This window comes from Armatimonadota bacterium (genome assembly GCA_031081585.1).
Classification (GTDB): Bacteria; Sysuimicrobiota; Sysuimicrobiia; order Sysuimicrobiales; family Humicultoraceae; genus Geohabitans; species Geohabitans tengchongensis.
Genome location: JAVHLY010000003.1, coordinates 65,639 through 123,309 on the forward strand (window position 1 = coordinate 65,639; position 57,671 = coordinate 123,309).

A 57,671-nucleotide genomic window follows, 5' to 3' on the forward strand; every position below is an offset into this window, starting at 1 on the left:
GACCGGCCGGGCGCCGGCGGGCACCCGCACCGGAGGGTGCCGCGTCCGCCCTCTACGCGTCCTCCTGTGAAATCCCGGAACCGGGCCTCCGGACGAGCCGGGTGCTGATGCGCTTCGACCCGGCCACCTTCACCTGGGAGGGCGTCCCCCCGCAGGCCTACAAGCCGGCCCGGGAGGCGGACCTCGCCTGGGAGGGGGTGACGCGCCACACGCTCATCGGCAGCGCCGGCGAGCCGGCCCGCTTCCACCTGCGCTACTTCGAGGTGGCGCCGGGCGGGTACAGCAGCCTGGAGCGCCACCGGCACGTGCACGCCGTGGTCGTCGTGCGCGGGCGCGGCGTGGTGCGCGTGGGCGCGGAGCGCTTCGAGGTGCGGCCGCTGGACGTGGTCTACGTGCCGCCGGGGGCGCCCCACCAGTTCCTCAACCCGGACCCGCGCGAGCCCTTCGGGTTCTTCTGCCCGGTGGATGCCGAGCGGGACGCCCCGCAGCCCGTGGCCGGCGCCTCCCGCGCGTAACCCGGGCGGGGTCTCCCGCCCGTCACCCGTGACTGGCGCACCGGCGCATCACCCGCGACGGGCGTCACCGACGCGCAAATTGACACCCCCTGCGGCGGGTGCCAGAATGGTCCTGTCATGGCCATCACCCAGGATCCGATCACGCTGACGCCCGCCGCCGCCGAGCGGCTGCGGGACCTGCTGGCCCAGGAGGCGCCCGGGACGGCTCTGCGGCTCTTCGTCACCCGCGGCGGGTGCTCGGGGTACTCCTACGGGATGACGCTCGACACCGAGGTCCAGCCCGGCGACCAGGTGGTCGAGCAGCACGGGGTGCGCCTCCTGGTGGACGCGCTGGCCGCGCGCCTGCTGCGGGGGGCCGAGATCGACTACCACCGCTCGGTGATGGGTGAGGGGTTTGCGGTGCGCAACCCCAACGCGGTGGCCACCTGCGGGTGCGGCCACTCCTTCACCACGGCGGAGGACCCCGGGCAGGCCGAACCCTGCGGGGAGGACGGGCGCGGCTGCTGACGGGCGCGGGCGGCGGCGCGGGCGAGGACTGCGACGGCGCGGGCGACGACTGGTGACGGGCGGCGGACGAGGGGGCGACGGATGGCGGAGACGGTGACGAGTAACGGGCCGGTGGCCGGGGCGGGGTCGGTGACCGGGGCTGCGCCGGCCACCGGGGCGGGGACGCGGGAGCGCGTCGAGGCCGTCCTGGAGATGATCCGGCCCTACGTCCAGGCGGACGGCGGGGACATCGAGCTGGTCGACATCGTCGAGGACATCGTCCAGATCCGCCTGGCCGGCGCCTGCGTGGGCTGCATGTACTCGATGATGACCCTGCAGGCGGGCATCGAGCGCATGCTCAAGGAACAGGTTTCGGAGATCAAGGCGGTCGAGGCCATCCCGTTCTAGGCGCGGCGCCTGCCCGGCGCGCCGCTGCGCCGTCCGCCCCTCATGGTGTGTCATGGGGGGCGTTTTTCGTCGGGGAGCGTCAGGGGGGAGAGGCGATGGAGACGCGGACGGCCACACCCTGGACACGCATCCTGCGCAAGGTCGACGACTACCGCTGGGAGATCCCGACGACCTACAAGCCCGGGATGCGCGTGCCCGGGCTGGTCTTCGCCGACGAGCGCCTGCTGCGGCAGATCGGGGAGGAGCAGGCCCTGGAGCAGGTGGCCAACGTGGCCACGCTGCCCGGCATCGTCGGCTGGTCCCTGGCCATGCCGGACATCCACTGGGGCTACGGCTTCCCGGTGGGAGGGGTGGCGGCCTTCGACCTCGACGAGGGGGTGATCTCGCCGGGCGGCATCGGGTTCGACATCGACTGCGGGGTGCGGCTCATCCGCACCAACCTGACCGAGGCCGACGTGCGCCCGCACCTGGAGGCCCTGGTGGAGGAGCTCTTCCGCGCCGTGCCGGCGGGGGTGGGCGGGACCGGCCGGGTGCGCCTGGACGGCCCCCGCATGGACCGGGCGCTCGGGCGCGGGGCGCAGTGGGCGGTGGCGGAGGGGTTCGGCTGGCCCGAGGACGTGGAGGTGATCGAGGCCCGCGGGGCCCTCGAGCAGGCCGACCCGGACAAGGTCAGCCCCGAAGCGAAGAAGCGCGGCCGCGCCCAGGTGGGCACCCTCGGCTCGGGCAACCACTTCCTGGAGGTGCAGGTGGTCGACCAGGTCTACGACGCCCGGGCCGCCGAAGTCCTGGGCCTCTTCCCCGGCCAGGTGGTGGTCTTCATCCACTGCGGGTCGCGCGGGCTGGGGCACCAGGTCTGCACCGACTACCTGCGCGTGGCCGAGCGGGCCGCCGAGCGCCAGTACCACATCCGCCTGGTGGACCGGCAGCTGGCCTGTGTCCCCTTCCGCTCCCGGGAGGGGCAGGACTACTTCGCGGCCATGTGCGCCGCCGCCAACTTCGCCTGGGCCAACCGGCAGCTCATCACCCACTGGGCCCGCGAGGCCTTCGCCAAGGTGTTCGGGCGTGACGCCCGGGAGCTCGGCATGGACCTGGTGTACGACGTGGCCCACAACATCGCCAAGGTCGAGCCCTACGAGGTGGACGGCCGCCGGGTGACGGTGTGCGTCCACCGCAAGGGCGCCACGCGCGCCTTCCCGCCGGGGCACCCCGAGGTCCCGGAGCGCTACCGCGCCATCGGTCAGCCGGTGCTCGTGCCGGGCGACATGGGCCGCTACTCCTTCGTCATGGTGGGGACCGAGACGGCGATGCAGCGCTCCTTCGGCTCCACCTGCCACGGGGCGGGGCGGGTGCTGGGGCGGCGGGCGGCGGTGCGGCAGCTGGCCGGGGTGGACGTGGCCGCGCGGCTGCGGGCCCAGGGCATCGTCGTGCGGGCCCAGGACCGCTCGCTCCTGGCCGAGGAGGCCCCCGACGCCTACAAGGACGTGGCCAGCGTCGTGGAGGTCTGCCACGCCGCCGGGCTGAGCCGGCGGGTGACCCGGCAGCGCCCCATCGGCGTGGTGAAGGGGTGAGACGACCGGGGCGGGCGGCGGTCCGCGCCCGCGGCCCTGGGGCGGGGAGGCGGGCGTGGACTTCGCGCTGACCGAGGAGCAGCGCCTCGTCCAGCGCACCGTGCGTGACTTCGCCGCGGGCGAGGTGCGGCCGTACGCCGCCGCCTGGGACCGCGAGGGGCGCTTCCCCACCGCCCTCATCCCCCGGCTGGCCGCCCTGGGGCTGTGGGGGATGACCGTGCCCGCCGCCTACGGCGGGGCCGGGCTCGACACCGTCAGCCTGGCGCTGGCCATCGAGGCCCTGGCCTGGGCCGACGGCGGGGTGGCCCTCACCGTCGCCTCCCACAACTCGCTGTGCACCGCGCACCTGGTGCGCTTCGGCAGCGAGGAGCAGAAGCGCCGCTTCCTGCCCCGGCTGGCCTCCGGGGAGGCGCTCGGCGCGTGGTGCCTGACCGAGCCCGGCGCCGGCAGCGACGCCGCGGCCATCCAGACGCGCGCCGAGCGCCGCGGGGACGTCTACGTGCTGAACGGCACCAAGGTCTTCGTCACCCAGGGGAGCCTGGGCGGCGTCTACGTCGTCATGGCCGTGACCGATCCGGGGGCCGGGAAGCGCGGCATCACCGCCTTCGTCCTGGAGCGGGACACCCCGGGGCTGCGCATCGGCAAGCACGAGGACAAGCTGGGCGTGCGCACCAGCGACACCGCCGAGGTGATCTTCGAGGACGCGGAGGTCCCGGTGGCGCAGCGCATCGGCGAGGAGGGGGAGGGCTACGCCCAGGCGATGCGCGTCCTGGAGGGCGGCCGCATCGGGATCGGGGCGCTGGCGGTGGGGCTGGGGCGCGCGGCGCTGGAGGCCAGCGTCGAGTACGCACAGCAGCGGCGCGCCTTCGGGAAGCCGCTGGCCGAGCACCAGGCCATCGCCTTCATGATCGCCGACATGGCGGCGGAGCTGGACGCCGCCTGGCTGCTCGTGGCCCGGGCCGCGGCCGCCCTGGACCGGGGAGGGCCGTACCGACGCGAGGCCTCCATGGCCAAGCTCTACGCCTCGGAGGCGGCGGCGCGCGCGGCCACGCGGGCGGTGCAGATCCACGGCGGGTACGGGTTCATCAAGGGGGCGGTGGTGGAGCGCATCTACCGGGACGTGAAGCTCACGGAGATCGGCGAGGGCACCTCGGAGATCCAGCGCATCATCATCGCCAAGTCGTTGCTGGAGGCGGGCTGAGTGGAGTTCCTGGAGCGGCTGGCGCGCGGTCCGCTGCTGGCCGACGGGGCCATGGGCACCATGCTCTACGCCCGCGGCGTCCCCTTCGACCAGTGCTTCGACGCCCTCAACGCCGAGCAGCCCGACCTCGTGCAGGCGATCCACCGGGAGTACGTGGAGGCGGGCGCCGAGCTGCTGGAGACCAACACCTTCGGGGCCAACCGCTTCAAGCTGGCCGCCCACGGCCTGGAGGAGCGCGTGCGCGAGCTGAACGTGGCCGGCGCCCGGCTGGCCCGGGAGGTCGCCGCCGCGGCCGGGCGGCGGGTGTGGGTGGCCGGGTCGATCGGGCCGATCGGCCGGCCGCTGGCGCCGCTCGGGGCGGTCACGCCCGAGGAGGCGGGGGAGGTCTTCGCCGAGCAGGCCGCGGCCCTGGCCGAGGGCGGGGTGGACCTCCTCCTCTTCGAGACCTTCACCGACCTGGCCGAGCTGGCCGCCGGGGTGGCCGCAGCCCGGGCGGCCGCGGCGCTCCCCATCGTGGCGCAGATGACCTTCACCCACGAGGGGCGCACGCTGCTGGGCCACACCCCCGCCGACATCGTGGCGCGGCTCGAGCCGCTGGGGGTGGCGGCGCTGGGGGCCAACTGCAGCGTGGGCGCCCAGGGCATCCTGCAGGTGATGGAGCAGCTGGTGCTGCTGACGCGGCTGCCGCTCTCGGCCATGCCCAACGCCGGCTTCCCCTCCTACGTGGGCGGGCGGGTGATCTACGCCTCCACGCCCGCCTACATGGCCGACTACGCACGGCAGCTGGTCGAGCTCGGGGTGGCCATCGTGGGCGGGTGCTGCGGGACCACGCCCCAGCACATCCGCGCCATGGGTGAGGCGGTTGCGACGGCGGCGTGGCGGCGCCCGCCGCGCCTGACCGTGGCTCCGACGGCCGCCCCGCAGCCGGCCGCCCCACCGGCCCCGCCCACGACCCTGGCGGAGCGCCTGCGCCGCGGCTTCGTCGTCACGGTCGAGGTGGCGCCGCCGCGGGGGACCCAGGAGGGCCCGGAGCTGGGTACCTGCCGCCTGCTGCGCCAGGCCGGCGTCGACGCGGTGAACGTCCCCGACAACCCCATGGCCCGCCTGCGCATGAGCCCCTGGGGGATGGCCCTGCGCATCGAGCAGGAGGTGGGGCTGCCCACGATCCTCCACTTCACCACCCGCGACCGCAACCTCATGCGCGTCCAGTCGGACCTGCTGGCGCTGCACGCCCTGGGGATCCGCCACCTGCTGGTGCTGCGCGGCGACCCGCCGCAGCTGGGGGACTACCCCACGGCCACGGCCGTCTCCGACGTCACCCCCACGGGGCTGATCCGGCTGGTGAAGCGGTTCAACCAGGGGCGGGACCTGCCGGGCAACGACCTGGGGCAGCCCACCGCCTTCGTCGTCGGCGCGGCGCTGAACATGGGAGCGCGCCACCTGGACCGCGAGCTGCGCGTCCTGGAGCAGAAGCTGGCGGCCGGGTGCGACTTCCTGTGCACCATGCCGCTCTTCGACCCCGAGACCCTCGACCGCTTCCTGGCCCGGGTGGGGCGGCTGCCGGTGCCGGTGATCGTCGGGGTGCTGCCGCTGCACGGCGTCCGCCACGCCGAGTTCCTCCACAACGAGGTCCCGGGGATGGCCGTCCCGGACGCCGTGCGGGAGCGGCTGCGCGCGGCCGGCGGCGACGCCCGGGAGGTGGGGCTGCAGCTGGCCTTTGACCTGATCGCCGCCATCCGGCCGCGGGTGCAAGGCGTCTACCTGATCCCGGCCTTCGGGCGGTACGACCGGGTGATCCGCCTGGCCGAGGCGGTACGGGCCGCCTCGGCTGAGCGGGCCGCGCCGGCCCGCGACGGGAGCGCCGGCGGCGCCGGTGTCGGGGAAGTCCCGCACCAGCCGGGAGGCGTGGCCGGTGCCGTGGGAGAGCCCCACGAAGCGGGGGGAGGCCCCGGTGTCGCGGGGGACCCGCACGAGACGGGGGGCGGCGCCGGCGGAGCGGCAGGAGGGCGCCGGTGAGGACGTCCGGCGGCGCGGGACGGCTGCGCCGCGCCGCGCCCCGTCCCGTGCGCGTCGAGCGGGAGCGGCGGATCCGCGCCCCGCAGCAGCGGGTCTACCAGCTCCTCAGCCGGGTGGAGAGCCTCCCCCGCTGGTTCACCGACCTGTGGCTGGTCGCCGACATCCTGGAGCGCGAGAGCCAGCAGGTCACGGCCGAGCTGCGCGGCTACTTCGGCGGCATGCCGGTGGAGTCGGTCCAGGTGATCCGCCTGCGGCCTCCCGCGCGCGTGGAGTTCCGGCAGGTCCGCGGCACCTTCCGCCACCTGGAGGGGGAGTACGCGGTCACCGCCGAGGGCGCGGAGAGCGTGGTGCGCGCCCGCGTGGAGGTGGAGACCGGCATCCCGCTGCTGGGGGAGACGACAGCCCGCCTGGTGATGGGCCGGGCGCTCGACCGCATGCTGGCCAAGATCAAGGACGCGGCGGAGCGGGACCTGCCGCGCCTCGTCCCGGCCCGGCGCGAAGCGGCGCGGGCACGCGGGGAGGAGACGCCGGCCGAGGAGGAGGACGCGGGCAGGGCACCGGAGCTCCCCGCCGGCGCAGAGCCGGTGTGGGCCGCCGAACCGGCCGGAGCCGTCCCGGCGGCCGGGGGCAGCACGGTCCAGGGCAGCGCGGTCGAGGGCGGCGTGGTCGAGGGCAGCGTGGTTGAGAGCGCAGCGGTCGGGGGCGCAGAGGCACAGGCCGGAGAGGCTCAGGGCGGAGAGGCCGTGAGTCGAGAGGAGACGCCGGCGGTCGCAGGAGCGGTGAGGGTGCCGAGGGGGCGGCGGCGTCGCAGGCGGCGCCGTCGCCGGCCGCGCCCGGGCTGGGGGCAGGGCGGACCGACCGGAGGGTCACCGGACGGGGCGCCGGCATGAGGACGCTGCTCCTGGTCCTCCTGCTGCCTGGCGTCCTGCTGCCTGGCATCGGACCGCCCGGCATCCTGCCGCTCGCCCTCGCCCCGTCCGTCGGCGCCCAGGCCAAGTCCTACGATCACCCGGAGATCCGCCAGGTCTTCACCCTGCTCCCCACCGGCGACGCCCTGGTCGAGGACGTGCGCGCCTTCCGCTTCCGCGGGTCCTTCACCTGGGCCGAGCTGCGCCTGCGTACCACCGGGCAGTACGGCACCTACGACATCGAGTACCTCTCCGTCACCGACGGCGACACGGGCCAGCCCCTCCCCATGGAGCGGAGCCGCGCCGGCCCGGAGCGCGTCCTGCGCTGGTCCTACCAGGCGCGGGACACCACCCGCCGCTTCCGCCTGCGCTACCGCATCCGCGGCGCCGTCCAGCGCTACCCCGACGTGGCCCAGTTCTACTGGAAGGCCATCGAGGACGACCACGCGCCCATCGGGCGGGTCCACATCACCGTCATCCCGCCGCGCCCCAGCCCCGCGCGCTTCAAGGTCTTCGTCCACAGCCGCGCCGCGCCCGGGACGCTGGAGATCGCTCCGGACGGCAGCCGTGCCGTGGTGACGCAGGAGGCCATCCCCGCGACGAGCTTCGTCGAGGTGCGCGTGCTGCTCGACCCGGCCCTCTTCGCCCAGGCCCCGCTGCGCCGCGGCGAGACCTACGAGACCCTGCTGGCCGACGAACGGCGGCAGGCGCGCAGGGAGGTGCTGGTCCGCCGGGTGGTGGTGGGCGGGCTGGTCCTCTCCGCGCTGCTGATGCTCGGGCTGGTGGCCGCCTACCTGTGGACCTACCTGCGGTACGGACGCGAGCCCCGGGTGCCCTACGACGCCGACTACGAGCGGGAGCCGCCCCGCGACCTGCCCCCCGCCGTGGTCCCGGCCATCCTGCCGCAGCGCGGCGTGGACCGCCGCCTCCTGCCGCACGCCTTCGCCGCCACGCTGCTGGAGGCGGCGCGGCTCGGCTACCTGGAGATCGACGAGCGGCAGGACGAGGGGTTCCTGGGGACGGGCCTCTTCCGCGACACGGACCTGACCTACCGCCTCACCCCGCGGGGGCAGGCGCTGCTGGACGACCGCCCGGCGGGGCCCGGGGAGCGGCGCGGCGACACGCCGGAGCGCGGCGGCGCGCGCGCGCACGACGGCCGCCGGAGCCGCGACCGCGAGCGGGAGCTCGAGCCCTTCGAGGTGGAGGTGCTGCGGGTGGTGTTCCAGCGGGCCGGCACCGGGCAGACCGCCACCGACGAGCAGATCGAGGCGTGGGGCCGGCGGATGAGCGGGCCGAGGAGCAACTTCCTGCACTTCGTGGAGCGATGGGGGCCGGGGCTGCGGCGCTGGTTCGAGCAGCGCTTCTTCCGTCTGGACGACCGCACGAGCGAGCGTGCCCGCCTGGCCATCCTGGTGGCCACCGTGGTGGTCACCGTGGTCGCCGTCCCGGTCGGCTTCGGGCTCTCCGCGGTCTTCGCGCTGCCCGTCGGCATCGTGGTGGGCGTGCTGGCGGCCGTCACCCTTTCCCGCCGCACCCCGGAAGCCGCGCTGGAGGTCCGCCGCTGGGGCGCCTTCCGCCGCTTCCTCACGGACTTCTCGATGCTGAAGGAGGCGAGCGCCCAGGTCCTCCCGCTGTGGGAGCGCTACCTGGTCTACGCCGCGGCGCTGGGGGTGGCCGAGGAGTTCCTGCGGTCGCTGACGCTCGTCGCCCGGGAGACGGGCCAGGCCGTGGGCGGGCCGCGCTGGTACCACGCCGGCGGCGGGCCCGGCCGGGGCGGCGTGCGCGCGGACGGTCTCGCGTCGCTCACCCGTCTGGCGCGCTCCTTCCAGAACTTCCAGAGCCTCTCGCGCGCCCTCTCCTCGTCCACGCGCAGCGGGGGTGGCTTCAGCAGCGGCGGCGGAGGCGGCGGGGGTGGAGGGAGCAGCCGTGCCGGCTAGGATGGTCACGCCGGTCGACGTCGGCAGCATCACCGCCCCGGAGCTCACCATCGTCTGGTCCGACGGCCACCGCTCCACCTACCGGTGGGGGGCGTTGCGGGCCAACTGCCCCTGCGCCGTCTGCGTCCAGCGCGGGGGCCATCCTCCCCGGCCGCTGCCCGACCCGCTGCCCACGCTGCGGCCGATGCAGGTGGAGCGCGTCGGCGCCTACGCCCTGCGCTTCGTCTGGCCGGACGGCCACCGGACCGGCATCTACCCGTTCCCGTTGCTGCGGGAGGTGCTGTGCGAGTGCGAGGCCTGTCGCGCCAGGGGTGCGAGGCGCCAGGGCTGAGCGGGTCCTGTGCTAGACTGAGCCTGGACGCCATCACCGCCGAGGAGGACGATGTTCCGGTCACCGCAGGCCATCGACCGCGGCCAGGTCCTGGCGGCGCTGCGCGACGTCGAGGACCCCGAGCTCCACAGGTCCATCGTCGACCTGGACATGGTACGGGACGTGCGGGTGCGCGACGGCCGGGTGGAGGTCTCGGCCGTCCTGACCATCGGCGCCTGTCCCCTGCGCGAGACCATCGTCGAGCGCATCCGCTCGCGCCTCCAGGCGCTCCCGGGCGTGCGTGAGGTGGAGGTCTCCCTGGGGGTGATGACCCCGGAGGAGCGCCAGGCTCTCATCGGTAAGCTGCGCGGCGGGCCGGAGGCGGGCGGGCGGCGGCCGGCCTTCCTCACCCCGGACAGCCCCACCCAGGTGATCGCCGTGGCCAGCGGCAAGGGCGGGGTGGGCAAGTCCACCGTCACCGTGAACCTGGCGGCGGCGCTGCGCCTGGCCGGCTTCACGGTGGGGGTGATCGACGCCGACGTCTACGGCTTCTCCATCCCGCGCATGCTCGGGGTGACCGGACGCCCCACCGTCATCGACCAGGTGATCATCCCGCTGGAGCGCGACGGCATCCGCGTCATCTCCATCGGCTTCATGCTCCCCAACGCCGACGACGCGGTGATCTGGCGCGGCCCGATGCTGCACAAGGCGCTGCAGACCTTCATCCAGGAGGTCCACTGGGGCGACGACCTGGCCTACCTGCTCATCGACCTGCCGCCGGGGACGGGGGACGTGGCCATCAGCATCGCCCAGATCCTGCCCCGCAGCCACATGCTCATCGTCACCACGCCCCAGCCGGCCGCCGTCGAGGTGGCGCAGCGCGCGGCGAAGATGGCGGCCAAGGTGAACATGGCGGTGCTGGGGGTCATCGAGAACATGGCGGGGTTCGTCCCCGCCCCGGGGGCGCCGCCGGTGGAGATCTTCGGCAGCGGGGGCGGGCAGCAGCTGGCCGACCTGCTGGAGGTGCCGCTGCTGGCGCAGATCCCCCTCGATCCGGCCATCCGCGAGGCCGGGGACCGGGGGACGCCGCTCGTGCTGGCGGCGCCGGACGGCCCGGCGGCACAGGCCTTCCGCCAGGTGGCCGCCCGGCTGGCCGAGCGCCTCCCGGCGCGCGTCGCCTGACACGGGGCACGGCGGCGTGGGGGGTGGAAAGCATGGCGGTCGAGGTGGGAGTCTACGGCAACTACATCGGCGGGCGCTGGGTCCCGGCGCGCTCGGGGGCGACCACCGAGGTGCGCAACCCGGCCACCGGCGAGGTCCTGGGGGTGGTCCCGCGTTCGGGCCCTGAGGACGTGGCGGACGCGGTGGAGGCGGCCGCCCGCGCCTACCCGGCCTGGCGGCGCACCCCGGCGCCGCGGCGCGCCGAGATCCTCTTCCGGGTGGCCGAGCTGCTGGTACGACGCAAGGAGGAGCTGGCCCGCCTGATGACCCGGGAGATGGGCAAGGTCCTCACCGAGGCGCGCGGGGACGTCCAGGAAGCCATCGACATGACCTACTTCATCGCCGGCGAGGGGCGCCGCCTGCACGGCTACACCACCCCCAGCGAGATGCCGCACAAGGCCGCCTACTGCGTGCGGGCGCCGCTCGGGGTGGTGGCGGTCATCACCCCGTGGAACTTCCCCATGGCCATCCCCTCCTGGAAGATCGTCCCGGCACTGGTGTGCGGCAACACGGTGGTCTTCAAGCCGGCCTCCTACACGCCGCTTTTGGGCCTGAAGTTCGTCGAGCTCTTCGCCGAGGCGGGGCTGCCCCCCGGCGTCCTCAACGTCGTTACCGGGCCGGGGGAGGCGGCCGGGGACGCTCTGGTGGAGCACCCGCAGGTGCGGGTGGTCTCCTTCACCGGCTCCACGGAGACGGGGCTACGCCTGGCGGAGAAGTGCGGGCGGCTCGGCAAGCGCCTCTCCCTGGAGATGGGCGGCAAGAACGCCGCCATCGTACTGCCCGACGCCGACCTGGGGCTGGCCACCGACGCGCTGATCTGGAGCGCCTTCGGCACGACCGGGCAGCGTTGCACCGCCTGCTCGCGCATCATCGTCCACCGCGAGGTCCGGGAGGCGCTGACCGAGCGGCTCGTGGCGCGGGCGGAGGCGCTGCGCCTGGGGGACGGGCTGGCCCCCGACACCGACGTGGGGCCGCTGGTGAGCGCCGCGCAGCTGGAGCGGGTGCACCGGTACGTGGAGCTCGGCCGGCAGGAAGGGGCCCGCCTGCTGACCGGCGGCCGCCGGGTGACCGACGGCGCCCTCGCCCGTGGGCATTTCTACGCGCCGACCATCTTCGACCAGGTGCGCCCTGAGATGCGCATCGCCCAGGAGGAGATCTTCGGCCCGGTCACCGACCTCATCGAGGCCGCCTCGCTGGAGGAGGCCATCGCCATCCTGAACGGGGTGCGCTACGGCCTGTCCGCGTCGATCTTCACCCGGGACGTGAACACGGCCATGCGGGCGATCGACGAGATCGACACCGGCATCGTCTACGTGAACCACGGGACCATCGGCGCCGAGGTGCACCTCCCCTTCGGCGGGACCAAGGACACGGGCAACGGGCACCGCGAGGGCGGCCTGCAGGTGCTGGACGTCTTCAGCGAGTGGAAGGCGGTCTATATCGACTACAGCGGCCGGCTGCAGCGGGCCCAGATCGACAAGGACTGAGCGCCATCCTCCCCGACCGGCGTCTCCCGGGGCGCGCGACGCTGCCTGTGGTGGTCGCGCTCCTGGCCCGCGTCCTCGCTCCCGCCCTTGCCCTTCTGCTCCCCGCCCTCCTGCTCCCCGCCCGCCTCCCGCCTCCGGGCGCCGCCGCACCGTCGCCGGGTCCGGCGCTCACCATCACCGTGCAGGGGACGATCACCAGCGACGAGGCCACCGGTCTCGTGGTGGGAGAGGGCGGGGTGCGCCTCTCCGACGGCACCACGGAGGCGCAGGGAGACCGCATCGTGCTCGACCGGGCGCGGGGACGGGCGCAGCTCACCGGCTCGCCGGCCCGCGTGCGCAGCCCCGGGGGGACGCTCAGCGCCCGCGAGGTGGAGGCGCACTTCACCGCCGCCCGGCTCACCCGCATCGTGGCCCGCGGGGCGGCCGCGCTCGGCCTGCGCCGGGGGACGGTGCGCGCCGAGACGATCACGCTGGTCCCGGGCGGCGAGGCCCTGACCGCCTCCGGCGGCGTGCGGGTCACCTCGCCTCCCGACCTCGTGGCCACGGGGTCGGCACTCGCGTACGCGCACGGTAGCGGCCGCCTGGTCCTGGAAGGTCCGGTGCGGCTGGCCACCGCCCAGGGCGTCGTCACGGGCGCGCGCCTGGAGGGGCGCGAGGGCGTGGAGGAGGCCACCCTGAGCGGCGGGGTGGTGGCACAGTTCAACGGGATCACCGCGCGCGGCCAGGTCCTGCACCTGCGGGCTCGCGAGCGCGTCGCCGTACTCGCGGGTGACGTGTATGTGCGGCAGGGGACGCGGGAGCTGTGGAGCCCGCGGGTGACGATCTACTATGGGGAGCGCCGGGTCGTGGCTGACGGCCCCACCCGGCTGCGCCTGGGCGGGGAGGCGCCGGAGCCCTGACCGTGGCCAGTCCCGATCCCTCGCCGGCCACGCGCTCGAGCACCGCCACGCGGGACCCCGCCGCGCTCCCTGCCTGGGATCCCGCCGCGCTCCCTGCCGACCCCCTGGAACCCCTGCGTCCCCACGTCGCCAACCCGCTGCCGGTCGTGGGCCGGCGCTGGGTGGCCGGGGTGGTGGGCGACCGCCCCTCCACCTATTCCGCCAGCCCGCGCCTGTGGAACGCCGCCTTCGCGGCGCTCCGCCTCCCGGCCGTCTACCTGGCCTTCGACGTCCCCCCGGAGCGGCTGGGCGCTTTCCTGGCGGCCTGCCGCCAGGCCACCGGGCTCCTGGGGCTGAACGTGACGGTCCCGCACAAGGGGGCGGTGGTGCCGCATCTCGACACGCTCGACGCCGACGCCCGCGGGGCCGGCGCGGTGAACACGGTGGGGCGGACCCCCGATGGGACGCTGTGGGGGGCCAACACGGACGTGGCGGCGGCGCGCGACATCGTGGCGCGCCTGGACACGCGCCGGGTCCTCCTGCTGGGCAGCGGAGGGGCGGCGCGCGCCGTGCTCCTCGCGCTGGCCACGACGCCTCGCTCGATGACCGAGGTGATCGTCGCGGCCCGCCGGCCTCAGGAGGCCGCCCGGATGCTGACCGGCGCGGGGCACCCCTCCGCCGGGACGGGGGACCCTCGCGCCGGGACGGATCACCCCCTTGCTGCGGCCGGCCACCCCCTGATCGGAACGGGCCACGCCCTTGCCGGGGCCGGCCAACCCGTCGAGACGCGGGTGGTGGCCCTCGACGACCTGGATGGGATCCTCTCGCAGATCGACCTGGTGGTGAATGCCACGCCGGTCGGCATGGCCGGCCCGGTGCCTGTCGCGGGTGGCGTGGCCTGGCTCGAGCCCTTCAGCCCCCTGGCCCCGGCCGACCCTCCGCCGTACCCCGGCGGCCACGACGACAGCGTTCACCCCACGCCACCCGGTCCGGCACCACCTCCGGCCTGGTGGGCCGCCGCATGGCCCGCCGTCGTCGGCGACCTGGAGCGCGCCCTGCGGCGGACCCTCGCCCTGCCCGCCGGGTGCACCGTCTGGGATCTGGTCTACGTCCCCGAGGAGACGGTCCTGCTCAGGCACGCCCGCTGGGCCGGGCTGCGGACCGTCCCGGGGAGGGAGATGCTGGTGGGGCAGGCCGTCCACGCCTTCCTGCGCCTGGTCGCGCCGGTGCTGCCCGTCTCCCCGGAGGCCGCGCGGGCACCCGTGGCGCAGGCGATGGCGGCAGGGTGGGCGGCGGAGCCCCGAGAGGGGGGAGGGCGCTGAAAGTCGTCGAGATCCGCGAACACGGCGGCCCGGAGGTCCTGCAGCCCGCCGAGTGGCCCACCCCCGAACCCGGCCCCGGCCAGGTCCTCGTCCGCGTGCGCGCCGTGGCGCTCAACCACATCGACCTGTGGGTGCGGAAGGGCCTGCCGCGGCTGCGCCTGCGCTTCCCGCACCTCCTGGGGGCGGATGTCGCCGGCGAGGTGGCGGCGGTGGGTCCGGGGGTGGAGGGGTGGACGCCCGGCGATGCGGTGATGGTCCACCCCGGCGTCTCCTGCGGCCACTGCCCGGCCTGCACCGCCGGGCAGGACAACCTGTGCCGGGAGTACGCCATCCTGGGGGAGCACGTCCCCGGGGGCTACGCCGAATACGTCGTCGTCCCCCAGGAGAACCTCTTGCGCAAGCCGGCGGCGCTCACGTTCGAGGAGGCGGCGGCGCTGCCGCTCGTCATGCTCACCGCCTGGAATATGCTCGTGACCAACGCCCGGCTGCGCTTCGGGGAGACGGTGTTGGTCTGGGGCGCCGGCAGCGGCGTCGGCAGCGCGGCCATCCAGATCGCCCGCGTCTTCGAGGCGCGGGTGCTGGCCACGGCGGGGACGGCCTGGAAGCTGGAGCGGGCGCGGCAGCTGGGCGCCGAGGTGGTCATCGACCACCGCGAGCAGGACGTGCTGGAGGCGGTGCGCCAGGCCACTGGCCGGCGCGGGGTGGACGTGGTCGTCGACCACGTGGGCGCCGCCACCTGGGAGACCAGCCTCAAGGCGCTGGCCCACGGCGGGCGCCTGGCCGTCTGCGGCGCCACCACGGGTCCGGTGGCGCCCACCGACATCCGCTACATCTTCGGCCGTCGCCTCAGCATCCACGGCACCTGGATGGGGACGAAGGCGGAGATGCGCCAGGTGATGGCGCTCGTGGAGCGCGGCCGCCTGCGCCCCGTCGTCCACGCCGTCCTGCCCCTGGAGCAGGCCGCCGAGGCCCACCGCCTCCTGGAGGCCTCGGCGCACTTCGGGAAGGTCGTGCTGCGCGTCGGGTGAGCGCCGCGCACTAGCCGCGCCGTCTTCGACCGCTGGCTGCACCGGTGGGGCGCGCGCGGTTCAGGATCGTGTCCAGACGCCGTGCCACGAAGATTCTCCGTCTGGGCGATGCAATGCGATTCACCCAGACGTCGACCTCCGATCGGTCGAATCCCCTGGGAATCTCGATTTCGGGCAGGCCCATCTTGTGCCCCGCGTACGTCCCCACGATGTACACCGTATCGAAGAGGGCCTTGGGGGCCCGGGCGATGGGCCCTCGGGGCGTGTGGTCGAAGCCACCGAAGAGTCTGGGGGCGAGGTGGTGGATCCGATAGATCCCCAGCGCGGTGGCCACCCGCTTCGATCGGTCGAGGGAGGCGGCATAGATCACCCGCGGAACCTGGGCGATCATGCCGTGCTCGTAGAGCGCTGTCCAGAGGGACACGTAGGCAGGGTATGGTGCGGTGAGGTACGGGACGACGGCATACGGGGACACCTCGGTGAGCGCCCAGAGCCCCCGTCGGATCCGCGTCACGAGCCCCAACCCGGCCAGGTGCCGCAGGAGGCGGCTGGCTGCGGAGAGCGACAGACGCAGGCGGGCGGCCGCATCACGGGTGGTGACCAGCGGCGCGGGCAGGGTGCGGAGCTCAGCGTAGGCGCGAGCGGCGCTCATACGTCGTCAGCTCCTGCAAGACGTGGGCTCGAAGTCGTTCCCACGCCTCCGGGCGATCGTAGAGCTCGAGCACATCGGGGTCGAGGAAGGCGACGACCTGAGCCTGGTAGGCCTCGAAGCTCAGGTCCAGGATCCGCTCAGCGGCCAGGTGCAGGGTCCGCGTGTCGAGTGATGTGTTGGACAACGCCTCCGGGGCCGCTCGAAACAGGAGATCGAGATCAAAGATGTCTCGCGCCTGCGTCTCCAGACGCGAGGCCAGGGCTCGGACCTTTTGCTCGATCAGCGCCTCCGGGAGGTAGCGCTGGACGGTCGGCGGGGGGAGGCCATAGAGTGCGGTCCGCTCTGCGGGGATCTGCTCCAGCCTGTGCCGAGGGTCAACCCCGCGGCGTGAGAATTCCAACCGTGTGCGCACCTGGTCTCCGGCTTCCCGCGTCAGGGAGATCTTCCAGCGCTGGGTGGTCTCGGTCTGCTTCGGTTTGCTGACGGTTTCGATTCGGAGGCCTTGGGAGCCCAGGATGGACCGGAGGGGGCGTGAGGTCAGGACGTCATCAACGCGCCGCTCGAGCCGGTGTCGGGGCACCCCGTCCACGTCGAAGTCCATATCTTCCGAGTATCGGGGACTCCCGTAGAAGAAGCGCATGCTGGCACCGCCCTTGAGCACGTAGTGGATGAGGTTCAGGCGCAGCCTGAGGACCTCCAGGAAAGCGAGGTGGAAGAACTCGATGAGTTGAACTGGTCTGAGCTCGGGCGCGGGCATGGACGGCCCTCCGTGGCGTTACGATACGAATTGTTGACATATTTTGTCAACTACTTGTATCGTCTAAACGGGGCAGCGGAGTGGTCTTTCGGGATCAGGAGGGAACGAGCTCAGCGGGCCAGGGCCTGCAGCACCATCGGGAGGATGCCCCCGTGCCGGTAGTACTCCGCCTCCGTGGGGTTGTCGACCCGCACCCGCGCCTGGAAGACCCGCTCCCCCGCCTCGCCGCGGGCCCGTACCGTCACCAGACCCCCGGGGACGGGGCCGCCGGCCACGCCGGTGATGTCGTACACCTCCCGCCCCGTCAGGCCCAGGGCGTCTGCGCTCTCGCCGGGGAGGAACTCCAGCGGCAGGATCCCCATCCCCACCAGGTTGCTGCGGTGGATGCGCTCGTACGACTCCGCGATCACCGCCCGCACCCCCTGCAGCAGCGGTCCCTTGGCCGCCCAGTCGCGTGAGGACCCGGAACCGTACTCCTTCCCGCCGATGACGATGAGGGGGACTCCCTCGGCCTGGTAGCGGACGGCGGCGTCGTAGATCGTCATGAGCTCGCCGCTGGGGAGGTGGGTCGTCCACCCGCCCTCCCGGCCGCCCGCCAGCCGGTTGCGCAGCCGGATGTTGGCAAACGTCCCGCGCACCATCACCTCGTGGTTGCCGCGGCGGGCGCCGTAGGAGTTGAAGTCGGCCGGCTTCACCCCGCGGGCGATCAGGTACTGCCCGGCCGGGCTCTGCACCGGGATGCTGCCGGCGGGGGAGATGTGGTCGGTGGTCACCGAGTCGCCCAGCAGCGCCAGCACCCGCGCCCCCAGGATGTCGCGCACCGGCGACGGCTCGGGGGCGAGGTCCTGGAAGAAGGGCGGCTCCTGCACGTAGGTCGAGTCCGGGTCCCAGGCGTAGAGGTCGCCGGCGGGGACGGGGAGCGCCGCCCAGCGCTCGTCCCCCGTGAAGACGTCCCGGTAGCGGCGGCGGAAGACCTCCGGCCCCACCGCCTCGGCCACCAGCGCCGCCACCTCCTGCGTGGAGGGCCAGAGGTCGCGCAGGTAGACGGGGCGCCCCTCCCGGTCGGTCCCCAGCGGCTCGCGGGTGAGGTCGATGTCCACGCGCCCGGCCAGCGCGAAGGCCACGACCAGCGGCGGGGAGGCCAGAAAGCTGGCCCGCACCTGCGGGTGGATGCGCCCCTCGAAGTTGCGGTTGCCGCTCAGCACGGCAGCCACGACCAGGTTGCCTTCGTCCACCGCCTCGGCCACCGCCGGGATGAGCGGGCCGCTGTTGCCGATGCAGGTGGTGCAGCCGTAGCCGACCAGGTGGAAGCCGAGCTGCTCCAGGTAAGGCATGAGCCCCGCGCGCCGGTAGTACTCGGTCACCGCCGGGGAGCCTGGCGCCAGGCTGGTCTTCACGTGGGGCGGCGTCCGCAAGCCTCGCTCCACGGCCTTCCGGGCCAGCAGCCCCGCCGCCAGCATCACCGACGGGTTGCTCGTGTTCGTGCAGCTGGTGATGGCGGCGATGACCACCGCGCCGTGCCCCACCGAGACCGTCTCGGTGTTGATGGGCTTCCGGGTGGGCGGGGTGTCCAGGACCTCGCCGCTCACGGGCTGGGGCGCCGTCGCCCGGCCCAGTTCCTGCTCGTCGTTCGTCGTGCCGCCCGGCCGCGGCGTCTGCGGCGGCAGGGGGTCGCTCGCCGGAAAGGTGTCGGCCACGGCGGCGGTGGCGGCCACCGCCGCGGGGTCCCGGGCGCCGTCGGGGAGCTGGCCGGTGAAGGCCTTGCGGAACGCTTCCCCGATCAGGGCCAGGGGGACGCGGTCCTGGGGGCGGCGGGGCCCGGCCACGCTGGGCTCGACGGTGCCCAGGTCAAGGGTGAGCAGCTCGTCGAAGGCCGGCTCGGGCCCGTCGGGCGTGCGGAAGAGCCCCTGCGCCTTGGTGTAGCGCTCCACCAGGTCCACCAGCTCCGCCGGCCGGCCGGTCAGGCGCAGGTAGCGCAGCGTCTCGTCGTCCACGGGGAAGAGGCCGGCGGTGGCGCCGTACTCGGGGGCCATGTTGCCGATGGTGGCGCGGTCGGGGACGGGCAGGTGGCGCAGCCCCGGACCGGTGTACTCGACGAAGCGGCCCACCACCCCGTGGCGGCGCAGCAGCTCGGTGACGGTGAGGACGAGGTCGGTGGCGGTGACGCCCTCGCGCAACTCGCCCTCCAGGCGCACCCCCACGACGTCGGGCCGGAGCAGCGTGATCGGCTGGCCCAGGAGGACCGCCTCGGCCTCGATCCCGCCCACGCCCCACCCGAGCACGCCGATGCCGTTCACCATGGGCGTGTGGGAGTCGGTGCCCACCACCGTATCCGGGTAGGCCACCACCGCGCCGTCCTGCTCCTCGCTCCACACCACCCGGGCCAGGTACTCCAGGTTCACCTGGTGGACGATCCCGGTCCCCGGGGGGACGACCCGGAAATTGCGGAAGGCCTGCTGCGCCCAGCGCAGCAGCGCGTAGCGTTCGGCGTTGCGCTCGTACTCGCGCTGGACGTTCACGGCGAAGGCGGCCGCCGAGCCGAAGGCGTCCACCTGCACCGAGTGGTCGATGACGAGATCGGCTGGGACCAGCGGGTTGATGCGCCGGGGATCCCCGCCCAGGCGGGCCACGGCCGAGCGCATCGCTGCCAGGTCCACTACCGCCGGCACGCCGGTGAAGTCCTGCAGGAGGACGCGCGCGGGCAGGAAGGGGAACTCGCGCGGCATGGCCGCCCCCGGGGCCCAGCGGGCCACCATCAGCGCGTCGTCCACCGTGAAGGGCGCTCGCCCGGCGTGGCGGACGAGGTTCTCCAGGAGGACCTTCACCGTCATGGGCAGGCGCTCCAGGGGCAGCGCGAGCGCCCCCGCCAGCGCCTCGAGCCGGTAGTAGGTGACGCGCCGGCCGCCAGCGACGAGCTCGGCGCGGGCGCCGAGCGGATCGGGTGCCTGTCCCCTCATCTCTGCCGGTCCCATCATCCCTCCCCGGTGGCGTCCCCCGTGACGTCCCCGGCGCGCCCAGCGCCGGACGAGGCGGATGGGCCCGGCGGGGCAGCGGCTGCGGCGACCTCGGCGGCGGGTGCGGCGCCCACCCACGCTCCGCCCCCGGCCCAGACCTCCTTCTTCCAGATGGGGACGACCTGCTTCAGCGTGTCGATGAGGAAGCGCGCCGCGGCGAAGGCCTCGGCGCGGTGGGCGCTGGCGGCGGCGACGCCGACGCTCACCTCGCCGACGCGCAGCCGCCCCGTGCGGTGGACCAGGGCGACGGCGCGAAGCGGCCACCGCTGAGCGGCCTCCGCGGCGATGCGGCGCATCTCCCGCTCGGCCAGCGCGGCGTAGGCCTCGTACTCCAGGTGCTCGATGCGGCGGCCCCGCGACCGCTCCCGCACCGTCCCGCAGAAAAGGACGACCGCCCCGGCGGCCGGGTCGGCCACCGCCGCCGCGAGCGCTTCCGGCCGGATGGGCTCCGCCGTGAGCCGCACGGTGATGCGCGGGGGGGCCGCCTCCGGTTCGCCCTCGGCCCCGCCGCTCACCGGCGGGATGAGGGCCACCTCGTCCGCGTCGCGCAGGCGGTGGTCGGCCGCCACGAACTCGTCGTTCACCGCGAAGCGGGCGGGCGGGGCGTAGCGCCGCAGGCCGGGAAACCGCTCGGCCAAGAGCGTCCAGACCTCGCCCACGGTGAGCGGTTCCGGCGCCTCGACCTCGACCTGCTCCCGGCCGATGGCTTCCCGGTAGGCGGCGAAGGTGCGAACGGCGACGCGCATGCGACCGTGGTGTATTGTAGCCCCCCGCCCTCCCCGGTCGCCATGGCGGCCGCCGCATGGGGTGCGTCGGGCGCCGGCCGCTCCAGCCGTTCCACCGGCCGCTCCAGCCGCTCCAAGGGGAGGGGGTCGTGGCGGGGAAAACCTGGGCGGGTGCGCTGCGCCGCAGCGGACGACCCGGTGTCGCGCCGCCCGTGTGGCCTGCTCCAGCGAGCGGCGCGGCCCGCCCCAGCGACGTGGCCCGCCCCAGCGGCGGGGCTCGCCCCAGCGGGCGCCCGCCCCCAGCGAGGTGATGCGCGTGTACGCTCCGTTCCGGCTGCTGGCCCTCGTCCTGACCCTGGCCCTCGTCGCCCTCCCGGCCCGCCCGGCCGCCGCCGCCCTCATCGGGACCGGACAGGAGGTGCAGATCGGCCGTGACGCGGCCAGGGAGCTGGAGGCCGAGGTGGGCGTCGTCCGCGACCCCGCCCAGACGGCGCGGGTGGCGGCGCTGGGCGGGCGGCTGGCCGCGCGCTCGACGCGCCCCGACCTCCCCTGGACCTTCAAGGTCCTCGACACGGGCGAGGTGAACGCGGTCTCGCTCCCCGGCGGCTTCATCTACGTCACCCGGGGGCTGCTGGGCTTCGTCACCTCGGACGACGAGCTGGCCTTCGTCCTGGCGCACGAGGTGGCGCACGTCGACCGCCGCCACCACGTCCAGCTCCTCGAGCGGCACTTCCTCTTCAGCATCGTCATCACCTTGCTCTTCGGCGGCGACCCCACCGCGGCGTCGGTGGCCAACTTCGTGCGCTTCCTGCTGCAGCGGGGCTTCAGCCGCGAGGCGGAGTTCGAGGCCGACCGGGTGGGGCTCGGGCTGGTGCAGCGCGCCGGCTTCGCCCCGCCCGCCGCCCTGCGCTTCCTCGAGCGGCTGCGCGCCGCCGAGGGGCGCGACCCCTCCCAGTTCGAGGTCTTCTTCCGCACCCACCCGGCGCTGGCCGACCGCATCCAGCGCGTGCGCACGCAGCTGCGGACGATGGGCTACCAGGTGTCCACGCGCTGGCGCGCGCCGGGCGCGGGCGCCTTCCGGCGCACAGCTTCTCCCAAAGTTGCCACAAGGCTGGGGTCGGGGCGCGCAGGGCCCCCCGCCTGCTGCGCCGAACTCTCCTCACCGCAGCCGTGCGCATCCATGACCCCTACGCCGTCCCCGGGACGTTCCGGAAGGCGCAGCTGCACGTCCACACCACGCGCTCCGACGGCCGGATGACTCCGGAGGCGGCCCTGGCCCGCTACCGGGACCTGGGGTTCGCGTTCGTCTGCCTCACCGACCACGACCGCGTGACGCTCTGCGACGCGCTGGACGGGCCGGAGTTCGTGGCCGTCCCGGGGATCGAAGAGACCGTCGTGCGCGGCATCTACCCGCTCGGCCCCCACCTGGGCCGCCTCTTCGTCCGGGACCGCCTGGGGCGCGGGTCGGTCGAGGAGCGGGTCGAGGCCACCCGCCGGGCGGGCGGGGTGGCGGTGCTGCACCACCCTTCCTGGCGGGGCAACTTCTGGACCGGGGAGTGGTCGCTGGCGTCGATGCGCCGCCTGCGGGGCACGTTTTTCGTGGAGATCGTGAACCCGCACTCCGACACGGCGGAGGACGTGCGGCGCTGGGCGGCGCTGCTGCGGGAACGCCCGCGGACCGAGGCCCCCGGGGCGGTGGCCGGCGACGACGCCCACGGCCCGCACCAGGTCGGCCGCGGGTGGGTGATGGTCAAGGTGGCGGCGGTGAGCGCGGACGCCCTCCGGCAGGCGCTCCAGTCCGGTGCCTTCTACGCCACGACCGGTCCGTCCGTGGACCTGGGCGTGACGGACGGGGCGGTGCGCTGCGCCGGCGAGGTGACGCGCATCCGCTTCCTCGACCGGCAGGGGCGGGTGCGGGCGGAGGTCCCCGGCCCGGAGGCGCGGTACCACCCCGCGGGCGACGAGGAGTTCGTCCGCGTGGAGGCGGAAGATGGAGACACCGGGCGGGTCTGGTCGCAGCCGTTCTGGCTGGAGGCGACGGAGCTGGAGGCGCCGGAGCCGGAGAGGAGCTGAGCGATGACGGTGCTGGTCACCGGCGGGGCAGGGTTCATCGGCGCCCACCTCGTGCGCGCACTCGTAGGCCGGGGGGAGGCGGTCCGGGTCCTGGACAACCTGGTCACGGGGACGCCGGAGAACCTGGCCCGGGCGCTCGACCTCGCCCCCTCGGCGGTGCGCCGCGCCCTGGCCGATGCCGACGGCCGGCCCGTCCGACTGAGCCCCGCCTGCGAGGTGATCGTGGGGGACATCCGGGACCCGGCTACCCTCGACCGCGCCTGCGCCGGGGTGGAGGTCGTCTTCCACGAGGCGGCGCTGCGCTCGGTGCCCCGGTCCATGGAGCACCCGGCGGAGACGCACGACGTGAACGCCACGGGGACGGTGCGGCTGCTCGAGGCGGCGCGTCGGGCCGGCGTGCGGCGGGTGGTCTACGCCTCCTCCTCCTCGGTGTACGGCGACACGCCGCTGCCCAAGCACGAGGGGCAGCCGCCCCAGCCCAAGTCCCCTTATGCGGCCAGCAAGCTCGCCACCGAGGTCTACAGCCAGGCCTACACCCGCGCCTTCGGCCTCTCCACGGTGGGGCTGCGCTACTTCAACGTCTTCGGCCCCTGGCAGGACCCGGCCTCCGAGTACGCGGCGGTCATCCCCAAGTTCATCCGCCTGGCCCTGGAGGGGCAGCCCCTTCCGGTGCACGGGGACGGGCTGCAGTCGCGGGACTTCACCTACGTCGACGACGTCGTCGAGGCCAACCTCCAGGCCGCCGCGGCAGGGGCGGAGGCCGACGGGGCGGTGGTGAACATCGGCGCCGGCGCCCGCCACACCCTCCTCGACCTGGTGGCGGAGATCGCCCGGGTGCTGGGGACGGCGCCGCAGGTGGTGCACGAACCGCCACGCCCCGGCGACGTGCGCCACACCGAGGCGGATATCACGCTGGCGCGACGGCTCATCGGCTACGCACCCCGCATCGGCTTCCGGGAAGGGTTGCGGCGGACGGTCGAGGCGATGCGGGAGGAGTTCCTCACCGACCACGTCTCCTCGGCCGCGCCCGCGGTAGGGGCGGGCGGCCCGCCCTCCGGCGGGGCGGCGGTCCGCGGTCCGGGGATGTGGGAGGCGTCCGGGCGGCAGGAGGGTGGTGAGCCATGACCGAGGGCCACCGACAGGTCCAGGAGGGTGACGGGCGGGAGGTCGAGCGCTTCGCGGGGGTGGCCGACCCTCCGCGCGCCGTCGCCGTGATCGGCGGGGCCGGCTACGTGGGCGGGGTGACCGGCGTGGGCCTGGCGCACATGGGCCACCGGGTGACCGCCGTGGACATCAACGAGGAGCGGGTGCGCCGGATGTCGCGCGGCGAGGCGCCGTTCCACGAGCCGGGGCTGGAGGCGCTGCTGCGCCAGGCGCTCGCAGGCGGGCGGCTGCGCGTCACCACCGACCTCCCCGGGGCCCTGGCCGACGCCGAGGCCGTCTTCGTGGCGGTGAACACGCCGCGCCGGGACAACGGCGAGGCCGACCTCTCCCACATCATCCAGGTGGCCCAGGGGCTGGGGCGCCACCTGCACCGCCACGCCGTCATCGCCGTGAAGAGCACCGCCCCCGTGGGCTCCCACCTGACCATCCGAAGGGTGCTGGAGCAGTTCGGCCGCCACGAGGGGGCGGACTACGACCTGGTGGCCAACCCCGAGTTCCTGCGCGAGGGGCACGCCGTGCACGACTTCTTCTACCCGGACCGCGTGGTCATCGGCGGGGCGAGCCCCCAGGCGGTGGCCCTCATCCGGGAGCTCTTCGCGCCGCTGGGAGCTCCCATCCTGGAGACGAGCATCGAGGACGCGCAGATGATCAAGTACGCGGCCAACGCCTTCCTGGCCATGCGGGTGTCCTTCATCAACGAGATCGCCAACGTCTGCGAGCGCGTGGGGGCCAACGTGGAGACGGTGGCGCGCGGGTTGGGGTACGACCGGCGCATCGGCCACGCCTACCTGCAGCCGGGGCTCGGCTTCAGCGGCCCCTGCCTGCCCAAGGACCTGGAGGGCCTCATCCGCCTGGCGGAGGACGCCGGCTACGAGCCCTTCTTCCTGCGGGCCATCCTGGAGAAGAACCAGCACCAGCGCCGCCAGGTGCTGCGCAAGGTGGCCGACGTGCTGGGGGCCTCGCTGGTGGGGCGGCGCATCGGGGCGCTGGGCCTGGCCTTCAAACCGGGGACGGACGACGTGCGCAACTCCGCCGCCCCGGAGATCATCGACTACCTGGAGCGGCGCGGGGCGCAGGTGCGCGTCTACGACCCCATGGTGAACCGCGCCCCGGGGATCCCGGGGGAGGTGGTGGGCGACCCCTACGCGGCCGCCGCCCAGGCGGACCTCCTCCTCATCCTGACGGCCTGGCCGCAGTTCGCCGCCCTCGACCTGGCGCGGCTGCGCCAGACGATGCGCGCCCCCAACATCGTGGACGCCACCAACCTGCTCGACCCGGCCGCGGTGCGCGCGGCCGGCTTCACCTACGTGAGCGTCGGCCGGCCGTAGCCGCCGGCTCCATGGCCCCCGGCAGGCCGACCCTGCTTAGCGGGGAGGAATCGACCTGTCCTGTCGCGAAGGGAATGCCGCCAACCTCAGAAACACCCTGTTCGGGCGTCAAGTGCGTTTGGGGAGCAGGGCGTTTGCATACCGGTGGCTTGCCGCGGTCATCGCGGCCTACGTGTTCGCTCTCCTCGTCGAACTCGTCATCACCGGCGCGCGACTTGACGCTGTGGGATGGCAATCGCCATGGCTGTCCGTCATAGCAGAGGGTTTCGTGATGGGCATGGTCGTCGGCGGGTGGCCTGGCGTCCTCTCCGCGGCGGTCCCGTTCCTGCTGACGCCCGAGACAGTTCGCTGGCTCCACGGTATCGTGCTCGATTTCCGGCGGGGAGAGCGCTTCCTGGGTTACGCAGCCGTCCTCTACATCCTTCCCCTCCTGCTCGCGATCCATGTCGCCGCCGTCGCGGGAGCAGCGGCGAACAGGTGGATCCGACTTCGGCGAGGAGGTGGGCGCGGGTGACCTGGCGGGGATGCGTCGGCGTATTCCTGCTCATTGCGGCCTGCGGGTTGATGGCCCCCCGCACCGTCGCCGCAGGGACCAGCTGGGAAGCGCTCAAGGTCCACTATGAGCGGGAGGTCAGCCAGCATCCGACCAGTGTCGAGGGGCGCTTTCGACTGGCCGTCGTGTATGCGCACGAAGGCCGCCTTGTCGACGGGTGGCAGCAACTCAAACGGCTGGATCAGCTGATCGGCGGCGAGCCGGCTCGGACGCTCGCGGCCCGCCGATTCATTGAGGAGGCGCAGGCGTCGCTCCGGCAGGACCCCAGGGACGTCTTCGCGCTCTCCCGCCTCGCCATGGCGGCCTACTTCGCGGGTCGGAAGAACCTGGCCCTTGAGGCGATGCGCCGTGCTGCCGCGCTCGAGCCAAAACACTCGTGGACGCTCGGCTATGTCGGTTTCCTCTACGGGGAGCGACAGGACGTCGACCAGGCCATTGCCTGGTGGCAGCGCGGGGTGCGGGCCGACCCGCGGAATGCGGTGCTGCACTACCTCCTGGGGCTGGCCTACAGCCGCAAGGGAGACATGAAGCGGGCGGGGTACCACTTTGTCCTGGCCTATCGGGATCGGACCCTCTACGAGTACATCAAGGGGCAGCGCAACCTGTGAGGCACCGGGCTGTCGCCGCTGTCGCCGTGCTGGTCGTCCTCTTCGGGGCAGGCCTCGCGGCAGGTGGTGGGGTGGAGATCTCGGCTGCTGGCATGGAGGTGGACGGAAACACCGGACGGCTGATGGCCCGAGGCCGCGTGCGCGTCTCGGATGGCATCCGGACGCTGACGGGAGAGCTCCTGATAGCAAACCTGCGCACCGGGCTCGGCGTCCTCCGGGCCGGGCAGGTCAGGATTCCCGAAGGCGTCATGCAGGGCGCTCGCGTCGAGCTGGCGTTCACGCAGGCTCGGATCACCCGAATCGCCGCACAGGGTGACGCATCCTTCGAGACGCGTCGAGGCGTCATCTTCGCTGACCGTGTCGAGGTCGGGCTCAGCAGCGGCCGGCTCACAGCCACGGGCAGCGTGCGGGTGTTCGTCCCCCCGGACGTCGTGGCCTTCGGGTCGCGGCTCGTCTACGGTCGCCCTACGGGGCAGATTCGCATGGAGGGGCCGGTGCGGTTGCAGAGCGCACAGGGCCTCGTCACAGGCGACGTGCTGGAAGGATCCGAAGGTCTGCAGTGGGTGGTGATGCGCGGGGGAGTGCGGATCGAGTCTGCAGACCTGCGTGGCCGTGCGGACATCGCCCGGCTCTTCGCCCGGGAGCGGCGAGTCGTCCTGGAGGGCCGTGTGTTCGTGCAGCGGTCCCGGCAGTCGATGTGGGCTGACCGGGTCACGGTCTTCTACGGGACTCGGCGTGTCGTTGTGGAGGGTCTGCAACGTCTGCTCATAGAGGAGGAGCACCAGGAAACGGACTGAGCCGGAGCGTGCGGTCGGGGAGCGGTCACGCCATCGTACCATCCGTTCCCTGTGTTACGGGTCGGGCTCCCGGACGTATCACGAAGCGGCGAAGAGGGGGAATGGCGCGTGCCCGATCGAATGATCGCCGACGACGAAATCGATTTGCAGGAGCTGCTGCAAGCCCTTTGGAGGGGCCGTCGTACGATCGCCGTGCTCGCCTTGTCCGCAGCCCTGGTCGCCGCCGGGCTGAGTGTCTTCGTACTACCGCAAGCCTACGAGTCACGCGTCCTGCTCCTGGTCACACGGCCGCAGGTGCAGATCGTGGACCCGAGTAGCCCCGCGTTCCGGACGGGCGAACTGAACGTGACAGCCAGGACCGACCCGGAACTGTCCGCGGACGGGGTGGCCACGCTGGCCAGGGCGCCGGCGATCATCGAGGAAGTCGCCCGGCGGGCGGGTGTGCCGGTTCGGAAACTGGAATCAGCCCAGGCCCGGGCCGTCCGGAATAGCAGCCTGGTCGAGCTCCGGGTGCGCTGGCCCGACCCGCAAACGGCTCAGCGGATCGCTGCGGTCTGGGCGGAGGTCGTAGTGGCGCAGGCCAGGATCCTGGCGTCCAGCCGGGGCCAGGGCTCGTACGCACTCTTCGGGCGCCGCCTCGACGCAGCCCTGGAGCGTCTCAAGGTGGCAGAGCAGGCGCTGCGGCGCTTCGATGCCCTATCCCGGATCGGAGAGCTCCAGGCGCGCCTCGGAAGGCTGACCGACCAGCTGGCGTCCTATGAGGCGCGACGCAATGACCTCAGTGTGTCGTTGATACGTGCCGAAGGTGAGCTGGCTGCCATCGAAGCACAGCTCCAACGGCAACCCAGGACCCTTACGCTTTCGAAGTCTGTGGCCACCGACCCCTTCTTCCACCAGGCGGCGACCACGGCTTCGGGCCGGAGCTTCCTGGAGCTGAGCCCCCTCACCCTACGGACAGAGGAGCAGAACCCCGCGTACACCGCGTTGAGCCAGGCGCGGGCCAACGCCGCCGTCGCGGTTCAGGCCCTGCGGGTGGAGAAAGTCCGCGTGGAGCAGGCCATGCAGGAGATCCAGCACGAGATCGCGACTCTGCGGTCGGAGCTGGCCAGTCAAACGCTGACCAGGACCCGCCTGGCCCGGGACGTGGAAAATGCCCGGCGCGTGTACGAGGTTCTCTTCCAGCGCCGGGAGGAGGTCCGCCTTGCAGCCGCGACACCTTCGGGCTCTGTCCAGCTCGCTGCGCCGGCATCACGTCCGGACAGGCCGGTCTCCCCTCGGCCTGTGCTGAACACGACTATTGCCGCCGTCCTGGGAGCCATGGTTGGGACATTGGCAGTGCTAGTCATGGGGGCGTGGAAAGGGCCGGCACACCCGCGGGCTTTAGCCCCTCTCGACAAGACCGCTTGAGGCGGCTCGGGGCCTGCTCCGAGGCGGTAGGAGGCCTTGAGCCGCCCGGCTTGGCGCAGCAGGGACTTCCTGACCGCCCCACCCATTGGGAAGTAGCTCAGTAGCTACAGACTCAGCGCGATCATGGGCAGGTGCCGGCTGGCAGGTGATCGCGCAGCCAGGCGGCAATCCGGGGCGCCGCCCCCGGCGGGCCCATCCGCTGCCGCCCCACCTCGCCGCGCCGGGCGCGCTCCGCGGGGTCGCTGAGCAGACGCAGCGCCGCCGCCGCCGCCGCGTCGGGCGAGGGCGTGGGGACGAGGGCCTCCCCCAGCACGCGCGACTGCAGCGCCAGGAACCGCGGCGTGTACTGCGCCCCGCGGCCGGGGAAGGCCACCACGGGCCGGCCGAGGGCCGCGGCCTGCTCGTTGGCCGTACCGGCGAGGCCCACCACCACCTCCGCCCGCGCCACCGCCGCCGTGAACGTCCGGGTGAGCTGGATGCGGACCGGCCGGGGCGCCCCGGCCGCAGCGGCACCCTGACCGAGGACGCCGATGGTGCTCGGCCCCAGCCCTACCTCGAACCCGGCCAGGACGGCGTCCGCGTCCACCGTCGGCGCCAGCGCTAGCAGGAAGTGCACCTCCGGTCGCGCCGCGGTCGCCCAGGCCGCCACCCGCGCGAGCAGCGCGGCGTTGCGCGCGGCGTCCCCCCGGCTCCCCGGGAGCAGCGCCACGGCCGGGACGCCCGGGGGCAGGGCGAAGTCCGGAGACGTCTCCTCCAGGCAGTCCACCATGACGTTCCCCGGCGCCGAGGCGGCCACGCCGCGCGCCGCCAGCCACGCCGCCGTGGCCTGGTCCCGGGCGAAGACGTGCCGGGCGCGGCGCAGCAGCGCCAGGTGCAGCAGCGAGGGCCGTCGGGCCAGCACCGTGTCCGCCGTGGCCACCAGCGCCACCGGGGCCCCGACGGCCAGCGCCATCCACAGCGCGTAGACGTCTCCCACCGCCAGGACCAGGTCCGGCCCTGCGCCCGCCCCTGCGCCCGCACCGGCGCCATCCCCTGCGCCCGCCGCCCGCAGCGCCCGGCGCTGCGCCCGCACCAGCCCCAGCGCCCCGGCCCGCAGGTCGCTCCACAGGCCCCGCAGGTCGTCGCGGAAGCCGAACCCGCCGCTCGGCAGGTCGGCCCGGGGCCCCAGGCGCGGCACCCCGGGCGGGTAGGCCGGCCCCGCGCCCACGAGCGGGAAGGCGGCGACCTCGACCTCCCGCAGCTCCCGCAGGATGCGTGCGGCGATCAGGTCCTCGCCGTAGCCGTTGCTCACGACGAGCAGGCGGGGATGTCCTGTTCTGTCCCGCGCCGCCGCCTGATGGGTGGACAGCGCAGCGCCGTCCCCGCTCACGTGCGCGCCGTCCGCGCTCACGTGCGCGCCTCCTCCGCGCGCCGCGGGCGGGCCCGCTCCGCCGCCATGGCCTCCCACACGCCCGCGTAGTACGCCTTCCAGAGGAGGTGGGTGTAGCACTCGTTGCACAGGGCGAGGATCTCGCGGCGCTCCGCCCACGGCAGCAGCCGGCGGACGAGCCGTGTCACCAGCTCCGTGCGGAAGATCAGCCACTTCAGCGGCAGCAGCGCCGGGTGGAGCTCCAGGAAGAGCCCCAGCCACAGCGGGCGTCCGTGCTTGCGCCAGAAGTAGACCGCCCCCGCCCCGGCCTGGCGCAGCTTGGGCAGGACGTCGTCGAGCGTCTGGATGTGGTAGTGGTAGGCGAGCGCGTCGGGCTCGTAGTGGAGCGCCGTCCCCGCCTGCGCCAGCCGCAGCCCCAGCTCGATGTCCTCCCAGCCGTAGCCGGTGAAGGCCTCGTCGAAGCCGCCCACCTGGCGGAAGGCGTCCGCCGAGACCGAGAAGTTGCGGGTGACGACGTGCAGCGGGGAGAGGCGCCGGCGGCGCCGCACGGTCAGGTCGGGCAGCAGGTAGGGGGCGCGCATGAACGGGGTGACGAGGGTCGAGGGGTGCTGGAGGGTGCGCCCCTGCACCCCCACGCGTCCGGCGCCGGCGTGGTGGCGCAGGTGCGCGGCCAGAAGCCCCGGCGTGGGGCGCACGTCGGCGTCCATGAAGAGCAGCACGGGGGCGCGGGCCTCGCCCGCCCCCAGGTTGCGCGCTCCCGACCGGCCCCGGTTGGCCGTGCGGACCAGACGCAGGCCCGGTCGACCCTCGGCGAACGGCCCCTCTGCCTGGAGCGCCGCCACCATGTCACCGGTGCCGTCGCTGGAGCCGTCGTCCACGACCACGACCTCGAAGGGGTCGGCGGCCTCCTGACCCGCGAAGGCCCGCAGGGACTCGCGCAGCAGGTCCCGGCTGTTGTAGGCGGGGATGACGACGCTGAGGGCGGGGGTGGCCGCGCTCACGGTGGCGGGCTCCCCGCATCGGCGTCGCGGGCGACACCACCTGCGCCGCCACCGGGAGAGGCCCGGCTGAGGCCCGGGTCGGCACCGGCGAAGATCCCCAGCAGCATCCACAGCCCGGCGCCGATGTGGAAGGAGATGGCGGTCCCGTCCACCTGCTGGTGGACCATCAACGCGAGGAAGGTCGCGAGCCACGTGGCCGGGACCGCTCGGCCGAGCGCCCCCGGCCGGCCCAGCCAGCGCCAGGCGGCCACGAAGCCCGCCCCGACCATCGCCGCAAACCCCAGCGCCCCCAGGACACCGCCCTCCACAGCCATGTTGAGGAAGATGTTGTGGGCGAAGGGCGGGGCCTCGTCGACGGCGTCGGGCGTCCGGTAGCGCGGGTAGAGGACGCCGAAGGTGTTGAGGCCGCTGCCCGTCAGCGGCCGGTCCCGCACCATCGTCCAGGAGATGCGCCAGAGCACCATGCGGTTGCGGTTGGTGGTGAGGCTGAAGATGCTGCGGGCTTCGGCCTCCAATCGGTCAGACCACTGGACCAGCACGGCGCCCGCCAGCACGAGGGCGATGACCACCAGCGGGACCGTCCCCCGCACCCGCCCCGGCAGCAGGGCCAGGAGCACGAGCACGCCGACCAGGGCCGCCAGCCACGCCCCGCGGCTGAAGGTGAGCGCGAGCGCCACTGCCGTGACAGCGGCGGCCGCCACCAGGGCGGCGCGCACGCGCCCGACGGCGAAGGCGGCGAGCCCCAGCAGGGCCACGAGGCCCATCGCCATCGTCGTCCCCACCGCGTTGTACTGCAGACTGCCGGTGGAGGCCTGCGGGCCCTGCCGCAGCGCCAGCACGCTCCAGACGGCGGCCGTGAGGGCCGTCCCCGCGCCCAGCGCCCAGAGCGCCGCCCGCGCAAACCCGGCGTCCGCCGCCACCACCCGGCGGAAGGGCGCATAGCTCGTCAGGATCCCCAGCGGCACGAGCAGCGTGGAGGGCCAGGCCACGCGGGGAAAGGGCGTGGTCAGGGCGGCGAGGAGGAAGGCCAGGAGGAACGCCGCCACGCCCACATCCACCATTGACCGCGGGCGGGAGCGACCGGCGAGGAACGCCCCGGTGACCAGGGCCGCGGCCGCGCCCCACAGGGCATGCCCGACGGGGAAGAGGGCGGCCAGCAGCAGCAACGCCCCGCGCCGCAGGCGGTCGAGCCGCACAGCGCCCTTCATCGTGGAAGCCACCGCCACGGTACCTCGTCACCCGGCGTCGCTCATCGCCGGCGGTGCCGGTCGGTCGAGCGCGGCCAGGTAGTGCCGGTTGAGCGCCGCCCGCAGCACCAGGTGTTCCAACGTGGTGAGCCCCGCCCGGCGGAGCCATGCCGCCAGGCGTGGCGCCGTGGCCTCGTTCAGCACCCCGCCGCCGGCCAGCAGGAAGTAGGCGAGGCGGTGGAGCGGTGTCCGCTGCACCAGGAACCGGGTGCGCCACCCGGGGTGCTTCCCGAGCAAGCGCAGGGCGTTGGCCGCCCGCTCCTCTTCCTTGCGCGCCATCTCGGCAAAGCGCGCCGGCGTGGGCGCGGGCTGCACGTGGTAGGCCACGGCCTCCCGCCGGAAGACGCGCGGCAGCCCGCGCCGCTGCAGCCGGAAGCCCAGGTCGACGTCCTCCCACCCGTAGGCGCGGAACCCCTCGTCGAAGAGCCCGGCCGCCAGCAGCTCCTCGCGCGGGAGCGAGGCGTTGGCGGTGTCCAGGTAGGCGGGGGAGGGGGCGAGGAGGCGCGGGGGCAGCGGCAGCCAGCCATTCCCCGCTCCTGGCGGCACCCCGGGGACCACGGCCACGGGGCCGCGCACGAGCACCGGACGCCCCGCCCGGGTGTGGGCGTCCAGATGGTGGGCCAGGAAGTCAGGCCGCACCAGCACGTCGCTGTCCACGAAGACGACGATGGGGGCGCGCGCCTCACGGACGCCCCGGTTGCGGGCCGCCGCCCGCCCGCGGTTCTCCGGCTGGCGGACCAGCCGCAGCCGCTCCCCGTCCGCCAGGCTCGCCACCACCTGAGGCGTCTCGTCGGTGCTGGCGTCGTCCACGACCACGACCTCGTAACGGTCGGGCGGGAGCGTCTGGCGGCGCAGCGCCTCCAGGCACGCCCGGACCAGCCCGGCGCGGTTGAAGGCCGGCACCACGACGCTCACGGCCGGGCGGTGCTCCCTCACGGCTCCCGGACGGCCTCGGGGAGGGCGTCGGGCGCCGAATCGCCCCACTGCAGCCGGGCGAGCCGCGCGTAGACCCCGCCCCGCCGCATGAGCGCCTCGTGCGTCCCCTCCTCCGCAATGCGTCCCTCCTCCAGGACCACGATCCGGTCCGCCCGGCGCACGGTGGAGAGGCGGTGGGCGATGGTGATGGTGGTGCGTCCCTGCGTGGCCCGCTCCACCGCCTGCTGCAGCAGCGCCTCCGACTCGCTGTCGAGCGCCGAGGTAGCCTCGTCGAGGATCAGGATGCGCGGGTCGGTCAGCAGCGCCCGGGCGATGGCCAGCCGCTGCCGCTGCCCCCCCGACAGCCCCAGCCCGTCTTCCCCGACGAGGGTGTCGTACCCCTGCGGCAGTGCCGCGATGAAGTCGTGGGCGTTGGCCAGCCGCGCGACCGCCTCCACCTCCTCCGCCGTGGCGTCGGGCCGGCCGTAGGCGATGTTCTCGCGCACGGTCCCCCGGAAGAGCACCGTCTCCTGGGGGACGAAGCCGATCTGCCGCCGCAGCGAGCGCAGGCGCACGCGCCGCAGGTCCACCCCGTCGATGAGCACCGCCCCTTCGGTGGGGTCGTAGAAACGCGCCACCAGGTAGACCAGCGAAGTCTTCCCCGCCCCCGAGAGCCCCACCAGGGCGATGCGCTCCCCCGGCACCACCTCCAGCCGCACCCCCCGCAGCGCCCACGGGCCGCTGGCGTCGTAGCGGAAGGAGACGTCACGAAAGGTGACGCGCCCGTCGAGGCGCCCCAGCTCCACCGCGTCCGGGGCCTCGCGCACCGCCGGCTCCTCGTCGAGTAGCTCGCGGATGCGCCCGAAGGCGCCCAGCGCCTGGCGCAGCTCGGCGTAGTGACGGGTGGCGCCGGCGGCCGGCTCCACCGCCAGGGCCACGTACACGAGGAAGGCCAGCAGCGACCCCGTGGAGAGGGTCCCCCCGGCCACCATCCGCCCGCCCACCCACACCACCACGACCAGGCCCAGCGCCGTGAGGAAGGAGACCACCGGCACCTGGGTGGCCACCAGCCGGGCGATGCGCAGGTGGGCCTGCGCCACCCGGTCGTTCTCGCGCTGGAAGCGCGCCCGCTCGCGCCCTTCCTGCGCGAAGGCCCGGATCACCATGGCCCCGCCGAAGGCCTCCCGCACGATGCCGGCGAGCCCGCCCAGGTACTCCTGCGCCCGCGCCGCCACCCGCTGCACCTCGCGCCCGAAGAGGCGGGTGAGCGCGAAGATCGCCGGGATGGCCACGGCCACCAGCAGCGTCAGGCGCCACTCCAGGACCACGAGCATGACGGCCACGCCGAGCAGCATGAGCACCGTGGCCACGAAGTCCACGGCGCCGACCAGCAGGTGGGTGTGGAGCACCTGCGTGTCCTGCAGGATGCGGCTGATGGCGTCCCCGCTCTGCCAGGTGCGGAAGCGGTCCAGCGACCAGCGCTGGATCTGGGCGAAGAGGTCGCGGCGCAGGTCGGCCACCGTGCGCGTGGCCAGGGCGAAGGCCAGGTAGACCTGCAGGTAGAGGAAGGCGCTGCGGGCCGCCAGCAACCCCAGCAAGCCGAGGGCGGCCCGGTCGAGGGCGGCGTAGGAGCGGGTGCGGATCACCTCGTCCACGGTGGCCCCGGCGTAGCGCGGCACGGCCAGCTGGGTGACGGTCACGAGGCCCAGCGATAGCAGCGCGCCGACCAGGTGGAGACGGTAGGGGCGCAGGTAGGCGAGGATGCGCGCCAGGTCGGCCCAGTTGCGGGCCGATGCACCGGGCGCGGGGCCCAGACTCTGGGGAGGCGGCACGGCAGGGGATCCTGCGGCACGCGTCGCCTCCCCCGGCGTCCCGGTGGTCATGCCGGCACCTCGGGCCGGACCGCTGCCGTGGCGGCCACCCCCGCTGCGCCAGGCAAGTCGGCCAGGATCCTGGCGGCGATACGGTCCGAGGCGCCCCGGGGCCCGGCCACCTCCCGCAGCGCCGCCTCGATCTCCCGCAGGCGCGCCGCGTCGGCCGCCAGCGCGGCGGCCGCCTCCGCCACCTGCGCCGGGGTGACCTCGCCGACCAGTTCCGGCAGCACCGCCCGGCCCGCCAGGTGGTTCGGCAGCGACACGAAGCGCTCGCGCGCCAGCACCACGGCGGCGCGGCGGCGGATGAGGCGCGGCCCCACGAGCGGCAGGCGGGCCACGTAGTGGGCGAGGCCTTCCAGCGGGGCCACGCCGACCAGGTGGAGCGGCAGGACGACCAGCGCGGCCACGGGCACGGCGGCCACCTCCATGGTGGTCGTGCCCGGAATCGTCACGACCAGGTCGGCCTCGGCCAGCAGGTCGGCGGCCGGTCGGCGCGCCACCTCGATCCCCGCATCGGCCAGCCTGGGACGCCACGGCAGGAGGTGGCGCTCTACCGCCCCTTCGTCGAGCAGTGGGGAGACACCGAGCAGGATGCGCGCCCGGCCGTCACGGCGGCGCAGCTCCAGGGCCGCCTCGCACCAGAGCGGGAGCAGGGAGGGGAGGAAGTGCGGCCGGCTGCCGGCCAGGAAGATCACGGTGCGGCCGTCTCCCGGCGCACCGTCCACGTGTCGCTCGCGCACCCTGGGAGGGACCGCATCCAGGCGCGGGTCCCCGACGACGTGGATCACCTGACCCGGGACCCCGGCCGCCGTGAGCATCCGCGCGTGGGTGTGGCTGCCGACGAAGATGGTGCGGAAGGCCCGCGCGTACCTGGCGATGAGCGGGGTCTCCACGAACGCATAGGCGGGGACCCCCAGCCGGCGGGCCAGGCGCACGCTCACCCACAGGTCGCCGCCCAGGTGCAGCAGGGCGCCACCCGCCGGCTGGGCTGCCCTGTGCCCATCCCGCGTCGTGCCCGCCCCTGGCTGCGCGCCGCGAACCAAGAAAGGTGGGACCGACCCCAGGGCCGCGCCCAGTCCCAGGGCCGTGGCCACGGTCCGCCCCGGCGGGATGACCAGGGAGAAGAGGCCGGACCGGCGGGCCAGGACCTCCTCGTGCCCGCCGGCGAACTGTGTGGGGGGGAGGAAGAGAACCAGGCGGGTCGAGGGCGCGCGCGCCCGCAGGGCCCGCGCCACCGGCAGCACCCAGCCGCCGACCTCTCCCGGGCCGTTGCCCACGAGCGCGACGGTCGGTCCCGTCAGCGAATACACCCGTCCATTATAGTGAAGAATAGTGAAAGGACGGGGCGAAAACGCGCCCAGCGGCCGATAGGCACCCGTGAGGAGGTCCCCATGGCGGTACGCCTGGTGAGGCGGCGCTTCACCGTGGACGAGTACTACCGGATGGCGGAGGCCGGCATCCTGGACGAGGACGACCGGGTGGAACTCCTAGAGGGGGTCTACGCCCGCTACGGCATCGGCGAGGTCTGGGTGGTGGATCTGCAGCGGCGGGGGGTTGACGTCTACCGCACGCCCGCCCCCGACGGGTACCGGTCCGTGCAGCGCACCGCAGGCGGGGACCTCCTGACGGTCGAGGCGCTGCCGGATCTCGCCTTCCAGGCCCAGGACCTGCTGATCTGAAAGGGCGCCCGGGCGTCGTGACCCGCCTCCCGGTCGCCGCGCTGCTCGCGGGCGCCTTCACCTTCCTGGGACTCCCGGCCCCGCCAGCCCGGGCCATGCCCCTGTCGTCGTCCTCCGGGGCGGCCGTTGCGGCGTCTTCGGCGCCCGTCACGCTCACGGCTCAGCGGGCCCGGGTCTCGCCCGGCCCCGTCGCCCAGCCGGTCCCGGTGCTTTCCGGCCCCGCCGTCATCGAGGCCGACGAGATCGCCTACGACGCCGCCACGGAGACGGTCACGGCTGCGGGCCGCGTCCGCGTTACCCACCCCCGATTTCGCCTGCTGGCCGGGCGGATCACCTACGACCTCCGGGCGCAGCTGCTGACGGCCGAGGGCGGCGTGCGGCTCATCGACGAGACCGGCCGCGAGCTCCGCGGGGAGCGGCTCATGCTCGACGTGCGCCGGGAACGTGCCGTGGTCCTGGACGCGGAGACCATCGTCAACCAGGTCTACCTCCGGGGCGCCCGCGTCGACGCCTCGCCCGCGCGCATTCAGGTGCAGGACGCCACGGCGACGCTCTGCGACCCGCGCAGGCCGCTCGTCCGCGTCACGGCCCGACGGGTGGAGGTCCGCCCGGGGGAGGAGCTCGTCGCCCGCGAGGCCTCGCTGTGGCTGGGATCCACCCGGCTCGTGACGCTGGGGACCTACCGGCAGTCGCTGAGACCGGGGGAGCAAGGCCGGAATCTCCCCAGCGCCGGCTACAACACCGCGGACGGGTTCTGGGTCGCCTACCCCTACGCCTATCGGCTCGACCAGGTGGCGGGCGAGCTGAACGCCAGGTACACGACGCGGGCCGGCTTCTTCCTCCTCAATACGCTCCGGTACGAGCGTCCTGCCTGGGCAGCCACACTACGGACCGGCCGCACCCAAATCGTGGACGTCGACGGTGTCGCCCGCCGGGTCACGCTGGCGGAAGCCTCCCTCGCCGTGCCCGCCCGGGCCCAACCCCCGGGGTTCTCCTGGTCGGCGCACCTCTCCGCGGGCTGGGCCGCCGAGGAGGACTCCGGCGTCTCCGCCCCCAGAGTGGACGCCCTGGTCACGCTCAGCTCCCCGCCCGTGCGGCTGGGCCCGGACCTGGCGGTCCAGACGGGCTTCTCCGCGCGCTACACCGCCTACGGCACCGCCGGCCAGCGCACGGTCCTGGGCCTCGTTGCGGGCGCCGGGGCCTCGCTGGGCCCGCGGACGAGCGCCTCCCTCCGCTACGACCTGACCGCCGTGAGCGGCGCCACCCCTTTCTTGTATGACCGGATCCTGCCGGCCAGCACCGCCACCCTGAGTCTGGTCCACCACCTCCCCCCGATCCGGGCCTCCCTGGTCCTCTCGCACAACTTCATCGGCCCGGAGACGAAACTTTCCGGGGAGGTCAGCAGCCCCCTCGGCCCGAATATCTCCCTGGCAGTGGCCGCGGTCGTCAACCTGACGACCCGGGCCCTGGAGGACCTGGACTACACGCTGGCGTACCGGTGCGATTGTGTGGCCGCCTCCCTCCGGTACCGGCAGGTGCGGCGGGAGGTGTGGGTCGAGGTGAGCCTGGTGCCGTCGCCGGCAGTGGCGTTCCAGCGCCCGGCGGAGCCGTAGCCGGTGGCGTGTGGAGCGCCACCCCTTCCCGACGGGGAGGCCATGAGACTCGTCACGACGATTCCCGGGCACATCTTTCGGGAGTACGACATCCGCGGCGTGGTGGGCGAGGACCTCACCCCGGAGGGGATGTACACGATCGCCCGGGCCTTTGCCACCTTCCTGGTCGCCCGCGGTGGCGAGCGCCGGGCCCTCGTGGGGCGCGACAACCGCCTCCACTCTCCCGCACTCGCCGGGGCGGCCGTCGAGGGGCTGCGCGACGGCGGGTTCGCCGTGGTGGACATCGGCACCGTCATCACGCCGGCCTTCTACTTCGCCCGGATCCACTACGGGATCGACGGCGGGATGATGATCACCGCGAGCCACAACCCGCCGGAGTACAACGGGGTCAAGCTGGCCCACGGACACGCCACCCTCTACGGCGAGGAGATCCAGGCGGTGCGCCGCTTGGTGGAAGGCGGGGACTTCGTCAGCGGCCGCGGCCGGGTGGAGGAGCGCGACGTCCTCCCCGCGTACAAGGCCATGCTCGCGGAGAAGATCCGCCTGGGCCGCCGCCGGCTGAAGGTGGCGGTGGACTGCGGGAACGGGACGGCCAGCCTGGTGGCTCCCGACGTCATCGAGTCCTGGGGGGTGGAGGTCCTCCGGCAGCACTGCGACTCCGACCCGACCTTCCCCCACCACCAGCCGAACCCGGTCAAGCCCGAGAACGTGCAGGACCTCATCGAGCTGGTGCGCCGGGAGCGGTGCGACCTGGGCATCGGCTTCGACGGGGACGGCGACCGGATCGGGGTGGTGGACGACCAGGGACAGATCGTCTGGGGTGACATCCTCATGATCCTCTTCTGGCGGGAGATCCTGCCCCGCCACCCCGGCGCCCTGGCCCTCATCGAGGTGAAGTGTTCCCAGGCGCTCGTGGACGAGGTGGAGCGGCTGGGGGGACGGCCGCTCTTCCACCCGACGGGGCACTCCCTCATCAAGGCCACGATGCGGCAACGCGGCGCCGTCTTCGCCGGGGAGATGTCCGGGCATATGTTCTTCGCGGACGAATACTTCGGGTACGACGACGCGGTCTACGCCGCCGGGCGCCTGCTGCGGATCCTGTCTGGAAGCCAGGAGGCGCTCTCCACCATCCTGTCCACCCTCCCCCGCTACCCGGCGACCCCCGAAGTCTACCTGGAGGTGTCCGACGCGTTGAAGTTCGACGTGGTGCGCCGGGTGACGAAGGAGTTCCAGGCCCAGGGGTACCCGGTGGTGGACGTCGACGGTGCCCGAATCCTCTTCCCTGACGGCTGGGGGTTGGTGCGGGCCAGCAACACGCAGCCGGCGCTCGTGCTCCGGGCGGAGGCGCGGAATGCCCCGGCCCTGGGACGCGTGAAGCGCCTCCTCGAGGAGACCCTGGCACGCGTGGCTGCTCTGCCGCATCCGGAGTGGTAGAGGCTCGTGGACGATGAACTAGACCTCCGACAACTGGTCGCCGCCCTGTGGAGGCGTCGCGCCATTGTGGGCGCCGTCACGGTCCTCGCCGTGGCGGCCGCCGTGGCCGCGAACCTCCTGCTGCCGCACGTGTACGAATCGGTGGCGATTGTCCAGCTCAGTGAGCACAGCGCGGCCGCCTATGCCTCCCCCGCCTCCGCCGCCAATGTGATCACCAGCCTCGACTTCCTGGAAACCGTTGCCGCTCAGAGCGGCCTGGGACTCTCCGTCCGGGAACTGGAGAGGCGCCGCCTGGTCAGGGCCGAGCCCGTTCGGGACACCCGCATGGTCCGGATTCGAGCCCGTGCCGATGCACCGGAGCGGGCCCGACGGCTGGCGGATACGGTGGTGCGGGCGCTCGTCGCCCGCGCGTCCGAGCGGGTGGTCGAACGCCGTCGCGACCTCGAGAGGCGGCTTCGCACGGTGGACGCGCAGCTCGCGGAGGTCCGGAGAATCCTCGCCCTCTCCCGCGAGGTCCTGGCCGGACTTCAGCGGGGAGCCGGAATGGCGGAGGAGGACCGCGGGTTCGTTCGAACGTTGTTTACATTGAACAGCCTCGGGGTGGCCGAGGCTCTCTACCGCGGCCTTTCGGAGTCGCAGAGAGCGCTCACAGCCGAACTGCTGGCCATTGAACGCCCCGTGGTCGTGCAGAACCCCTCGCGCCCCCTCCAGCCGGTCAGCCCCCGCAAGGCGCTCAACGTGACCATCGCTGGCGTCCTTGGCCTGATGCTCGGGGTGATGCTTGCCTTCGTATGGGACGCTTTTGTTGGACAGCAGGTGGTTAATGCGGCAGTAGGGAAGGCTAGTAGTATGATTGGCCAATCGAGGAGGCCTGAGCTATGAGGAGTTGTGTCTCTTTGTAGACCAGACCGCGCAACTGCTTGCTAGACATCCAAGATCGGGGGAAGCGGAGGGTGACATCTCAAATCTTTTACATCCCTTGATAAGAGCACCTGCGGCTGATTGCCAGTCGGTAGAATGATTCCGACCGTGACCACCGGAAGAATCGAATTTTTGGCGAATGCCTCGAGAGGGTTTTAGTACGCTCGATACTTCGATGGGAACTGGAGGGGAGGACGGCGTCCGCGACCTGTGGCCGGGTTTGAGTCCGAGTTTCTATCCTTTGAGCCCAGGTTTCTATGCTAGGGTGCAACTTGACGACAGGCAGCACTGTGGCGTAATCAGGACTGTTCTCTCTGGTTGAGTCAGCATGCTTGCGGGCTACGGCGTCTCAGTAGATCGCGTGGGACGGTGGGCAGAGCCCGGAGTCTCTTCTATCGCAAGGGAAGGGGAGTGTATCGGTATTGTTGGTCTCGGTTACGTAGGGCTAGCACTGGCCTGTGCTTTTGGCAGGGCTTTCCGCACGGTTGGGTTTGGCAGCGACTCCAGTCGAATACGCGAGCTGCGGGAGGGGATCGATCGCAACGGCGAACAGAGTCCTGAGAGTGTTCGTGCTCCGCTTCTAGAGGTGACCGACAATCTTGATCGGTTGCGAGACGTGTCCTTCTTTGTCATCGCGGTATCTACTCCCATCGATCGGAGCAAACGACCAGATCTCTCTGCGCTCATCGGCGCTAGTCGAATGATAGGACGGAGCCTCAATGACCCGGGTAGGCGGCGGGATCTCGTCCCCGTTATTGTTTATGAGTCAACGGTGTACCCGGGTTGCACGGAAGAGGTCTGCGTCCCCATCCTTGAGGCGGAATCAGGGTTGGTCGCGGGTCGAGGCTTCAAAGTTGGATACTCTCCCGAGCGTATCAACCCGGGCGACCCGGAGCACACCATCGAGAACGTCGTCAAAATCGTAGCTGCCCAAGATCCAGAAACGCTTGAACTAATAGCCTCCATTTATGGAACTATTGTTAAGGCTGGTATCGCTCGTGCACCCGATATCCGCACTGCGGAGGCGGCAAAAGTTATTGAAAACGTGCAGCGTGACCTGAACATCGCTTTGATCAACGAACTGGCAACATTATTTCATCGGTTGGGTTTAAACACACACGATGTGCTTCGCTTGGCGCGAACTAAGTGGAATTTTCTACCTTTTGAGCCCGGCCTGGTGGGAGGGGACTGCATTCCGGTTGACCCCTACTACTTGACCTATAAGGCGCAAGAGGTGAATCATCATCCCGAAGTCATCCTGGCCGGCCGAAGAATTAACGATGCAATGGGGACATACGTTGCTCGCGAGACGGTTAGACTGATCATCCGCTCAGGCAAGCCCGTGTTAGGTGCGCAAGCACTGGTCCTCGGGGTTGCGTTCAAGGAGAACGTGCGCGACACGCGGAATACACAGGTTGTGGAGCTCGTACAAGAGTTGACCAGCAATGGAGTCGTTGTCTCCGTTTTCGATCCGCTGGTCCGGAAGGATCAGTTGGATCAGTTGGGACTTCACGCCGTAGCCGATCCCTTCGAGCACGGAATTCGGTATGACGCATTGATTCTGGCGGTTCCACACCGCTACTTTTGCGAGCGCACGGCATCAGAGTACCTGAAGCTCTTTCGGGGAGATGGCCGGCCTGTGTTCGTCGATGTGAAGGGAGTTTTTCGTGACGTTTTCGCGGACAATGACATTCTCTACTGGAGCCTCTGAGAAGGTGTGGAACCCATGCCCCACGCGCTGATCACAGGAGGGGCCGGATTTATCGGTTCCCACTTGGCTGAAACGCTGCTTGCCGATTCTTGGACGGTGGAAATCATTGACGATCTTTCGACAGGCAGCATTGCGAATATTGCTCACTTGCGGGAACATCCAGGATTCTCCTACGTACTAGACACCGTGATGAACCGTTCCTTGATGATGGAGCTCGTCGATAAAGCCGATGCGGTCTTTCATCTGGCTGCTGCAGTGGGTGTGCGACTCATCGTGGAGGAGCCAGTACGGACTATCGAGACAAACATCAAGGCTACCGAGCTTGTCTTAGGGTTGTGTGCGCGAAAGCAAAAGCGCGTGTTGTTGTCGTCGACGTCCGAGGTATATGGAAAACTCGATCGACCCCGATTCGGCGAGGAAGATGATCTGGTACTGGGGCCGACCTCAAGATCTCGCTGGTGCTATGCCGCATCAAAGATTATTGACGAGTTCCTCGCCCAGGCCTATTTCAAGACAAAGGCACTGCCCGTGATCGTCGTCCGCCTTTTCAACACAATCGGTCCGCGGCAGACGGGACAGTACGGAATGGTCGTCCCCCGTTTCGTCCGCCAAGCCTTGGCTGGGCAACCGATAACGGTTTATGGTGACGGCACGCAACGTCGATCGTTCGCATGGGTGGGAGATGTAGCGAATGCCATGGTGGCGTTGATCCGCTCCCCGGATGCTGTGGGGCAGGTTTTCAATGTCGGTCACACGAAGGAGATAAGCATCTTGGAGCTGGCGCGGTTGATAAAAGAGCTTGCTGGTAGTCGCTCCGAAATTGTATTCGTTCCTTACGATGAAGCGTACGAAGAGGGCTTCGAAGACATGCCTCGGCGTCTGCCTGACCTAACGAAGATCCAACGAACTATAGGCTATGAACCGAGTATGGACCTCCCCGAGATGCTTGAGCGTATCATTGCTTATCACCGGACTACGCAGAGTACTCCTGTTCCAAGCACCCTAGCGAAAGGGACAGAGTGATGAAGGAGGTGGCAGCGGCCGGGCAGGCCGTGCAGCCGATTTCCCTCGAGATTCAGCGATGGGTGAGGGAGTACCTGGCTCTCCGGCCCTTGGAGAGGACCAGCCAATGGCGAATACCGCTCAGTGTTCCCACGTATGGATGGCAGGAGATCTGTGAAGCTATTGACACGCTCCTCTCTGGGCAGGTCACGATGGGCGAGAAAGTGAAGCAGTTTGAGCGGCTGTTTGCGGCATATCTCGGAGTTCGGCATGCAGTCATGGTCAACTCTGGGTCCAGTGCAAACTTAATCGCCCTGAGTCTTCTTAGTCATCCCGAGCTGGCCAATCATCTTCGAGCGGGTGACGAAGTCATCGTGCCTGCCGTGCCATGGTCGACCACTGTCTTTCCCGTACTCCAGGTAGGGGCAATTCCGGTTTTTGTAGATGTCGATCTTGAGACATTCAACATCTCCATTGAAGAGATCGAGAAGGCGATCACACCTCGGACTCGTGCAGTGATCGTGGTGCACCTCCTGGGCCGACCTGTCGACATGGATGCCGTCCTCGCCGTGGCTCAGGAACATGGTCTCTTTGTCATCGAGGACGCTTGCGAAGCACCAGGGGCCATGGTCCACGGACGCAAGGTCGGAACTTTCGGCGACGTGGCGACTTTTAGCTTCTTCTTCTCACATCATATCAGCACCATTGAAGGCGGTCTCGTGGTGACCAACAACGACGATTTTGCTGATCTAGCGCGGTCCCTGCGTGCTCATGGCTGGGTGCGTGAGATGATAGCGCGAGAGGCCTGGGCAGCGAGATGCCCGGATTTTGATCCTCGCTTTCTGTTCGTTACGGCGGGCTATAATTTCCGGCCAACGGAAATTCAGGGTGCTTTTGGTATCCATCAAATGGAGAAGTTGGAAGCTTACATCGAGATACGCCGGGCTAATGCGGCCTACTGGCGCGACCATTTGAGTCCGTACCAGGATCGCTTGGCCATCGCCGACGAACATGCGGGCGGCCGGCATGTCTGGTTCAGCTATCCGCTGCGGATCCTGCCCGGAGCGGGCTTTGGTCGGAGAGAACTCGCCAGAGCGCTAGAGGCGAACGGCATCGAGACACGGCCAATCATGGCGGGGAATATGGCCGCGCAACCGGTGATGCGGCTGTATGGACATCGGAGGGTTGGGGCCCTGTCAAACGCCGCCGAAATCGGCCGAAATGCCCTTCTGTTCGGGAACCACCATGGCGTCACGGAGGAGGATCGTGCCTACATCGTCTCCTGCATCACTTCCTTCTTACGACATCGGTGACCAGCTCATGGGGCGCCGTGCGCTGATTACCGGGATCACAGGTCAGGACGGAGCCTATCTCGCACAGCTCCTCCTTGACAAAGGGTATGAGGTCTTCGGAATGTACCGCCGCAGCGCCAGCCCGAACTTCTGGCGATTGCACGCTCTAGGCTTGGCAGAGCGCGTAAATCTGGCGCCCGGGGATGTGACTGATTTCCCCTCCCTTCTCGCGTTAATCGAGAGAATTGCTCCTGACGAGATTTATAACTTAGCAGCCATGAGCTTTATCGGAACGTCCTTCGAGATTCCCATTGCAACAGGACAGGTGGATGGGCTGGGAGTGGTAACGTGCCTGGAGGCTATTCGCACGCTCAATCCCCGCGGTATCCGATTCTACCAGGCGTCAACATCGGAGATCTTTGGACGTGTTCGGCCGGATCATCTTCCGCTACGAGAGGATTCAGAAAAAACCCCGGCCTCACCCTACGGCGCGGCTAAGTTGTACGGGTACCAAGTGACCCGAATATATCGCGAGGCATATGGACTCTACGCTGTTAATGGCATCCTGTTCAATCATGAGTCTCCGCTTCGTGGTCTGGAATTTGTTAGTCGAAAAATCTCTAATGCAGCAGCGAAGATTGCGCTGGGGTTGGACAAAGAACTCGTTCTGGGGAACGTGCACGCAGTGCGAGATTGGGGTTATGCACCGGAGTACGTCGAGAGCATGTGGTTGATGCTCCAGGCACCTGCTCCCGATGACTATGTTATTTGTACGGGAGAAGGTCATTCGGTTCTGGAGATGGTTGAGGAGTGCTTTCGGCACTTGGGGCTCGATTATGAGGCCTATCTGCGTGTCGATGACGCGCTGAGACGCCCGCTTGACGTTGACTGGCTCGTGGGAGATGCCGGGAAGGCGCATCGAGTGCTGGGGTGGTCACCTCGGGTCAAGTTTCATAGTCTCATGAAGATCATGGTCGAAGCCGATCTCGAGAGGTGGCGGAGGTTCCTGGAGGGGAAACCGGAAGTGTGGGATGCTCCCTTTCATCTGAGCGAACATCGGCATTTCTTTGCGCGGAACCGCCTTCAGCCAGCATGATTGTCAGTATTGTTGGCGCGACCGGCTTCATAGGCACCTGGTTAGCGGAACGCCTGCACCGTGAGCAGGGGTGTGCGCTAAAATTGGTGGTCCGATCCTGCGATCGACTCCCCCATACCTGGCGCGAGGCTAAGGATGTGACGATCTACGAGGCCGATGTAGCAACAGCAGGGCTTCGGTTGAAGCATTGGCTAGTCGACAGCGATGTCGTGTACCATCTAGCCGGGAGTCCTGGCGTGTGGTTCTCTTATCAAAACCCGATAGCGGACGCGCGTATCTCGGTTCTAGGAACCGTCAATCTGCTGGAGGCCCTGCGGGCGAGTGGGCATGGCAAGATCGTCTTGCTCTCCACGTGCCGCGTGTACTCCAATCTCTACGATGCGGATGAGGACACGCCCACTGAGCCCACATCTCCATATGCGGCAGGCAAGCTTGCGGCCGAGTCCTACACACAACTTTACGGACGGCGGTTCGGACTTCGCTGGACGATTCTCCGACCTTCCTGGGTCTATGGACCTCGAATGGTGAAGAATCCTATCTACGATCTGGCGTTGGGATTTCTTGATCGACGCCCGGTGCGCTTGAGCATCTCTGCTGACAGTGCGCTCGATTTTATCCATGTTCGGGACGTGGTGGAAGCACTAGTGCGTGCAAGTGGAATGAGCTGGGACAACTTGATTGTCAATGTGAGCAGTGCTCAATCCGTTCCTCTGCGGGAAGTCCTGGCCATGATGCATCGGAAGTTCGGCTACGTCGTGGAGGTCGAGCATGTTTCGAACAACATCCTGAGCGCCCGCGTGATCAACGACTTGGCACGCCGCCTTGGATGGTGGCCAATCGTCCCACTTGAACAGGGAATCGGCGAGACCGTAGAGGCACTCCGAATGGATCCCGCACGACCCCAAAATCTGTGATCGCCCGAAATACTCTTCTGAACCTCATGGGGCAGGCCCTGCCTCTCTTCGTTGGTGCCCTTGCTCTGCCCGTTGCTTTCCGGGGATTGGGCCCCGAACGGTTTGGGATACTGTCACTGGCTTGGATGCTCTTGGGATACTTCAGTCTGGCCGATCTCGGTTTGGGGCGTGCGATCACCAAGTACTCAGCTGAGGCGCTAGCCCGTCGGGATGTCACGGCATTGCCAGCTGTCGTCCATGCCGGTATTGCTCTTCTATTGCTGCTGGGCCTTGTAGCCGCTATTGGGCTCAGCCTGATTGCCCCCCTCCTCGCCTCTCGCATCTTTGTCATTCCGCCAGGGCTAAAGGATGAGGCGAACCGAATGTTCAATCAACTCGCTCTGCTGATGCCATTTGCGGTTATGATTCCCGGTCTTCGAGGAGTCCTCGAGGCAGACCAGCGGTTTGATCTCGTCAATCTCATCCGAGCAACGACGAACGCTCTGCTATTTGCACTGCCGGCTCTCGGAGCAGTGTTGGGGTGGTCTTTGGATGCTCTGGTGAGTGGGCTGCTTGTTGTGGTGGCGGGGAGCTTCTTAGTTACGGGATGGGCCGTCGTGCGACGTCATCCCGTCCTATTGCGATTCTCTCATATAGACGGAGAGTGGGTTAGAAAGCTGCTTGGTTTCGGAGGATGGTTGATTATTCCTAACATTCTCTTCCCAGTGTTGCTCCACGTCGATAGGTTTTTTCTTGGTGCCTTCTATTCCGTTTCTACCGTCGGATACTACACAGTTGCGCACGAAATGGTGCTTAGGCTGTGGATCGTCCCTTCGAGTGCGGCGATGGCGCTGTTCCCGGCATTCGCGGCGCTGAGCTCGGCCGATGCTGAACGAACAGCGCTGCTATTCGCTCGCGCCACGAAGTACCTCGTCTTTATCATGGGCCTGGGTGCTATCCTGGTCATCCTGTTGGCGCCGGAGATACTCAGGGTATGGATGGGTCCGGACGTGGCCGAGGCCGGCACCTGGGCCCTGCGGGTGCTAACTGTGGGCATAGCAGTAAATGCTGGAACGTGGGTGGCATACAGCTTTCTACAGGGGATGGGACGGACAGCGAGCATCGCTAAGGCTTATTTGGTCGAATTGCCGCTACGCGTAATTTCTGCTTGGCTGCTGGTGACGCACTTCGCCCTCTTGGGGGCCGCGACCGCGTGGAGTTTCTGGCTGCTCCTAGATGCGCTCTTTTTCGCTTACGTAGCTCGCAGGACACTGCCCGCCATCGGCCCGGCCTTGACCGCCACGGGATTCCCGTGGACGGTGGTTCTCCTGGGCGTTGTGACAACGGCGGGCTTCTCCGTGTACCTCCTGCCCATTCCTCCTGCGGTTCAAGCCATGGGTTCCCTTGCTCTGGCGGCTGCAGTGGTCGTGCTTGCGTGGCGGCGCATCTTTGACTACACAGAGACGGAATCGGTTTTCGCGCAGATACGACGGATCCTGATCCCCAATACGTGGCCTGCATGAGAGTCGCGATTCTGGCAGAATATCTGATCGGTCGGGGCGGGGAGACGCGGCAACTTCTCATGCTGGCCAGGACACTGCAACATCTTGGCTGGAAGGCCACGGTCTACACATATCTTTATGCACCTGATAGTTGTTTTCCCGAGATCTGCAAGGACCTGGAGATCGTTAGTTTGAAACGGGTACAGGCAGGGAATGGCGAAAGTCGCCCAAGTAGGGTTTTGCTCGGGGCCGGAGTCCGTGACAAACTCACTCGTCTCGCGCGTGCGTTCCTATGGAGATCGAGGCTCTCTCAACTGCTTCCTGCTAATGTAAGAATCTTAAACCCTCACGGGCTATTCGTAGAGCCCGCAGTCGTCTTGGCTGCACGTCGCCTTCGCGTTCCTATCGTCTGGATGTGTAATGACCCTTTGACCCGATTCCAAAGGCACGAGGAACCAACGCCTGTCTCGGCATTGTACCTGCGCTACCACCGACGTTTCGTCAGTAAGGTGGCGGAGATTGCCGTCCTGGATCAGCAAAGCGCCCAGATTGTCGCCCGCTTGTACGGCAGGTCAGCAGCGATTGTTCGCAGTGGAGTGGAGTGGCAGAAACTTGCAACGCCCCTAGCGATCGATTTCGCTGACGACGCTGTCCGACGGTGGCTGGATGGCCGTTTCCGGTGCCTTTCCCTTGGTGTTGCATACCCGCATCGTCGCTTTGAGGATGCTATAAGAGCTGTTGCGCAGGTTCGGGCCCATGGCGTCGATATCTCTTACCTCATTGCTGGGACTTTTGTGTACGCCCCTCAATACAAAAGAATGTTGCAAGAGGTCGCCAAGCAGCTGGGGGTCGCCGATCACATCCACTTCTTGGACCGGCTACTGGATGAGCGGGAACTGATCGCTCTCTATCAGCTGGCGAGCGTCTTCGTTTTCCCGAATGAGCGCCAGACTTGGGGACTGGGACCTTTAGAAGCTATGGCGGCGGGCACTCCCGCCGTCGTGTCTACAGGAGCAGGTGTGGCTGAAGTCCTGACAGAGGACGAGACTGCTCTCCTCTTTCCTCCCAGGGCTCCTGGAGAGTTGGCGCGACAGTTGCGCAAGGTCGCTGAAGATGATATGCTACGCCTGCGCCTTGCGAGAGCAGGACAGCGTTTTGTGCAGATGACATTCTCATGGGAGAAATATGCTCGACAGATGATCGATATTTTCGGACGTGCTCTCGGTGCTTCCGACCGGACGGCGCATGGTCCATCGCTGACACTGGATTGAAGAGCGGCGATGTTGGAGATTAGCAATGTCAACGTTCATGTCCTAGAACTCATCGCCCTGCCAATGGCACTGATCCTGCTGTCTACCTCGATTCGTGCGCGTATGACGGTAGCGAACAAAGCGGCGATTGGAGCTTATGCGGTGGCCAGCAGCGCGGTCCTGGGCTCAATCCTGATTTCGGGTCTGGTGGCGATGGACCCCGGCGCGGTCCTTCTCAAGGGAGTGCTGAAGTGGGTGGAAATCATCGGGCTATCGTGGGTTGTCTTGACCTACTGTTCCTCGATGAGGCGGTTCCAGCAGATCTGGATCATCCTGATCCTCACAACACTGCTTACCATTGTGGGGACATTCTATCTCGACTTCGTTCGCCCATACTTTTCCGGAGAATTTACTTCGTGGCCACGGAGCAGTGTCATTCTAACTGCGTTTAGGCGAATCTCGGGAGCCGACGCTCTCTTGGTGGTCGTGCTGACCGCTCCATTTCGAGCGAGGCGCTGGGGCAGGCTCATGGGGCTCGTTTGCCTAGCCCTGACGCTTCTTTCGCTCTCACGAACCGCAGCAGCAGGCTTGGTCGCTTCTCTGGGGTACCTGCTGTGGCGCGGAAGATCTGAGGCGGTGACCTCCCTGTCGTTAAGGCCCGGTCTCGGTGTTGTTCTCGTCGTGCTAGCCCTGCTCTGGGGTGCTCTAAACGAGGTTTTGGTGGCGAGAGCAACGGAGGTGCTGCGGATAAGTCTAAGGCTTGAGTTGGCCCGCGCAGCGTGGGATATGTTTGTTTCCCAGCCGCTCACCGGTGTGGGGGCGGAGAACTTTGGCAGGTATCTCCTATATACTGGGATCTTTCCTGAGGGTCATGGGATGACGCCAAACCTCGCTCCACATAGCGTCTGGTTGCAGACAGCTGCGGAAACCGGACTGATCGGCTTCCTGGCACTGCTGACCTGGTTTGGAACGCTCTGCTGGATCGTATGGCGCCGGAGTACATTTCACTCGGATTCCGTGTGGTTGATGAGCCTCCGGCTAGCGTTCATCGTGCAGGCAATCCTGTTAACGTTTGGCTACGTGGCAGGCGGATCGAGGTTGCAGCTAGCATTGTTCGCAGGGCTGAGTCTGGCCGCGATGCGTCCGCTAGAAGGGCGGCCTCACTGATGGCTCGCCGCGGTAGCTCGTTACCCGCGGATCGTTACCGAGATGTTTACCTCCGGCAGCGGCCGTCGGCGGCTGTCTCCCCGGTTCATCGCAAAGCAGCGGCCATTCTCCAGCGGAACGACTGTCGTTCGGTCCTGGACATTGGATGCGGGACGGGTGGATTAATTGAGGCCCTGCCTACTGCTTCCGTGAGAGTGGTTGGATGCGATTACCTTGACTACTCACATATCCCTTCAGGCGGTGCTAAGGCCTGGAGGAGTGGAAAGTGCGTGGTCGCCGATGCACGGGCGCTGCCTTTCAGAGATCAAGTCTTTGACGGCGTCGCTGCCTTGGGCGTTCTAAACTATCTGGCCGTCGAGGACATGCGTATTGCTCTATGGGAGTGTCGTCGGGTCTTGGTCGCAGGCGGAATCCTAGTGGTCCGGACCGGTACGCTACTCAATCGATTGGGGAACATGGCTCGAGCGGTCTACTACCGCCGCAAGGTTGCCGAAACGAACTACTATCCCGCAAGGGTTTACCTGGGAGAAATGGAAAGAGTGGGATTTCGAACCCTAAAGGTGTTTCACTCGTTGGATACTCCCTGGCAGCTCACCGCGCGAACCCTGGCGAAGTACGTGGGATATCTAATGCTCCGCGCTTTATGGATCGTCGCGCGTGCGATATGACCGACCACCCGTTGGTCAGCGTTGTTATCCCTGCCCATAACGAGGCGTGGTGGATCAATCGCTCGTTGGAGTCGTTTCTGAACCAGACGTACAGGAAGATCGAAGTAATCGTGGTAGATGATGGATCTTCGGACAACACACCCGACGTGGCATCGCGGTATCCCGTGCGGGTTATCCGTCACGACCGATGTCGGGGGGAAGCCGCGGCTCGGACGGCAGGCACACAAGCGGCGCGAGGAGAGATCATCGTACATGGAGAAGCCGATGCTGTCTACCCAGCCGAGTATGTCGAGCGCGGCCTCGCATATTTCCGGGACACCGAGGTTATGGCGGTCTCCTGTGGGGAGATTCGAGTGCATCCTGAAGTGAGGGGTTTGATTGCTGACTATGCTCGAGTTCGGCGTGAAGCGACTTACCGGCTTCGGCGGCGAGGAGTTCGGCCAACTTACGGGTGTCACCTGGTGCGGCGGGAAGTCTTCGAGCGGATAGGCTATTACGACCCCGCTTGCACGATCGGAAACGACGCCGACTTCGCTCTGCGGATTGAGCAGGCCGGTCTGCGAGTTGTCTGGGCCCCCGACCTCCACTTTTACCATGCCGATCCGCACACACTGCGCGGATTCCTGCGGAGGGTCTTCCGGGGAAACCTGACTCGTCGCCGGTTCATGGAGCGTTGGGGGTTCTGGCCCCGTGGATGGCGTATGGCGGTTTTCCTCATATGGAATACCTATATGACGATGGCTCCTCTCCTCTTAGCGTTTGGCGTTTTGGCCTCACCGATTCTCGTCGCTGCGGGCGGCGTCGGCCTGTTGGCGGAGAGCATCGGTCCAATTCTCGTGCATGCTGAATCCCGCGAAGCCTGGTTTCTGGCGCTGCGCCGGCGGCAGATGGCATTGGTGGCTGTATTTCCGCTTTTGCTTCTTCTGCGGGCTCGCGCGGCAGCCTATGGTCGACTAGGAGCGTTGCTCTTCAGCGGCCGGGTGTCCCGGATGGTCACCTATGATTGAAGGCCGTCCTTTACGCGTGAGTTTGGTCACCGGCACGTACCCTCCGGTACAGTGCGGCGTGGGATTCCACACCGCCTTCCTTGCACGGGCACTGGTGGCTCAAGGGGTCGAGGTTACCGTGATCACCTGGGAGCACGGGCAGGGAGGGGGTCGGGGATTGCACCCCGACGATCCTCGGGTGATCACTCTTGACGCGAGTCCGCTTCACTGGCGCTTGGTGAGCGATCGGTTAGAGCAAATCCGTCCGGATGTCGTCCATGTCCAGCTACCGGTGCGGCGAGATCGCCTGCGCAGCGTCCTGCTCTTTCCTCTTCTTCGGATGACTTACCGGCGCGCACCCGTACTGCTGACACTCCACGAGTTCACCGAGGGCCGTATGCTCAGCTTCGCGCGAGGGGCTGCGCTCATTGCTGGAGCGGAGCACGTTATCTTTCCCAATCCTCGTGACCTGGACATTGCCCGACGGCTATTCCCTCGCGCCAAGGCCCGATTTCACCACATCCCGATTGGGCCGACACTTCCGATCGAACAAGCCTTGCGGAATGGCCAGCCTTCACGAGAGGCGCATGCTCTCGCCTACCTTGGGATTCTCTACCCCGGTAAGGGCCTGGAAGTGTTGCTCATGGCAGTGGCCCGCGTCGCTTCGCGTCTCAGGCACGTGCGCCTGCACATCCTCAGCGCCTTTGATCCGCACCAGCGCTACCACCGCCACCTCCGCGATCTGGCCGACCGCCTCGCGATTGCGGACCAGGTCGTCTGGTATCCTTGCCTGTCGTCAGAAGAGGTGGCCGCGCGCTTGGTGCGATGCTCCATCGCCTGCCTGCCCTATCCGCAAGGGGCCACCTTGCGCCGCAGCACCCTGCTCGAGGCCTTGGCTGCCGGAACCGCAGTCATTACTACGAGAACTCGTTGGACTCCTGACCACCTTATCTCCGCCGGAGCAGCTTGGTTCGTTCCGCCTGGAGACGTCACGGCGCTTGCGACGGCAATCGAGCGTCTGTGGCAGGACTCCGATCTGGCTCAGTTCCTCAGAGAAAGAGGCCAAGCCCTGTCCCGTGAGTTTACCTGGGATGTGATCGCCTCGCAAACCGTTCAACTGTATCAGAAAGTCCTGGAGCATCACGTTCGGAGCGCCAATATTGCCTGAGATCGTCTACTTCAATCTCAACTTCGACGATTTCCATCCCCAGGTCAACCCGGACTTCGGGGGTGATCCGGATCGCGGAGCCTTCCGGCGGCTGCGACATCTGCTCGACGAGTTTCCCGGGCTGGTGATCACACTGTTCACAGTACCTAACTGGCAGGATCAGCCTCGGCGCGGGCCGCGACCCTGGTACCTCCTAAAGGAGTTTCTGGGTAGGCCGGTTGTGCAGCCGCTGACCGAGGAGCCCTATCGGCTAGATCGCCACCCGCGCTGGTGCGCGGTCGTCCGCGATCTGTCGTCGCAAGGCCGCTTGGAGGTCGCCGTGCACGGGTACACGCATTGCAACCCCTCCAGGTACGCACACGGCCAGGAGTTCGCCGACGCAGATGAGACGGAGGCGCTCTGGCGGCTCCAGAGCGCTGAAGCGATCTTTCGAGAAGCCGGAATTCCCTTCATCAAAGCTTTCCGGCCGCCGGGCTGGGGGGTGTCCGGTGGCACGATTCAGGCTCTCAAGACGCTGCAATATGCTGTGTTTTCGCCATTCCCTTCACGGCTCCGCATCTCCTCGGTCGGTACCGTCGAAGGCATGTTGATCCCTCCACAGAATTACAGCATCGTTGAAGAGCCGCAGGTCGCACTTCGGCTTGCCGCGCAGCGCGGGGTTGTCTTCGCCAAGGGGCACATGGTCTATCGGTACGGGTGGGAAAGAATGGAAAACGGTATCACGGATCGGAGCTGGGCGAACCTGCGGCAGGTGCTGAGGCTGCTGCACGGTAACTTCACCGTGCGCTACATGTCCCTGATGCAATTGGCAGAGATGGCCGCCCCGCCAGTACATGCCCATTTCGGCCCTGGTACCGGCAGCCCAGATGACTGAATCTACGATGTTCTCGCCTGATCCGTCCCTTGCTGGGATTCAGCCGGGCGCGTCCTCCCTGACCTACAGCTCTCCCGAGGAGCGGCTGCTGTTCCGTTGGGGTTCGCGCCGGCTGGCTCGCGCGCTGGCGAGAACAGCCCTCCGCCCGAACCACGTCTCGATGATGAGCCTGCTCACCACGGTTGCGGCAGCGGGCGCCATCATACTCACCGCTCCCCCTGTTGGAATAGCGGGCCGGGCGGTGACGGCGGCAACCCTATACCTCGCCTACTTTCTCGACAAGTTGGATGGCGATCTCGCCCGGGCCCAGGGACTTTCGTCGATGCGCGGTGCCTATCTGGATAGTTTCCTGGACAGGTTAGGGGAGCTCATCCTCCTTCTGGCGGCTCTGATGGTGTCCGTTCCCCCAGGTTGGCTCGTTCTTGCATCGGCGGCAGGACCCTTGCTGTTCTGGGCACATGCCTTCATGTTCTGGCACTACATGTCAGGAGCGGCAAGCTTCTTCCCCACAGCAAGCGGATGGAAACGCGATCTCAAGAACCTCGCTGGGTACAACCGAACGAAGCACTTTCTTGTCTACATCATACTGGCCGTGGCAGGTCGGCTGGAGTATATCTTTCTGCTCCTCCCCTGGCTGGTCCTCTACACTTCCATACTCTTTCTGGTGCTCGTGGTGTCCGATCGGCGGTTGCGTACGGGAACGGATCCGACGACGGGACGACGCGGATGATCGTTGCCGTAACTGGCCTGGGAGGCAGTGGCAAGACCACCGTGTTGCAGCGACTCCGGGAGATCTTGCCGGTCGAGGTCGTTCACTATCCCGACGCCGAGGGGATCCTCCCAGTGCTCCGTCGGGCGAGTCCCTGGCACCGAGGCCGTGCCCACGACCATGCGTACCGCGATACTCCCCCGCGGCCGGGTCTGCTCGTCCTCTGGGTGAAAGCGGGGCTGTTCTTGCTGGATGCCTGGATCGTCTGGTTTCGGCATCTCCGCCATCGTCCAGGGATAGTGTTGTGCGACCGGTGTCCTTACGACTACTTGGTATATCTGCACAGCGTGGCGACTTCCGGCCGGCGGTTCCTAGCCTGGCTCGCGCGGCTGATGCCGCGCGTGGACGGCGTGGTCTACGTCGACGTGCGCCCGGAGATCGTTCGCGACCGCAAGCCAGAATGGGGGCTTGAGTACCTGCGGCGCCAGGCAGAGGCATACATGGCGGTGCTCGGACAGGCGCCGGCTGTAGTGTACCCTTTCGACGGGGCAAAGAGCCCCGAAGCGCTGGCTCGGGGCCTGGCCGATCTGCTCGATCTGATCAGTCAAAGGTCAAGGCTCGACGCCGCTACCCTGACGCTGCTTGGGCTATTGGATCCTGAGGTAAGAACGCGACGGGCGAGCCTCCTCGCCGTGCTGAAACCCCCCAAGGCGGATGTCATTCGTGTGGCACGGAGAAACCGACTGGCGTATGCCATCGCCCAGGCCAGGGGTGACGGCCAGACAGAGTTTCGCGATGTGTCCGATCGTTATGGTCGGTGGGCCCAGACGGTGGAGTGGCTGAACGAGACCTGCAGGCGTCACAGTCTCCGGCTGATGATTATCAAATCCTTTCTATCCTCTCCGGTTCCTCGTCTGCCATCGGACGTTGATGTGATCGTTCCGGACACCGATCGAAGGCGGCTCGCCGAGATCCTAGCCGAACATGGCAGGCTGCGGCAAGTGGAACAGCAGAAGTGGGAGTGGCGGGCGCCGGACCTGCTGCCAGTTGACTTGTATGTTGGGGGCGTACATGAAGCCGCAATGGAGACGGTAGGTGAGGCCTGGCTCTGGGAGCGGGCAGTTTCCCGGGATGCACTCTATTACCCGTCGGGAGAGGCGGAGATCCTGTTGGTTATTGCTCACTCCACACACGAGACTGCAGTCATCACGCTATTCGATCTAATTCAGGTAAAACGGTTAAGTGATATGCAATCAATCGATTGGGCAGCGATCACGAGAGAAGCTGCGCGGTGTGGATGGAAACCCCTGCTTGACCTATGGCTGACGTACCTCAACGGTATCTACATGGCCATGCTTCACCGCCGGATCGCTCCTGGTTGGCCGGTCACTCCACCCTATTTCGGAGGGTTCCCCATCCGTCTTCCTCTGACCTGGCTCTTGCTGACCTGGGGCAAGTGGAATTGGGAGAAGCGTGTTCAAGGTACGATGCCCGCGGTTGGTCTCGTCGCTCACGCCGCACGAGCGGCACGGATCTGGCATGTCCGGCGGTCGGGGCGAATTCCGTTCCACGATGACTGAATTCCCTCACACCGAAGCACGGGAAACGCACCGCGTGGTGGACACCCGGTGTGCCATGGATAGCCGGCAGGCCGTCCTGCACGTAAACAAGCTGTACCACCCCTGGATCGGAGGCGTAGAGCGGGTTGTGCAGGATCTGACAGAAGGGCTGTGCCGTTATGAGGGAGTCAAGGCTACAGTGCTTTGCTGCTCCCCCCGAGGCCTTGGCGGCCATGAGCGTGTCAACGGCGTCCCTGTCATCCGCTGTGCTAGTCTTGGAATGACGATGGGGATGCCCATCTCTCCAACTTTCCTGGCCGCCTTCTTTCGCCTAGCACGCGAGTACTCGCTCGTTCACCTGCACATGCCATTTCCTTTGGGCGCAGCTGCAGCGATGGCTGCAGCACCCGTGCTGCAGCGTACGCGAACCATCGTGCACTACCACAGCGATGTCGTGCGGCAAAAGCGGCTCCAATGGGTCTATCTGCCGTTGCTACGGTCGATCGTCGAGCGGGCTGACCGGATCATCGTGTCGTCGCCACCCTACATGCAGTCGGAGCACCTGCGCCCTGTTCTGGGAAAGTGCGTCGTGATTCCCCCGCCCATAGACCTTACGCGTCACCGTAGAGGCAATCCCGAGGCAGCGCGGCAGCTCCGGATGAAACTCAACATCTCTCCGGAGGAGAGGATCGTCCTGTTCGTCGGACGGTTTGTGTACTACAAAGGATTGGAGTATCTAGTCGACGCGATGCGCGAGATTCGCGGAACACTCGTCTTGGTCGGTGACGGCCCGCTGAAGGCCGCCATCCGTGATCGAGTTGTGTCAGGCGGTCCTCAGTTTGCCCGGCGAGTCCGTTTGGTTGGGGCCGTGTCGGACCTGAATCTGGGCTCGTACTATGACATCGCGGATGTCTTCGTCCTCCCTTCGGTGGAGCGCACGGAGGCTTTCGGCATCGTCCAGTTAGAGGCGATGGCCCGAGGGGTGCCGGTAGTGAACACGGAATTGGGCACCGGAGTTGAGTGGGCCAGCCCGCACGGTGTGACAGGCCTAACTGTTCCTCCCAGGCGATCGGACGCTTTAGCCGGAGCCATCAAGATGATCCTGGAAGACGAACAACTTCGGGAGACTTTTTCCCGTAACGCTCTGAACCGCGTCAGGGCCTTTGACGTCCGCGTCATCGCTGGAGCCGTGGCGCAGCTTTACGGTGAGGTTCTCGCCCAGGGATCTCCTTAGGCCCTCACCAGGTGTGCGGGCAGGCAGGAATCTGGATCGGGCTCAAGGAATTCAGGCTCAAGGAAATCAGTTGGAAGGTGGTAGCCGTAGCCTATCAGTGCCTCCCGAGCGTGAACGTCTTGACTGGGCAATGCATGAGAACCT

The 57,671-nt window shown here is 69.2% G+C and carries 51 protein-coding genes (1 of these 51 cut by a window edge); 41 read left to right on the plus strand and 10 right to left on the minus strand.

Annotated elements, in window-relative coordinates; all coding sequences use genetic code 11:
* Positions 1–107 precede the first annotated feature (107 nt).
* The 14 genes from RB146_02060 (at position 108) to RB146_02125 (ending at position 15,285) form a co-directional block, all read left to right on the plus strand.
* The gene (locus tag RB146_02060) at positions 108–515 is read left to right on the plus strand and encodes a cupin domain-containing protein (protein MDQ7827763.1); all 408 of its coding nucleotides are present in this window, start codon (positions 108–110) and stop codon (positions 513–515) included.
* Between the two features lie 117 nt (positions 516–632).
* On the plus strand, positions 633–1,022 hold the full coding sequence (locus tag RB146_02065; GenBank protein MDQ7827764.1) for an iron-sulfur cluster assembly accessory protein: 390 nt from the start codon (positions 633–635) through the stop codon (positions 1,020–1,022).
* Between the two features lie 129 nt (positions 1,023–1,151).
* Entirely contained in the window at positions 1,152–1,409 is a 258-nt protein-coding gene (locus tag RB146_02070; protein MDQ7827765.1) for a NifU family protein, read from the plus strand.
* Between the two features lie 95 nt (positions 1,410–1,504).
* Positions 1,505–2,977, plus strand: a complete 1,473-nt coding sequence (locus RB146_02075) for an RtcB family protein (protein MDQ7827766.1) — start codon at positions 1,505–1,507, stop codon at positions 2,975–2,977.
* Positions 2,978–3,032: 55 nt separating this feature from the next.
* A complete protein-coding gene (locus tag RB146_02080) occupies positions 3,033–4,178 on the plus strand; it encodes an acyl-CoA dehydrogenase family protein (protein ID MDQ7827767.1) in 1,146 nt (381 codons plus the stop codon).
* Positions 4,179–6,194, plus strand: coding sequence for a bifunctional homocysteine S-methyltransferase/methylenetetrahydrofolate reductase (locus RB146_02085; GenBank protein ID MDQ7827768.1), 2,016 nt, complete (start codon positions 4,179–4,181; stop codon positions 6,192–6,194).
* Entirely contained in the window at positions 6,191–7,084 is an 894-nt protein-coding gene (locus RB146_02090) for an SRPBCC family protein (protein MDQ7827769.1), read from the plus strand. Before RB146_02085 ends, RB146_02090 begins: the two co-directional genes overlap by 4 nt.
* The gene (locus tag RB146_02095; protein ID MDQ7827770.1) at positions 7,081–9,039 is read left to right on the plus strand and encodes a DUF2207 domain-containing protein; all 1,959 of its coding nucleotides are present in this window, start codon (positions 7,081–7,083) and stop codon (positions 9,037–9,039) included. Before RB146_02090 ends, RB146_02095 begins: the two co-directional genes overlap by 4 nt.
* Entirely contained in the window at positions 9,029–9,370 is a 342-nt protein-coding gene (locus RB146_02100) for a DUF971 domain-containing protein (GenBank protein MDQ7827771.1), read from the plus strand. The genes RB146_02095 and RB146_02100 overlap by 11 nt, the downstream gene beginning before the upstream one ends.
* A gap of 51 nt (positions 9,371–9,421) precedes the next feature.
* On the plus strand, positions 9,422–10,531 hold the full coding sequence (locus RB146_02105) for an Mrp/NBP35 family ATP-binding protein (protein ID MDQ7827772.1): 1,110 nt from the start codon (positions 9,422–9,424) through the stop codon (positions 10,529–10,531).
* A 32-nt stretch (positions 10,532–10,563) separates the two neighbouring features.
* Complete coding sequence (locus tag RB146_02110) at positions 10,564–12,057, plus strand: aldehyde dehydrogenase family protein (GenBank protein ID MDQ7827773.1); 1,494 nt, start codon at positions 10,564–10,566, stop codon at positions 12,055–12,057.
* Positions 12,058–12,104: 47 nt separating this feature from the next.
* Positions 12,105–12,956 (plus strand): LptA/OstA family protein, encoded by an 852-nt coding sequence (locus tag RB146_02115; protein ID MDQ7827774.1) that lies wholly within the window; start codon positions 12,105–12,107, stop codon positions 12,954–12,956.
* Positions 12,957–12,958: 2 nt separating this feature from the next.
* Entirely contained in the window at positions 12,959–14,257 is a 1,299-nt protein-coding gene (locus RB146_02120) for a hypothetical protein (GenBank protein MDQ7827775.1), read from the plus strand.
* Entirely contained in the window at positions 14,254–15,285 is a 1,032-nt protein-coding gene (locus RB146_02125) for a zinc-binding dehydrogenase (GenBank protein ID MDQ7827776.1), read from the plus strand. Before RB146_02120 ends, RB146_02125 begins: the two co-directional genes overlap by 4 nt.
* Before the next feature lie 10 nt (positions 15,286–15,295).
* Here the strand turns inward: RB146_02125 and RB146_02130 are convergent, their stop codons facing one another.
* The 4 genes from RB146_02130 to RB146_02145 form a co-directional block, all read right to left on the minus strand.
* Positions 15,296–15,937, minus strand: coding sequence for a hypothetical protein (locus RB146_02130; protein ID MDQ7827777.1), 642 nt, complete (start codon positions 15,935–15,937; stop codon positions 15,296–15,298).
* On the minus strand, positions 15,912–16,694 hold the full coding sequence (locus RB146_02135; GenBank protein MDQ7827778.1) for a nucleotidyl transferase AbiEii/AbiGii toxin family protein: 783 nt from the start codon (positions 16,692–16,694) through the stop codon (positions 15,912–15,914). The genes RB146_02130 and RB146_02135 overlap by 26 nt, the downstream gene beginning before the upstream one ends.
* Positions 16,695–16,804: 110 nt before the next feature.
* A complete protein-coding gene (locus tag RB146_02140; protein MDQ7827779.1) occupies positions 16,805–19,651 on the minus strand; it encodes an aconitate hydratase in 2,847 nt (948 codons plus the stop codon).
* 14 nt (positions 19,652–19,665) lie between these two features.
* Positions 19,666–20,454 (minus strand): molybdenum cofactor biosynthesis protein MoaE, encoded by a 789-nt coding sequence (locus RB146_02145; protein ID MDQ7827780.1) that lies wholly within the window; start codon positions 20,452–20,454, stop codon positions 19,666–19,668.
* Positions 20,455–20,749: 295 nt separating this feature from the next.
* Between RB146_02145 and RB146_02150 the strand changes: the two genes are divergently transcribed.
* From RB146_02150 to RB146_02185, 8 genes are all read left to right on the plus strand, one after another.
* Positions 20,750–21,691, plus strand: coding sequence for a M48 family metalloprotease (locus tag RB146_02150; protein ID MDQ7827781.1), 942 nt, complete (start codon positions 20,750–20,752; stop codon positions 21,689–21,691).
* Positions 21,688–22,506 carry a PHP-associated domain-containing protein gene (locus RB146_02155; protein MDQ7827782.1) on the plus strand — a complete coding sequence of 273 codons (819 nt, stop codon included), beginning with the start codon at positions 21,688–21,690 and terminating at the stop codon, positions 22,504–22,506. The genes RB146_02150 and RB146_02155 overlap by 4 nt, the downstream gene beginning before the upstream one ends.
* Before the next feature lie 3 nt (positions 22,507–22,509).
* Positions 22,510–23,631: an SDR family oxidoreductase gene (locus RB146_02160; protein MDQ7827783.1), complete on the plus strand. Its 1,122-nt coding sequence runs from the start codon at positions 22,510–22,512 to the stop codon at positions 23,629–23,631.
* Entirely contained in the window at positions 23,628–24,998 is a 1,371-nt protein-coding gene (locus RB146_02165; GenBank protein ID MDQ7827784.1) for a UDP-glucose/GDP-mannose dehydrogenase family protein, read from the plus strand. Before RB146_02160 ends, RB146_02165 begins: the two co-directional genes overlap by 4 nt.
* 172 nt (positions 24,999–25,170) lie before the next feature.
* On the plus strand, positions 25,171–25,512 hold the full coding sequence (locus RB146_02170; protein ID MDQ7827785.1) for a hypothetical protein: 342 nt from the start codon (positions 25,171–25,173) through the stop codon (positions 25,510–25,512).
* Positions 25,509–26,159 carry a tetratricopeptide repeat protein gene (locus RB146_02175; protein MDQ7827786.1) on the plus strand — a complete coding sequence of 217 codons (651 nt, stop codon included), beginning with the start codon at positions 25,509–25,511 and terminating at the stop codon, positions 26,157–26,159. The genes RB146_02170 and RB146_02175 overlap by 4 nt, the downstream gene beginning before the upstream one ends.
* Positions 26,160–26,185: 26 nt before the next feature.
* Positions 26,186–26,956 (plus strand): hypothetical protein, encoded by a 771-nt coding sequence (locus tag RB146_02180; protein MDQ7827787.1) that lies wholly within the window; start codon positions 26,186–26,188, stop codon positions 26,954–26,956.
* Between the two features lie 120 nt (positions 26,957–27,076).
* The gene (locus RB146_02185) at positions 27,077–28,363 is read left to right on the plus strand and encodes a Wzz/FepE/Etk N-terminal domain-containing protein (protein ID MDQ7827788.1); all 1,287 of its coding nucleotides are present in this window, start codon (positions 27,077–27,079) and stop codon (positions 28,361–28,363) included.
* A gap of 121 nt (positions 28,364–28,484) precedes the next feature.
* On the opposite strand, the gene RB146_02190 is transcribed toward RB146_02185, so the two are convergent.
* The 6 genes from RB146_02190 to RB146_02215 are packed head-to-tail and all read right to left on the minus strand — an operon-like array spanning position 28,485 to position 36,079.
* A complete protein-coding gene (locus tag RB146_02190; GenBank protein MDQ7827789.1) occupies positions 28,485–29,753 on the minus strand; it encodes a lipid-A-disaccharide synthase-related protein in 1,269 nt (422 codons plus the stop codon).
* A complete protein-coding gene (locus tag RB146_02195) occupies positions 29,750–30,733 on the minus strand; it encodes a glycosyltransferase family 2 protein (GenBank protein MDQ7827790.1) in 984 nt (327 codons plus the stop codon). The genes RB146_02190 and RB146_02195 overlap by 4 nt, the downstream gene beginning before the upstream one ends.
* Positions 30,730–31,959, minus strand: a complete 1,230-nt coding sequence (locus RB146_02200; protein MDQ7827791.1) for an O-antigen ligase family protein — start codon at positions 31,957–31,959, stop codon at positions 30,730–30,732. The genes RB146_02195 and RB146_02200 overlap by 4 nt, the downstream gene beginning before the upstream one ends.
* A 9-nt stretch (positions 31,960–31,968) precedes the next feature.
* Complete coding sequence (locus RB146_02205; GenBank protein MDQ7827792.1) at positions 31,969–32,895, minus strand: glycosyltransferase family 2 protein; 927 nt, start codon at positions 32,893–32,895, stop codon at positions 31,969–31,971.
* Positions 32,896–32,912: 17 nt separating this feature from the next.
* On the minus strand, positions 32,913–34,778 hold the full coding sequence (locus tag RB146_02210) for an ABC transporter ATP-binding protein (GenBank protein ID MDQ7827793.1): 1,866 nt from the start codon (positions 34,776–34,778) through the stop codon (positions 32,913–32,915).
* Positions 34,775–36,079, minus strand: coding sequence for a hypothetical protein (locus tag RB146_02215; protein MDQ7827794.1), 1,305 nt, complete (start codon positions 36,077–36,079; stop codon positions 34,775–34,777). Before RB146_02215 ends, RB146_02210 begins: the two co-directional genes overlap by 4 nt.
* Before the next feature lie 81 nt (positions 36,080–36,160).
* On the opposite strand from RB146_02215, the gene RB146_02220 reads away from it, so the two are divergent.
* The 19 genes from RB146_02220 to RB146_02310 form a co-directional block, all read left to right on the plus strand.
* Positions 36,161–36,448, plus strand: coding sequence for a Uma2 family endonuclease (locus tag RB146_02220; GenBank protein MDQ7827795.1), 288 nt, complete (start codon positions 36,161–36,163; stop codon positions 36,446–36,448).
* A gap of 17 nt (positions 36,449–36,465) precedes the next feature.
* Positions 36,466–38,061: a hypothetical protein gene (locus RB146_02225; GenBank protein ID MDQ7827796.1), complete on the plus strand. Its 1,596-nt coding sequence runs from the start codon at positions 36,466–36,468 to the stop codon at positions 38,059–38,061.
* Between the two features lie 42 nt (positions 38,062–38,103).
* Entirely contained in the window at positions 38,104–39,495 is a 1,392-nt protein-coding gene (locus RB146_02230; GenBank protein ID MDQ7827797.1) for a phosphomannomutase/phosphoglucomutase, read from the plus strand.
* A gap of 6 nt (positions 39,496–39,501) precedes the next feature.
* Entirely contained in the window at positions 39,502–40,377 is an 876-nt protein-coding gene (locus tag RB146_02235; GenBank protein MDQ7827798.1) for a Wzz/FepE/Etk N-terminal domain-containing protein, read from the plus strand.
* 367 nt (positions 40,378–40,744) lie between these two features.
* Positions 40,745–42,127: a nucleotide sugar dehydrogenase gene (locus RB146_02240; GenBank protein ID MDQ7827799.1), complete on the plus strand. Its 1,383-nt coding sequence runs from the start codon at positions 40,745–40,747 to the stop codon at positions 42,125–42,127.
* Positions 42,128–42,142: 15 nt separating this feature from the next.
* On the plus strand, positions 42,143–43,150 hold the full coding sequence (locus RB146_02245) for a GDP-mannose 4,6-dehydratase (GenBank protein MDQ7827800.1): 1,008 nt from the start codon (positions 42,143–42,145) through the stop codon (positions 43,148–43,150).
* Positions 43,151–43,341: 191 nt separating this feature from the next.
* Positions 43,342–44,442 (plus strand): DegT/DnrJ/EryC1/StrS family aminotransferase, encoded by a 1,101-nt coding sequence (locus RB146_02250; GenBank protein MDQ7827801.1) that lies wholly within the window; start codon positions 43,342–43,344, stop codon positions 44,440–44,442.
* Positions 44,396–45,517 carry a GDP-mannose 4,6-dehydratase gene (locus RB146_02255; protein MDQ7827802.1) on the plus strand — a complete coding sequence of 374 codons (1,122 nt, stop codon included), beginning with the start codon at positions 44,396–44,398 and terminating at the stop codon, positions 45,515–45,517. Before RB146_02250 ends, RB146_02255 begins: the two co-directional genes overlap by 47 nt.
* Positions 45,514–46,431, plus strand: coding sequence for an NAD(P)-dependent oxidoreductase (locus tag RB146_02260; GenBank protein ID MDQ7827803.1), 918 nt, complete (start codon positions 45,514–45,516; stop codon positions 46,429–46,431). The genes RB146_02255 and RB146_02260 overlap by 4 nt, the downstream gene beginning before the upstream one ends.
* On the plus strand, positions 46,428–47,933 hold the full coding sequence (locus RB146_02265; protein ID MDQ7827804.1) for a flippase: 1,506 nt from the start codon (positions 46,428–46,430) through the stop codon (positions 47,931–47,933). The genes RB146_02260 and RB146_02265 overlap by 4 nt, the downstream gene beginning before the upstream one ends.
* Complete coding sequence (locus RB146_02270; GenBank protein ID MDQ7827805.1) at positions 47,930–49,183, plus strand: glycosyltransferase family 4 protein; 1,254 nt, start codon at positions 47,930–47,932, stop codon at positions 49,181–49,183. The genes RB146_02265 and RB146_02270 overlap by 4 nt, the downstream gene beginning before the upstream one ends.
* Positions 49,184–49,192: 9 nt before the next feature.
* Entirely contained in the window at positions 49,193–50,329 is a 1,137-nt protein-coding gene (locus RB146_02275) for an O-antigen ligase family protein (protein MDQ7827806.1), read from the plus strand.
* A gap of 664 nt (positions 50,330–50,993) precedes the next feature.
* Positions 50,994–52,004: a glycosyltransferase gene (locus RB146_02280; GenBank protein MDQ7827807.1), complete on the plus strand. Its 1,011-nt coding sequence runs from the start codon at positions 50,994–50,996 to the stop codon at positions 52,002–52,004.
* Positions 51,997–53,151 carry a glycosyltransferase family 4 protein gene (locus RB146_02285; protein MDQ7827808.1) on the plus strand — a complete coding sequence of 385 codons (1,155 nt, stop codon included), beginning with the start codon at positions 51,997–51,999 and terminating at the stop codon, positions 53,149–53,151. The genes RB146_02280 and RB146_02285 overlap by 8 nt, the downstream gene beginning before the upstream one ends.
* Positions 53,144–54,025, plus strand: a complete 882-nt coding sequence (locus RB146_02290) for a DUF2334 domain-containing protein (GenBank protein ID MDQ7827809.1) — start codon at positions 53,144–53,146, stop codon at positions 54,023–54,025. Before RB146_02285 ends, RB146_02290 begins: the two co-directional genes overlap by 8 nt.
* Positions 54,018–54,755 (plus strand): CDP-alcohol phosphatidyltransferase family protein, encoded by a 738-nt coding sequence (locus tag RB146_02295; GenBank protein ID MDQ7827810.1) that lies wholly within the window; start codon positions 54,018–54,020, stop codon positions 54,753–54,755. The genes RB146_02290 and RB146_02295 overlap by 8 nt, the downstream gene beginning before the upstream one ends.
* A 380-nt stretch (positions 54,756–55,135) precedes the next feature.
* Complete coding sequence (locus tag RB146_02300) at positions 55,136–56,314, plus strand: nucleotidyltransferase family protein (protein ID MDQ7827811.1); 1,179 nt, start codon at positions 55,136–55,138, stop codon at positions 56,312–56,314.
* Between the two features lie 55 nt (positions 56,315–56,369).
* Positions 56,370–57,527: a glycosyltransferase gene (locus tag RB146_02305; GenBank protein MDQ7827812.1), complete on the plus strand. Its 1,158-nt coding sequence runs from the start codon at positions 56,370–56,372 to the stop codon at positions 57,525–57,527.
* Between the two features lie 130 nt (positions 57,528–57,657).
* On the plus strand, positions 57,658–57,671 hold the 5' portion of the coding sequence (locus tag RB146_02310) for a sugar transferase (protein MDQ7827813.1). The gene runs 1,462 nt beyond the window's last position; 14 of the gene's 1,476 nt are visible here — the first part of the coding sequence; the start codon lies at positions 57,658–57,660; its stop codon lies beyond the right edge, outside the window.

What these genes read in the sequence shown, in the direction of transcription:
- RB146_02060 (MDQ7827763.1), top strand. Translation starts at nt 108, where the DNA reads ATGCGCTTCGACCCGGCCACCTTCACCTGGGAGGGCGTCCCCCCGCAG.
- RB146_02065 (MDQ7827764.1), top strand. Translation starts at nt 633, where the DNA reads ATGGCCATCACCCAGGATCCGATCACGCTGACGCCCGCCGCCGCCGAG.
- RB146_02075 (MDQ7827766.1), top strand. Translation starts at nt 1,505, where the DNA reads ATGGAGACGCGGACGGCCACACCCTGGACACGCATCCTGCGCAAGGTC.
- RB146_02095 (MDQ7827770.1), top strand. Translation starts at nt 7,081, where the DNA reads ATGAGGACGCTGCTCCTGGTCCTCCTGCTGCCTGGCGTCCTGCTGCCT.
- RB146_02105 (MDQ7827772.1), top strand. Translation starts at nt 9,422, where the DNA reads ATGTTCCGGTCACCGCAGGCCATCGACCGCGGCCAGGTCCTGGCGGCG.
- RB146_02110 (MDQ7827773.1), top strand. Translation starts at nt 10,564, where the DNA reads ATGGCGGTCGAGGTGGGAGTCTACGGCAACTACATCGGCGGGCGCTGG.
- RB146_02130 (MDQ7827777.1), bottom strand. Translation starts at nt 15,937, where the DNA reads ATGAGCGCCGCTCGCGCCTACGCTGAGCTCCGCACCCTGCCCGCGCCG.
- RB146_02135 (MDQ7827778.1), bottom strand. Translation starts at nt 16,694, where the DNA reads ATGCCCGCGCCCGAGCTCAGACCAGTTCAACTCATCGAGTTCTTCCAC.
- RB146_02140 (MDQ7827779.1), bottom strand. Translation starts at nt 19,651, where the DNA reads ATGAGGGGACAGGCACCCGATCCGCTCGGCGCCCGCGCCGAGCTCGTC.
- RB146_02145 (MDQ7827780.1), bottom strand. Translation starts at nt 20,454, where the DNA reads ATGCGCGTCGCCGTTCGCACCTTCGCCGCCTACCGGGAAGCCATCGGC.
- RB146_02155 (MDQ7827782.1), top strand. Translation starts at nt 21,688, where the DNA reads ATGACTCCGGAGGCGGCCCTGGCCCGCTACCGGGACCTGGGGTTCGCG.
- RB146_02160 (MDQ7827783.1), top strand. Translation starts at nt 22,510, where the DNA reads ATGACGGTGCTGGTCACCGGCGGGGCAGGGTTCATCGGCGCCCACCTC.
- RB146_02165 (MDQ7827784.1), top strand. Translation starts at nt 23,628, where the DNA reads ATGACCGAGGGCCACCGACAGGTCCAGGAGGGTGACGGGCGGGAGGTC.
- RB146_02185 (MDQ7827788.1), top strand. Translation starts at nt 27,077, where the DNA reads ATGATCGCCGACGACGAAATCGATTTGCAGGAGCTGCTGCAAGCCCTT.
- RB146_02210 (MDQ7827793.1), bottom strand. Translation starts at nt 34,778, where the DNA reads ATGACCACCGGGACGCCGGGGGAGGCGACGCGTGCCGCAGGATCCCCT.
- RB146_02220 (MDQ7827795.1), top strand. Translation starts at nt 36,161, where the DNA reads ATGGCGGTACGCCTGGTGAGGCGGCGCTTCACCGTGGACGAGTACTAC.
- RB146_02230 (MDQ7827797.1), top strand. Translation starts at nt 38,104, where the DNA reads ATGAGACTCGTCACGACGATTCCCGGGCACATCTTTCGGGAGTACGAC.
- RB146_02240 (MDQ7827799.1), top strand. Translation starts at nt 40,745, where the DNA reads ATGCTTGCGGGCTACGGCGTCTCAGTAGATCGCGTGGGACGGTGGGCA.
- RB146_02245 (MDQ7827800.1), top strand. Translation starts at nt 42,143, where the DNA reads ATGCCCCACGCGCTGATCACAGGAGGGGCCGGATTTATCGGTTCCCAC.
- RB146_02250 (MDQ7827801.1), top strand. Translation starts at nt 43,342, where the DNA reads ATGGGCGAGAAAGTGAAGCAGTTTGAGCGGCTGTTTGCGGCATATCTC.
- RB146_02260 (MDQ7827803.1), top strand. Translation starts at nt 45,514, where the DNA reads ATGATTGTCAGTATTGTTGGCGCGACCGGCTTCATAGGCACCTGGTTA.
- RB146_02270 (MDQ7827805.1), top strand. Translation starts at nt 47,930, where the DNA reads ATGAGAGTCGCGATTCTGGCAGAATATCTGATCGGTCGGGGCGGGGAG.
- RB146_02275 (MDQ7827806.1), top strand. Translation starts at nt 49,193, where the DNA reads ATGTTGGAGATTAGCAATGTCAACGTTCATGTCCTAGAACTCATCGCC.
- RB146_02280 (MDQ7827807.1), top strand. Translation starts at nt 50,994, where the DNA reads ATGACCGACCACCCGTTGGTCAGCGTTGTTATCCCTGCCCATAACGAG.
- RB146_02285 (MDQ7827808.1), top strand. Translation starts at nt 51,997, where the DNA reads ATGATTGAAGGCCGTCCTTTACGCGTGAGTTTGGTCACCGGCACGTAC.
- RB146_02295 (MDQ7827810.1), top strand. Translation starts at nt 54,018, where the DNA reads ATGACTGAATCTACGATGTTCTCGCCTGATCCGTCCCTTGCTGGGATT.
- RB146_02305 (MDQ7827812.1), top strand. Translation starts at nt 56,370, where the DNA reads ATGGATAGCCGGCAGGCCGTCCTGCACGTAAACAAGCTGTACCACCCC.